Annotated in this window: 56 protein-coding genes (2 of these 56 running past the window's edge); 17 read left to right on the top strand and 39 right to left on the bottom strand. The window is 65.9% G+C overall.

Translation table 11 applies throughout. From position 1 onward, the window contains the following. The 11 genes from pyk to CH296_RS21160 form a co-directional block, all read right to left on the bottom strand. Positions 1-1,166, bottom strand: the 5' portion of a protein-coding gene (pyk, locus tag CH296_RS21210; protein WP_082073683.1) for a pyruvate kinase. Its footprint begins 253 nt before the window's first position; only the first 1,166 of its 1,419 coding nucleotides appear in the window; it begins with the start codon at positions 1,164-1,166; the stop codon falls past the left edge of the window. 122 nt (positions 1,167-1,288) lie between these two features. Further along, positions 1,289-2,794: a glutamate synthase subunit beta gene (locus CH296_RS21205; RefSeq protein ID WP_094685694.1), complete on the bottom strand. Its 1,506-nt coding sequence runs from the start codon at positions 2,792-2,794 to the stop codon at positions 1,289-1,291. After that, positions 2,787-7,370, bottom strand: a complete 4,584-nt coding sequence (gene gltB / locus CH296_RS21200; protein ID WP_094685724.1) for a glutamate synthase large subunit — start codon at positions 7,368-7,370, stop codon at positions 2,787-2,789. Before gltB ends, CH296_RS21205 begins: the two co-directional genes overlap by 8 nt. A gap of 267 nt (positions 7,371-7,637) precedes the next feature. Next, positions 7,638-8,273 carry an NINE protein gene (locus CH296_RS29900; protein WP_052683711.1) on the bottom strand — a complete coding sequence of 212 codons (636 nt, stop codon included), beginning with the start codon at positions 8,271-8,273 and terminating at the stop codon, positions 7,638-7,640. A gap of 40 nt (positions 8,274-8,313) precedes the next feature. Further along, positions 8,314-9,210 (bottom strand): TM2 domain-containing protein, encoded by an 897-nt coding sequence (locus CH296_RS21190; RefSeq protein WP_094629254.1) that lies wholly within the window; start codon positions 9,208-9,210, stop codon positions 8,314-8,316. Beyond that, on the bottom strand, positions 9,203-10,225 hold the full coding sequence (gene lgt, locus CH296_RS21185) for a prolipoprotein diacylglyceryl transferase (protein WP_094685693.1): 1,023 nt from the start codon (positions 10,223-10,225) through the stop codon (positions 9,203-9,205). Before lgt ends, CH296_RS21190 begins: the two co-directional genes overlap by 8 nt. Then, complete coding sequence (gene trpA, locus CH296_RS21180; RefSeq protein ID WP_032394328.1) at positions 10,222-11,025, bottom strand: tryptophan synthase subunit alpha; 804 nt, start codon at positions 11,023-11,025, stop codon at positions 10,222-10,224. The genes lgt and trpA overlap by 4 nt, the downstream gene beginning before the upstream one ends. Beyond that, positions 11,022-12,293 (bottom strand): tryptophan synthase subunit beta, encoded by a 1,272-nt coding sequence (gene trpB, locus CH296_RS21175; RefSeq protein ID WP_045199662.1) that lies wholly within the window; start codon positions 12,291-12,293, stop codon positions 11,022-11,024. The genes trpA and trpB overlap by 4 nt, the downstream gene beginning before the upstream one ends. 134 nt (positions 12,294-12,427) lie before the next feature. Further along, a complete protein-coding gene (gene trpC / locus CH296_RS21170; RefSeq protein WP_032394329.1) occupies positions 12,428-13,237 on the bottom strand; it encodes an indole-3-glycerol phosphate synthase TrpC in 810 nt (269 codons plus the stop codon). 79 nt (positions 13,238-13,316) lie between these two features. After that, positions 13,317-13,982 carry a TIGR02234 family membrane protein gene (locus CH296_RS21165; RefSeq protein ID WP_094629252.1) on the bottom strand — a complete coding sequence of 222 codons (666 nt, stop codon included), beginning with the start codon at positions 13,980-13,982 and terminating at the stop codon, positions 13,317-13,319. Further along, the gene (locus CH296_RS21160) at positions 13,979-15,547 is read right to left on the bottom strand and encodes an anthranilate synthase component I (RefSeq protein WP_045194974.1); all 1,569 of its coding nucleotides are present in this window, start codon (positions 15,545-15,547) and stop codon (positions 13,979-13,981) included. Before CH296_RS21160 ends, CH296_RS21165 begins: the two co-directional genes overlap by 4 nt. A gap of 56 nt (positions 15,548-15,603) precedes the next feature. Between CH296_RS21160 and CH296_RS21155 the strand changes: the two genes are divergently transcribed. After that, positions 15,604-16,065 carry a peroxiredoxin gene (locus CH296_RS21155; RefSeq protein WP_094629251.1) on the top strand — a complete coding sequence of 154 codons (462 nt, stop codon included), beginning with the start codon at positions 15,604-15,606 and terminating at the stop codon, positions 16,063-16,065. A 183-nt stretch (positions 16,066-16,248) separates the two neighbouring features. Continuing rightward, positions 16,249-16,755 carry a MarR family winged helix-turn-helix transcriptional regulator gene (locus CH296_RS21150; RefSeq protein WP_094685692.1) on the top strand — a complete coding sequence of 169 codons (507 nt, stop codon included), beginning with the start codon at positions 16,249-16,251 and terminating at the stop codon, positions 16,753-16,755. On the opposite strand, the gene hisI is transcribed toward CH296_RS21150, so the two are convergent. From hisI to CH296_RS21090, 12 genes are all read right to left on the bottom strand, one after another. After that, positions 16,746-17,099 (bottom strand): phosphoribosyl-AMP cyclohydrolase, encoded by a 354-nt coding sequence (gene hisI / locus CH296_RS21145; RefSeq protein ID WP_032394334.1) that lies wholly within the window; start codon positions 17,097-17,099, stop codon positions 16,746-16,748. The genes CH296_RS21150 and hisI overlap by 10 nt on opposite strands. A 15-nt stretch (positions 17,100-17,114) precedes the next feature. Beyond that, positions 17,115-17,888, bottom strand: a complete 774-nt coding sequence (gene hisF, locus CH296_RS21140) for an imidazole glycerol phosphate synthase subunit HisF (RefSeq protein ID WP_032394335.1) — start codon at positions 17,886-17,888, stop codon at positions 17,115-17,117. Next, complete coding sequence (locus tag CH296_RS21135) at positions 17,885-18,715, bottom strand: inositol monophosphatase family protein (RefSeq protein WP_032394336.1); 831 nt, start codon at positions 18,713-18,715, stop codon at positions 17,885-17,887. Before CH296_RS21135 ends, hisF begins: the two co-directional genes overlap by 4 nt. Positions 18,716-18,722: 7 nt before the next feature. Beyond that, positions 18,723-19,457: a bifunctional 1-(5-phosphoribosyl)-5-((5-phosphoribosylamino)methylideneamino)imidazole-4-carboxamide isomerase/phosphoribosylanthranilate isomerase PriA gene (gene priA, locus CH296_RS21130; RefSeq protein WP_032394337.1), complete on the bottom strand. Its 735-nt coding sequence runs from the start codon at positions 19,455-19,457 to the stop codon at positions 18,723-18,725. Positions 19,458-19,513: 56 nt separating this feature from the next. Next, positions 19,514-19,720 (bottom strand): hypothetical protein, encoded by a 207-nt coding sequence (locus CH296_RS21125; protein ID WP_032394338.1) that lies wholly within the window; start codon positions 19,718-19,720, stop codon positions 19,514-19,516. Further along, on the bottom strand, positions 19,717-20,346 hold the full coding sequence (hisH, locus tag CH296_RS21120) for an imidazole glycerol phosphate synthase subunit HisH (RefSeq protein ID WP_094612626.1): 630 nt from the start codon (positions 20,344-20,346) through the stop codon (positions 19,717-19,719). The genes CH296_RS21125 and hisH overlap by 4 nt, the downstream gene beginning before the upstream one ends. Beyond that, on the bottom strand, positions 20,343-21,461 hold the full coding sequence (locus CH296_RS21115) for an MFS transporter (protein ID WP_094685723.1): 1,119 nt from the start codon (positions 21,459-21,461) through the stop codon (positions 20,343-20,345). Before CH296_RS21115 ends, hisH begins: the two co-directional genes overlap by 4 nt. A gap of 61 nt (positions 21,462-21,522) precedes the next feature. After that, positions 21,523-22,146, bottom strand: coding sequence for an imidazoleglycerol-phosphate dehydratase HisB (gene hisB / locus CH296_RS21110; protein WP_032394340.1), 624 nt, complete (start codon positions 22,144-22,146; stop codon positions 21,523-21,525). Further along, a complete protein-coding gene (locus CH296_RS21105; protein WP_094685691.1) occupies positions 22,143-23,273 on the bottom strand; it encodes a histidinol-phosphate transaminase in 1,131 nt (376 codons plus the stop codon). The genes hisB and CH296_RS21105 overlap by 4 nt, the downstream gene beginning before the upstream one ends. Further along, a complete protein-coding gene (gene hisD, locus CH296_RS21100; RefSeq protein ID WP_094685690.1) occupies positions 23,270-24,622 on the bottom strand; it encodes a histidinol dehydrogenase in 1,353 nt (450 codons plus the stop codon). Before hisD ends, CH296_RS21105 begins: the two co-directional genes overlap by 4 nt. Positions 24,623-24,711: 89 nt before the next feature. Then, positions 24,712-25,230 carry a DinB family protein gene (locus CH296_RS21095; protein WP_094685689.1) on the bottom strand — a complete coding sequence of 173 codons (519 nt, stop codon included), beginning with the start codon at positions 25,228-25,230 and terminating at the stop codon, positions 24,712-24,714. Between the two features lie 21 nt (positions 25,231-25,251). Further along, on the bottom strand, positions 25,252-25,719 hold the full coding sequence (locus CH296_RS21090) for an SRPBCC family protein (RefSeq protein WP_032394344.1): 468 nt from the start codon (positions 25,717-25,719) through the stop codon (positions 25,252-25,254). Between the two features lie 81 nt (positions 25,720-25,800). Here CH296_RS21090 and rhtB point away from each other — a divergent pair, with 81 nt between their 5' ends. From rhtB to CH296_RS21080, 3 genes are read left to right on the top strand one after another with little or no spacing between them, the layout of a single operon-like run. Beyond that, a complete protein-coding gene (gene rhtB / locus CH296_RS21085) occupies positions 25,801-26,427 on the top strand; it encodes a homoserine/homoserine lactone efflux protein (RefSeq protein WP_032394345.1) in 627 nt (208 codons plus the stop codon). An 11-nt stretch (positions 26,428-26,438) separates the two neighbouring features. After that, complete coding sequence (locus CH296_RS29050; protein ID WP_155290785.1) at positions 26,439-26,585, top strand: hypothetical protein; 147 nt, start codon at positions 26,439-26,441, stop codon at positions 26,583-26,585. Continuing rightward, positions 26,582-26,965 (top strand): YchJ family protein, encoded by a 384-nt coding sequence (locus tag CH296_RS21080; RefSeq protein ID WP_094629243.1) that lies wholly within the window; start codon positions 26,582-26,584, stop codon positions 26,963-26,965. The genes CH296_RS29050 and CH296_RS21080 overlap by 4 nt, the downstream gene beginning before the upstream one ends. Here the strand turns inward: CH296_RS21080 and CH296_RS21075 are convergent. Beyond that, entirely contained in the window at positions 26,962-27,378 is a 417-nt protein-coding gene (locus CH296_RS21075) for a DUF5997 family protein (RefSeq protein WP_032394347.1), read from the bottom strand. The genes CH296_RS21080 and CH296_RS21075 overlap by 4 nt on opposite strands. A 78-nt stretch (positions 27,379-27,456) precedes the next feature. Here CH296_RS21075 and CH296_RS21070 point away from each other — a divergent pair, with 78 nt between their 5' ends. Together CH296_RS21070 and CH296_RS21065 are read left to right on the top strand one after the other, a co-directional pair. Continuing rightward, on the top strand, positions 27,457-28,440 hold the full coding sequence (locus tag CH296_RS21070; protein WP_094647751.1) for a LysR family transcriptional regulator: 984 nt from the start codon (positions 27,457-27,459) through the stop codon (positions 28,438-28,440). A gap of 79 nt (positions 28,441-28,519) precedes the next feature. Further along, entirely contained in the window at positions 28,520-30,430 is a 1,911-nt protein-coding gene (locus CH296_RS21065; protein ID WP_094685688.1) for an HNH endonuclease signature motif containing protein, read from the top strand. Positions 30,431-30,479: 49 nt separating this feature from the next. On the opposite strand, the gene CH296_RS21060 is transcribed toward CH296_RS21065, so the two are convergent. From CH296_RS21060 to nadA, 5 genes are all read right to left on the bottom strand, one after another. After that, the gene (locus tag CH296_RS21060; RefSeq protein ID WP_094685687.1) at positions 30,480-30,662 is read right to left on the bottom strand and encodes a hypothetical protein; all 183 of its coding nucleotides are present in this window, start codon (positions 30,660-30,662) and stop codon (positions 30,480-30,482) included. A gap of 65 nt (positions 30,663-30,727) precedes the next feature. Further along, a complete protein-coding gene (locus CH296_RS21055; RefSeq protein WP_094685686.1) occupies positions 30,728-31,102 on the bottom strand; it encodes an RNA-binding S4 domain-containing protein in 375 nt (124 codons plus the stop codon). A gap of 33 nt (positions 31,103-31,135) precedes the next feature. Next, positions 31,136-32,011, bottom strand: coding sequence for a carboxylating nicotinate-nucleotide diphosphorylase (gene nadC / locus CH296_RS21050; protein ID WP_094685685.1), 876 nt, complete (start codon positions 32,009-32,011; stop codon positions 31,136-31,138). 1 nt (position 32,012) lies between these two features. Beyond that, positions 32,013-33,581, bottom strand: a complete 1,569-nt coding sequence (locus tag CH296_RS21045) for an L-aspartate oxidase (RefSeq protein WP_094685684.1) — start codon at positions 33,579-33,581, stop codon at positions 32,013-32,015. Next, the gene (gene nadA, locus CH296_RS21040) at positions 33,578-34,636 is read right to left on the bottom strand and encodes a quinolinate synthase NadA (protein WP_045194953.1); all 1,059 of its coding nucleotides are present in this window, start codon (positions 34,634-34,636) and stop codon (positions 33,578-33,580) included. Before nadA ends, CH296_RS21045 begins: the two co-directional genes overlap by 4 nt. A 79-nt stretch (positions 34,637-34,715) precedes the next feature. On the opposite strand from nadA, the gene CH296_RS21035 reads away from it, so the two are divergent. After that, positions 34,716-35,414 (top strand): NUDIX domain-containing protein, encoded by a 699-nt coding sequence (locus tag CH296_RS21035; RefSeq protein WP_032394685.1) that lies wholly within the window; start codon positions 34,716-34,718, stop codon positions 35,412-35,414. A 10-nt stretch (positions 35,415-35,424) separates the two neighbouring features. Here the strand turns inward: CH296_RS21035 and CH296_RS21030 are convergent, their stop codons facing one another. The 3 genes from CH296_RS21030 to bioB are packed head-to-tail and all read right to left on the bottom strand — an operon-like array spanning position 35,425 to position 37,261. Beyond that, complete coding sequence (locus CH296_RS21030; protein WP_094685722.1) at positions 35,425-36,015, bottom strand: DUF2567 domain-containing protein; 591 nt, start codon at positions 36,013-36,015, stop codon at positions 35,425-35,427. Between the two features lie 6 nt (positions 36,016-36,021). Beyond that, a complete protein-coding gene (locus CH296_RS21025; RefSeq protein ID WP_094685683.1) occupies positions 36,022-36,246 on the bottom strand; it encodes a hypothetical protein in 225 nt (74 codons plus the stop codon). A 22-nt stretch (positions 36,247-36,268) separates the two neighbouring features. Continuing rightward, on the bottom strand, positions 36,269-37,261 hold the full coding sequence (gene bioB / locus CH296_RS21020) for a biotin synthase BioB (protein WP_045194949.1): 993 nt from the start codon (positions 37,259-37,261) through the stop codon (positions 36,269-36,271). 125 nt (positions 37,262-37,386) lie between these two features. On the opposite strand from bioB, the gene CH296_RS21015 reads away from it, so the two are divergent. Beyond that, entirely contained in the window at positions 37,387-37,974 is a 588-nt protein-coding gene (locus tag CH296_RS21015) for a TetR/AcrR family transcriptional regulator C-terminal domain-containing protein (protein ID WP_032394355.1), read from the top strand. 4 nt (positions 37,975-37,978) lie between these two features. Here the strand turns inward: CH296_RS21015 and CH296_RS21010 are convergent, their stop codons facing one another. From CH296_RS21010 to CH296_RS21000, 3 genes are all read right to left on the bottom strand, one after another. Beyond that, entirely contained in the window at positions 37,979-38,386 is a 408-nt protein-coding gene (locus tag CH296_RS21010; RefSeq protein WP_052049321.1) for an META domain-containing protein, read from the bottom strand. Continuing rightward, the gene (gene secA2, locus CH296_RS21005) at positions 38,379-40,682 is read right to left on the bottom strand and encodes an accessory Sec system translocase SecA2 (RefSeq protein ID WP_094685682.1); all 2,304 of its coding nucleotides are present in this window, start codon (positions 40,680-40,682) and stop codon (positions 38,379-38,381) included. Before secA2 ends, CH296_RS21010 begins: the two co-directional genes overlap by 8 nt. Before the next feature lie 67 nt (positions 40,683-40,749). Next, positions 40,750-41,139, bottom strand: a complete 390-nt coding sequence (locus tag CH296_RS21000) for a hypothetical protein (protein WP_032394357.1) — start codon at positions 41,137-41,139, stop codon at positions 40,750-40,752. 62 nt (positions 41,140-41,201) lie between these two features. Between CH296_RS21000 and CH296_RS20995 the strand changes: the two genes are divergently transcribed. After that, positions 41,202-41,582, top strand: a complete 381-nt coding sequence (locus tag CH296_RS20995; RefSeq protein WP_235387093.1) for a YafY family protein — start codon at positions 41,202-41,204, stop codon at positions 41,580-41,582. 157 nt (positions 41,583-41,739) lie between these two features. Here CH296_RS20995 and CH296_RS20990 read toward each other — a convergent pair whose 3' ends face one another. Then, the gene (locus CH296_RS20990; protein ID WP_082073681.1) at positions 41,740-42,516 is read right to left on the bottom strand and encodes an NAD-dependent deacylase; all 777 of its coding nucleotides are present in this window, start codon (positions 42,514-42,516) and stop codon (positions 41,740-41,742) included. Positions 42,517-42,563: 47 nt separating this feature from the next. On the opposite strand from CH296_RS20990, the gene CH296_RS20985 reads away from it, so the two are divergent. Then, positions 42,564-43,160, top strand: a complete 597-nt coding sequence (locus tag CH296_RS20985) for a CHAP domain-containing protein (protein WP_094685681.1) — start codon at positions 42,564-42,566, stop codon at positions 43,158-43,160. A gap of 9 nt (positions 43,161-43,169) precedes the next feature. On the opposite strand, the gene CH296_RS20980 is transcribed toward CH296_RS20985, so the two are convergent. Beyond that, positions 43,170-44,033: a sensor domain-containing diguanylate cyclase gene (locus tag CH296_RS20980; protein WP_094685680.1), complete on the bottom strand. Its 864-nt coding sequence runs from the start codon at positions 44,031-44,033 to the stop codon at positions 43,170-43,172. A 147-nt stretch (positions 44,034-44,180) separates the two neighbouring features. Between CH296_RS20980 and CH296_RS20975 the strand changes: the two genes are divergently transcribed. Then, positions 44,181-44,978, top strand: a complete 798-nt coding sequence (locus tag CH296_RS20975) for a MerR family transcriptional regulator (RefSeq protein ID WP_094685679.1) — start codon at positions 44,181-44,183, stop codon at positions 44,976-44,978. Positions 44,979-45,507: 529 nt separating this feature from the next. Here CH296_RS20975 and CH296_RS20970 read toward each other — a convergent pair. Next, positions 45,508-46,722, bottom strand: coding sequence for an MFS transporter (locus CH296_RS20970; protein WP_094685678.1), 1,215 nt, complete (start codon positions 46,720-46,722; stop codon positions 45,508-45,510). A gap of 308 nt (positions 46,723-47,030) precedes the next feature. Here CH296_RS20970 and CH296_RS20965 point away from each other — a divergent pair, with 308 nt between their 5' ends. The 4 genes from CH296_RS20965 to treZ are packed head-to-tail and all read left to right on the top strand — an operon-like array spanning position 47,031 to position 55,656. Then, positions 47,031-49,166 carry an acyltransferase family protein gene (locus tag CH296_RS20965; RefSeq protein WP_094685677.1) on the top strand — a complete coding sequence of 712 codons (2,136 nt, stop codon included), beginning with the start codon at positions 47,031-47,033 and terminating at the stop codon, positions 49,164-49,166. A 56-nt stretch (positions 49,167-49,222) separates the two neighbouring features. Then, positions 49,223-51,520: a glycogen debranching protein GlgX gene (gene glgX, locus CH296_RS20960; RefSeq protein WP_094685676.1), complete on the top strand. Its 2,298-nt coding sequence runs from the start codon at positions 49,223-49,225 to the stop codon at positions 51,518-51,520. Positions 51,521-51,523: 3 nt separating this feature from the next. Continuing rightward, on the top strand, positions 51,524-53,899 hold the full coding sequence (treY, locus tag CH296_RS20955) for a malto-oligosyltrehalose synthase (RefSeq protein WP_094685675.1): 2,376 nt from the start codon (positions 51,524-51,526) through the stop codon (positions 53,897-53,899). Continuing rightward, entirely contained in the window at positions 53,896-55,656 is a 1,761-nt protein-coding gene (treZ, locus tag CH296_RS20950) for a malto-oligosyltrehalose trehalohydrolase (RefSeq protein WP_256980526.1), read from the top strand. Before treY ends, treZ begins: the two co-directional genes overlap by 4 nt. Here the strand turns inward: treZ and CH296_RS20945 are convergent. After that, positions 55,629-57,176 (bottom strand): MFS transporter, encoded by a 1,548-nt coding sequence (locus CH296_RS20945; protein ID WP_094631693.1) that lies wholly within the window; start codon positions 57,174-57,176, stop codon positions 55,629-55,631. The genes treZ and CH296_RS20945 overlap by 28 nt on opposite strands. Positions 57,177-57,308: 132 nt before the next feature. Between CH296_RS20945 and CH296_RS20940 the strand changes: the two genes are divergently transcribed. Next, on the top strand, positions 57,309-57,671 hold the 5' portion of the coding sequence (locus CH296_RS20940) for a TetR/AcrR family transcriptional regulator (RefSeq protein ID WP_094685720.1). It continues 162 nt past the right edge of the window; 363 of the gene's 525 nt are visible here — the first part of the coding sequence; the start codon lies at positions 57,309-57,311; its stop codon lies off the right edge, out of view.

Genomic DNA, 57,671 nt, shown 5'->3' with positions numbered 1-57,671 from the left:
TTGGTGTGCAGGCGAGCCAACCGTCGAACGGTGTCACCCGACTGGGTGAACGCTACGAGCGCCTTCGCGTCGAGCCGCTCGCCGATGTCGCGAGCAGCGTAGGAGATGACGCCACGCTTGGTGCGCGGCACGTGAGTCAGCGGAGGAACGCTGTCGCCCTCGGTCTCGACGGTCTCGACGATGCGCGCCATCGTCCGCACGGTTTCCATCACGTATTTGCCCACCGAGGTCTCGCCGGACAGCATGACCGCGTCGGTCCCGTCGAGCACTGCGTTGGCGACGTCTGACGCCTCGGCGCGCGTCGGCCGGGAGTTCTCGATCATCGATTCGAGCATCTGGGTCGCAACGATGACGGGCTTGGCGTTGGCGCGGGCGATCTGGATGGCGCGCTTCTGCACCAGCGGCACCTGCTCGAGGGGCAGCTCGACGCCGAGGTCACCGCGGGCGACCATGATCGCGTCGAACGCGAGCACGATGGCTTCGAGGTTGTCGACGGCTTCGGGCTTCTCGAGCTTCGCGATGACCGGAACTCGGCGGCCGACGCGGTCCATCACAGCGTGCACGAGTTCGACGTCGGCGGGAGAACGCACGAACGACAGGGCGATGAAATCGACACCGAGGGCGAGGGCGAACTCGAGGTCGGCGATGTCCTTCTCGCTCATGGCGGGAACGGACACATCCATGCCGGGCAGGGACACGCCCTTGTTGTTGCTGACCGGTCCACCTTCGGTGACGCGGCACAACACGTCGTTGCCTTCGACACCGGTGACCACGAGGCCGACCTTGCCGTCGTCGACGAGCAGGCGGTCGCCTTCTTTGGCGTCCTGGGCCAGCTCCTTGTAGGTGGTCGACACCCGGTCGTGAGTGCCCTCGCACTCCTCGACGGTGATGCGAATCAGCTCGCCGGCCGCCCAGGTGGTCGAGCCCTCGGCGAAACGGCCGAGACGAATCTTCGGTCCCTGCAGGTCGGCCAGAATGCCCACGGCTTTGCCGGTGGCGTCCGATGCTGCTCGAACCCTCTCGTAGTTGGCCTGATGATCGGGGTGATCACCATGGCTGAAGTTCAGTCGCGCGACATCCATTCCACTCTCGACGAGTTCGCGGATGCGCTCTGTGGTTGCGGTTGCGGGTCCAAGGGTGCAGACAATCTTCGTACGTCGGCTCACGAAGGCGAGCCTAGCCGCTGGACGCCGCGTTCTCTATCGCAGACGAGTCCACTCGAATACTACCGATCGGTAGCCGCGCTACCTTGCTGCTGAGACGGTCTGTACCGGTTCAGAGACGGGCGTCACACGACGGCGAGAGGCAGTGCAGTCGGGTGTACCGGGGACGGCAATTCCGAGTGTCCGGTGAGGAAGGCGTCGACTGCGTGAGCCGCCGAACGACCCTCCGCGATCGCCCACACGACCAACGACGCACCACGGTGCGCATCGCCACACACGAACACCCCGGGTGCGGTGGTCTGCCAATCCGGACCACACGAGAGCGCACCGCGCTTGGTCAGCGTCAGGCCGTACTCGTCGAGCAACGGACCATGCTCCACACCCTCGAAACCGATGGCGAACAACGCCAGATCGCACGGCAGTTCGACTTCCTCACCGATGGGCGTGACGATGCGACGACCGTCCGCGTCGCGCTGCACCTCCACCTCGGCGAGCACCATCGCGCGAACGTGCCCGCGCTCGTCACCGAGGAATCGCTGGACCGCGACCTGATGACGGACGACCCCACCCTCGGCGTGTGCGGGTGAGGTCCGCAGTACCAGCGGCCACGACGGCCAGGGCGAGAGGCTGTCGTCGCGGGCCCCGGGCAGAGCGGGGTTGTAGTCGAGCTGCGTCACCGACGCAGCACCCTGTCGGTGGGCCGTTCCCAGGCAGTCGGCTCCGGTATCACCACCGCCGATGATGACCACATGCTTGTCCGCAGCGGAGATGGAGGTGGGACCGTCGCCCTCGCACTCCTTGTTCGACGGCACCAGATGCTCCATGGCCAAGTGGATGCCGTCGAGTTCCCGACCGATGACCTCGGCATTGTCACGGGCCCGCAGAGCTCCGACCGCGAGAACGACCGCGTCGAAGGATTCGCGTAGTTGCTCGACGGTGAAGTCGATGCCGACCTCGCATTCGGTGACGAAATGCGTTCCCTCGGCCCGCATCTGCATGAGGCGCTGATCGAGAACAGACTTCTCGAGCTTGAACTCGGGGATGCCGTAGCGGAGCAGTCCGCCGAGACGATCGTCGCGCTCGTAGACGGTGACGTCGTGTCCGGCGCGGGTGAGCTGTTGCGCCGCAGCCAATCCCGCGGGACCCGATCCGACGACGGCGACTCGCTTGCCGGTGGTGATCGTCGGCGGCTGCGGAACGACGCTGCCTTCCTCCCACGCCAGATCCGCAATGGTCTGCTCGACCCGCTTGATCGTCACGCTTCCGCCGGTGGCCGCCTCGGAGATCGACAGCACACACGCCGATTCACACGGGGCCGGGCACACCCGCCCGGTGAACTCCGGAAAATTGTTGGTCGCATGCAGTCGGTCACTGGCCGCGTCCCAGCGGCCACGGCGCACCAGGTCGTTCCACTCGGGAATCAGATTTCCCAGCGGGCAACCCGCAGTTCCCGAGTGGCAGAACGGGATACCGCAGTCCATGCAGCGACGCGCCTGATCGGAGACCTCGGCGGCACGCTCGCTCGTCGGCTGGTGCGAGTACACCTCGTTCCAGTCCTTGACGCGCTCGCCGATCGGACGCTTGGCGGCCTCACGCTTGACGACTTTCAGAAATCCCTGTGGATCAGCCACGTGCAGCCTCCATGATCGCAGCATCGACGTCGCGCCCTTCGGCGCGCGCCATTCTTGTCGCTTCCAGCACTCGCTGGTAGTCGACGGGCATGACTTTGGTGAACAGCGCAGACCGGCGGGGCCAGTCGGCCAGCAACGAGGTCGCGACGGTGGAACCGGTCCAGCGCCGATGATTCTCGACGGTCTGGCGTAGCCACACCAGATCGTCCGGGTCGGGTGCCTGCAATTCGACCATCGCCGGGTTCACGTCCGCGGGATCGAGACCGAGGACGAACGCGATGCCACCGGACATACCCGCAGCCAGATTGCGACCGGTCGGCCCGAGAACCACGACACGACCGCCGGTCATGTACTCGAACGCGTGGTCGCCCACGCCCTCGTTCACCGCGATCGCTCCCGAGTTGCGCACCGCGAACCGCTCCCCTGCTTTACCACGCAGATACACCTCGCCCGAGGTGGCACCGTAGAGAATCGTGTTTCCTGCGATCACGTTGTCCTCTGCGACGAACGGCGCATCCTCGGCCGGTCGCACGACTATTCGGCCGCCCGACAATCCCTTGCCGACATAGTCGTTCGCGTCACCGACCAGGTCGATGGTGATGCCCGGCGGCAGGAAGGCCCCGAGAGACTGACCGGCCGATCCGGTGAAAGCGATGCGAATGGTGTCGTCCGGCAACCCGACCGCGCCGTAGCGACGGGTGACCTCGGATCCCAGAAGCGTTCCCACCGTGCGATTGACGTTGCGTACCGGCAACTCCAACGTGACCGGGTGGGCGTCCTCCAGCGCTCCCTCGGCCAACTGGATCAGAGTCCGATCCAGCGCGAGATCGAGACCGTGGTCCTGCGCGCGAAGGCGTCGACGCTGCGTCATCGGGGCTCCGTGGCGGTCGACGGGCATCGCGAAGATCGGCGCGAGATCGAGTCCTTTGCTCTTCCAGTGCGCCACTCCGGCTGCCGTCTCGAGCACATCGGCGCGACCGACGGCCTCGTCGATACTCCGGAAACCGAGCTGCGCGAGGTACTTTCGCACGTCCTCGGCGATGAACTTGAAGAAGTCCTCGAGGAACTCGGGCTTTCCGGTGAACCGCTTGCGTAGCTCCGGGTTCTGCGTAGCGACACCGACCGGGCAGGTGTCGAGGTGGCACACGCGCATCATGATGCACCCCGCCACGATCAGCGGGGCCGTCGAGAACCCGAACTCCTCCGCGCCGAGCAGTGCCGCGACGATGACGTCGCGCCCGGTGCGCATACCGCCGTCGCACTGCACGGTGATGCGATCACGCAGGCCGTTGAGCACCAGCGTCTGCTGGGCGTCGGCGAGCCCGATCTCCCACGGAGCGCCTGCATGCTTGAGCGAGGTCAACGGCGCAGCTCCGGTTCCGCCGTCGTATCCGGAGATGAGGACGACATCGGCGTGCGCCTTGCTCACGCCCGTCGCCACCGTGCCGACGCCGACGGAACTGACGAGCTTGACGTGTACGCGCGCCTTCTCGTTGGCGTTCTTGAGATCGTGGATCAGCTGCGCGAGATCCTCGATCGAGTAGATGTCGTGATGCGGGGGCGGCGAGATGAGGCCGACGCCCGGCGTCGAATGTCGGGTCTTGGCCACCCACGGATACACCTTGTACCCGGGCAGCTGACCGCCCTCACCCGGCTTGGCACCCTGAGCCATCTTGATCTGAATGTCCGTGGCATTGACCAGGTAGTCGCTGGTGACACCGAACCGACCACTGGCGACCTGCTTGACGGCACTGCGTCGCGTCGGGTCGTAGAGCCGGTCGACGTCCTCGCCGCCCTCCCCCGAATTGGACCGTCCGCCGAGATTGTTCATCGCCACGGCCATCGTCTCGTGCGCCTCGGCGGAGATGGATCCGTAGCTCATGGCCCCGGTGTTGAACCGCGTGACGATCGACTCGACCGATTCCACCTCGTCGAGCGGAACCGGCGGCCTGACGCCGTCCTTGAACTCGAACAGACCGCGCAGTGCGCCGCCTTCGCGTGCGAGCCGGTCCACCTCGTCGGTGTACTTCTGGAACACGTCGTATCGGCCGGTACGCGTTGCGTGCTGCAGCAGGAACACCGTCTCGGGGGTGAAGAGGTGCAGCTCGCCTTCGCGGCGGAACTGGTATTCGCCGCCGATCTCCAACCGACGATGGACGCGGTCGGTCGGATTCTCGGGGTACGCCCGACGATGGCGCAGCTTGACCTCCTCGGCGAGCACGTCGAGACCGACGCCGCCGAGCTTGCTGACCGTGCCCTTGAAGTACTCGCGCACCACCTCGCGATCGAGACCGACGGCCTCGAAAACCTGTGCGCCGGTGTAGGACCCGACGGTCGAGATGCCCATCTTCGACATCACCTTGAGCACGCCCTTGCCGAGCCCGTACAGATAGTTCCGTACCGCGATCGTCGGTTCGACTCCGGTCAGCTCGCCCTCGCCGACCAGATCCTCGATCGACTCCATCGCCAGATACGGGTTGACCGCTGCGGCACCGAAGCCGATGAGCAGCGCGAGGTGGTGCACCTCGCGTGCGTCGCCGGACTCGACCACGAGCGCGACCTTGGTGCGCTCCTTGGTGCGCACCAGGTGATGATGCACCGCGGACGTCGCGAGCAGCGACGGAATCGGCGCACGCGTGTGGTCGGAGTCGCGGTCCGAGATGATCAGCGTGGTGTACCCCGCAGCGATCGCCTCCGACGCCCGGGCACGCAACTCCTCGATGGCCTCGGCGAGACCCTCGCCGCCGCGCTCGACCTCGTACAGCCCACGCAACACCGTGGCCGACAGTCCCGGATGATCACCGTCGTCGTTGATGTGAATGATCTTGTTGAGCTCGTCGTTGTCGAGCACCGGCCACGGCAACACGATCTGCCTGCACGACGCCGCCGTGGGCTCGAGCAGGTTCTGCTCCGGACCCATCACCCGCGCGAGCGAGGTCACGATCTCCTCGCGGATCGAATCCAGCGGCGGGTTGGTGACCTGGGCGAACAGTTCGATGAAGTAGTCGTAGAGCTGACGCGACCGCTGCGACATCACTGCGGCCGGGGTGTCGGTACCCATCGAACCGAGCGGCTCGCCCCCGGACGCGGCCATCGGCGTCAGCACCACGCGTAGATCCTCCTCGGTGTAGCCGAAGGCGACCTGCCTGCGCACCACCGAGTCGTGGTTGTACTGGATGTGAGCACGCTCGGGCAGGCTCTTGATCTCGAGCAGACCCGCATGCAGCCACTCCTGGTACGGATGTTCGGTTGCCAGTTGGAGTTTGATCTCCTCGTCCGGCACCAGACGTCCGGCGACGGTGTCGATCAGGAACATCTTTCCGGGCTCGAGGCGACCCTTGGCGACGACCTCGGATTGCGGCACGTCGAGCACGCCTGCCTCGCTGGCGAGGATGACTCGGCCGTCCGCCGTCTGCCACCAGCGGCCGGGGCGAAGACCGTTGCGGTCCAGCACGGCTCCGACGTAGCTGCCGTCGGTGAACGTCACGCAGGCCGGACCGTCCCAGGCCTCCATCATCGACGAGTGGAACTGGTAGAACGCTCGCACCCGCGGATCCATCGTGCGGTGGTTCTCCCACGGCTCGGGCACCATCATCATCACCACGTGCGGCACGCTGCGGCCGCCGAGGTGCAGTAGTTCGAGCACCTCGTCCAGGGACACCGAGTCCGAGGCGTCGGGGTTGCAGATCGGGAACAGACGCTCGAGGTCCCCGGGGATCAGGTCACTCGACAGCAGCGCTTCGCGAGCCCGCATCCGGTTTCGGTTGCCCTTGACGGTGTTGATCTCGCCGTTGTGCGCAACGTAACGATGCGGGTGTGCCAGCGGCCACGACGGGAACGTATTGGTCGAGAAGCGACTGTGCACGATGGCAATGGCGCTCGTGCACAAAGGATTACGAAGTTCCGGAAAGTAGAGCGGCAGCTGCATCGTGGTGAGCATGCCCTTGTAGACGATGGTGCGCGAGGACAGCGACGGAAAGAACAGCCCCGAGCCTTCGGCCTCGATCTCGGGGGTGACCCGCTCGGAACGCTTGCGGAGCCCGTAGACGAGACGGTCGAGAGCGAGACCGGCCGGACGCGTGCCGTCGACCTCGGGGGTGGTGACGAAGAGGTAGCTCATGTACGGCATGCAGCCGAGGGCGGTGAGGCCGACGTCTGCTCGATCGGGATCGACCTCGACCGGAACCCAGCCCAGGATGTCCAGACCTTCTTCGGCCGCAACGGATTCGACGCGCTCGACGGCCATCGCTCGCTCACGGATGCCCTGCGGCAGAAAACACACTCCGGCCGCGAACGTGTTGTCGCCGTCGGCACCGGCCGCGGGCAGATCGAACGGCGCAAGGGAGGCGAGGAGTTCGACCGGCAGCTGAATCAGAATTCCCGCGCCGTCACCACTGTTGGGCTCGGCACCGGCAGCTCCGCGATGTTCCAGATTCTCCAGTGCCAGAACCCCGTCGGCGACGATCGCGTGGGAGCGGCGACCGGCGATGTCGGCGATCATCGCCACGCCACAGGAATCCTTCTCCGCGCTCGGGTCGTACAGACCTTGCTCCGCAGGCATCCGAGAAAACAGCACCACGATCACCTCCACGTAGGCCGGTGGGGTGCGTGAAGGGCGGTGCAGTGTGTTCGACGCTGCACCGGAAGTCTCGGCAACCCCGCCGGCTGGTCGGCTCGAGTCGACCGGAACGGTCGGAAGAGCCGAATTGAACTGCCTGTCGGGAACTCACCGGGACAGCTCTGGCCCGCGAAAGAAACCGGGATCTCTCCCGGATGGCGAAATCGTAGCAGCTGTCATTCGCATCGATGCAATCGCGAATGCCGGCTGCGACGAATGTGATGGTCAGTCGCGCAACGGCCGACCGTGCTGATCACGGACGCTGCCGGTAAGCATCATGATGCCGTCGATCAACGGCCAGATTCCGCCGATACCGCAGGTGAGCCACGTGACGGCGATCTGCGCAACCGCCATGCCCGGCTGGTTGAGATAGAAGCGCCCGGCTCCGAACGCGCCCAACAGAATGCCGAGCAGACCGGCCGTCAGCTTCTGCTTGTCGGAGAACGGCTCACCGGTGACCGGGTGCCGACCGTACGGAGCCATCGGGTCCATGTATCCGGGCCCGCCTGCGTACTGGGGACCACCGTATTGGGGAGCGCCGTATTGGGGACCACCGTATTGGGGAGCGCCGTACTGCCCGCCCTCATACGGCGGGGGCGGCGGCGCACCGTACTGACCGGAACCATCCGATGGTGGTGGGTAACCGGCACCGGGGGGAGGTCCGAACTGCCCCCGATCGTCGGCATCGGGAGTGCCGTGGCTCGGAGCGCTGTAGTTCGGAGCGCTGTAGTTCGGGTCGGGAGCCCCGTATACGGGACCCGAACCTGCGGGAGAGCCCTTCTCGAACGAGATGGTCGGCTCCGACGGAGTGGATCCGTCGCCTGGGGATCCGTCCGATGACGATGTACCCGATTCACTCACGTCGAACTCCCTTACTCCCGATGCACTACCAGCAAGGGCATCAGTCTCTCAGTTTTCGCCCCTGAGCATCGGTCACATTGCCCACCAGTATCAGGACGCCGTCGACCACGTGCCATACGAAGAGCCCCAGAAGCAGAATCACTCCGAGGCCGAACACCGCCGTGAGGAGAAATCCGAAGAAGAACAAGAGCAACTGCGCGACGCCGATCCCGATACTTCCGATGTAGAAGCGGCCGACTCCCAACCAACCGAGAAACAGCTGCAGCAATCCGCCGACGATCTTCGACTTGTCCGACAGCGGCACGCCGGTCACCGGATCGCGCCCGTACGGTGCATCTGGGCCGACGCCGAATGCGGATCCACCCGGATAGCCGACGGGTACGCCGTATCCCTGCTGGCCGTATCCCTGCTGTTGGTAACCCTGCTGCCCGTAATTCGGCTGTTGATAGCCCTGCTGCGGGTAACCCTGCTGCCCGTAGTTCGGCTGCGGATAGCCCTGCTGCGGGTAACCCTGCTGCCCGTAATTCGGTTGCGGATAGCCCTGATGGCCGTGATTCTGCTGCTGGTAGCCCTGCTGACCGTAACTCTGCTGCTGGCCGTACCCCTGCTGCGGGTAGCCGGGGGGTGCCGGAAATCCACCGAGCGGGTTGTCGGTACTGCCGTCCGGGCTCGGTGCCGGGTAGCTCGGCGTGCTGGACCAACCGGGGCCGTTTCCGATACCCGAGTACGTGTCCCACCCCGGGCCCGTGGGACCGGTCGGACCGTGCGAGGGCGCGGACTCCGACGTTCCCGGTGCCTCCGAGAGCGACGCTTCGGCGGTGGCGTCGTAATCGAAAGGCGTACCGAACGACGCGGTCGGATTCGACCCGTTGTCGCTCGAATCGGCGGTGGAATCCGGTTCGGGGTCGGGCTGAGGGGTCTTGTCGAAATCAACCACGCGTACTGCCTTCTTCCTCGGCTTTCTTGTCGGACGCCGGACCGGGCTGCGCGTCGACGGTGCTTGCGTCCGTGGTGCTGTCGATCGGTGCCGAACGCGAACCTTCTGCATCCGATGCGGTGTCCTCGGAAGAGGTCTCGCGATCCACGTCGTCGTTCGATTTCAGCGTCGCCGGATCTTCACGGCCCTTGGTGGCGATCACGAAGTACGCGAGCGCCAGAACGAAGATGATGGCGGAGGTGAAGGTGTTGATGCGTATACCGGCGATCGTCGTGGCGAAATCGTCGCGCATGAGTTCCACCCAGAACCGTCCGGCGCAGTATCCGGCCACGTACAGCGCGAACAGTCGACCGTGGCCGATCGTGTACTTGCGGTCGACGAGAACCAGAAGCACCACGACCGCGACGCTCCACAACAGCTCGTACAGGAACGTCGGGTGCACCACTTTTTCCACGAATCCGGTCGAGATCCCGTTGAGTGGATCGAGCCGCCCGTCGGAGTCGACCCGTTCGTAGATCTCCAGGCCCCACGGCTGGGTGGTGGCGCGTCCGTACAGTTCCTGATTGAAGTAGTTGCCGATGCGGCCGATCGCCTGGGCCAGCAGAATCGGAGGACCGACTGCGTCACCGAACGACGGCAGCGGAATCCCGCGTCGACGGCACGCGATCCAGGCACCGACGCCGCCCAGGAACACCGCTCCCCAGATTCCCAGCCCGCCGTTCCAGACGTACAACGCTTCGACCGGGTTTCCGCCGGGACCGAAATACGTCTTCCAGTCGGTTGCCACGTGGTACAGACGCCCGCCCAGCAGGCCGAACGGGACGGCCCAGACCGCGACGTCGAGGACTGTTCCCTTGGTTCCACCTCGGGCCACCCAGCGGCGATCACCCCACACGACGGCAACGACGATGCCGATGATGATGAACAGGGCGTAGGCCCGAAGAGCCAGCGGTCCGACGTGCCACACCCCCTGCGGCGGACTGGGAATGTAGGCCAGGATCGCGGTCGAAGTCACGACGCTACGTTAGCCGAACGGACACCCTCGGCGAGTTCCGTCGTCAGGTCGCGCACGGCGTCGAGTCCCTTGTCGACGGCACTGACCAATGCCGAACCGACGATCACGGCGTCGGCGTAGCGGGCGATCTCGGCGGCCTGGGCACCCGAGCGCACTCCCAGACCCACGCCGATGGGAATGTCGGAGTGTTGACGGATGCGTGCCGAGAGTGCGGGGGCCATCGAGGACACCGCGTCGCGGGCACCGGTGACGCCCATCGTCGAGGCCGCGTACACGAAGCCGCTACTGGCTTCGACGGTGCTGACCAGCCGCTCCTCGGTGGACGACGGGGCGACGAGGAAGATTCGGTCGAGTTCGTACCGGTTCGAGACCTCGATCCATTCCTGAGCCTCGTCGGGAATGAGATCCGGTGTGATGATCCCGAGCCCACCCGCACTCGCGAGGTCGCGCGCGAAGTTTTCGATGCCGTACTTGAGGACCAGGTTCCAGTAGGTCATGACCACCGCTCGGCCGCCCGCTGCAGCGACCTGCTCGGTGACGGCGAAGACGTCCTTGACTCGGGCCCCGGCTCGCAGCGCGACATCGGCCGCGGCCTGGATCGTGGGGCCGTCCATCACCGGATCGGAGTACGGGATGCCCACCTCGACGATGTCGCATCCGGCGTCGACCATCGTCTTGAACACCTCGACCGATCGCGGCACCGTCGGAAATCCTGCCGGGAGGTATCCGACGAGTGCTGCGCGCCCTTCGGCACGGCACTGCGCGAAGGTTCCCGAGAGGCGGGAGTCGTTGTTGCTCATGGCTTGATACCTGCTTCGTCGTCCACGTTCGCTTCGCCGTCTCCGTCGATCAGCCCGAACCATTCGGCTGCGGTGTCGACGTCCTTGTCGCCGCGGCCGGAGAGGTTGACCAGGATGATCGCGTCCTTGCCCAACTCCTTGCCGAGGGTGAGCGCGCCTGCGATGGCGTGCGAGGACTCGATGGCCGGGATGATGCCTTCGGTGCGGCACAGCAGCTTGAAGGCGTTCATGGCTTCGGTATCGGTGATGCCGCGGTACTCGGCCCGACCGATGTCGTGCAGGTACGAGTGCTCGGGACCGACGCCCGGGTAGTCCAATCCCGCTGAGATGGAATGAGATTCGACGGTCTGACCGTCCTCGTCCTGCAGCAGGTAGGAGTACGCACCGTGCAATGCTCCCGGAGTTCCACCACTGATCGTCGCAGCGTGGCGGCCGGTCTCGACACCGTCACCCGCCGCCTCGAAACCGATCAGCCGAACATCGGCGTCGTCGATGAAGGCGTGGAAGATGCCGATTGCGTTGGAGCCACCGCCGACGCAGGCGGCGATGGCGTCGGGCAGCCGACCCGTGGACGCGAGCACCTGCTGCCGCGCTTCGAGGCCGATGATGCGCTGGAAATCGCGCACCATGACCGGGAAGGGGTGTGGCCCGGCGACGGTGCCGAAGCAGTAGTACGTGTTGTCCGCGTTCGTGACCCAGTCGCGCAGCGCCTCGTTGATAGCGTCCTTGAGGGTGCGCGATCCGGACTTCACGGCCACGACACTGGATCCGAGCAGACGCATCCGGGCGACGTTGAGGGCCTGCCGTTCGGTGTCGACCTCGCCCATGTACACGACACACTCGAGCCCGAGGAGCGCGCACGCCGTGGCGGTGGCCACTCCGTGCTGGCCCGCGCCGGTCTCGGCGATGATCCGTGTCTTGCCCATACGCTTGGCCAGGAGCACCTGTCCGAGCACGTTGTTGATCTTGTGAGAACCGGTGTGGTTGAGGTCTTCTCGCTTGAGGAGAATCCGAGCGCCGCCTGCGTGCTCGGACAACCGCGTCGCCTCGAAGACCGGCGAGGGGCGACCGGTGTAATCGCGCTGCAGTCGGTCGAGTTCACCGAGGAACTCGTTGTCGCTGCGCACCTTCTCGTACTCGGCGGTGACTTCCTCGATCACGCCCATCAGTGCCTCGGGCACGAATCTGCCGCCGTAGACACCGAAATGGCCGCCCACATCGGGCTCGTGCGCGCTGCGATCGGTGAGGCCGATGCTGCTCTGCGGCAGATCAGCGCCCTTGAAACGGACTGCCTGCGGGGCGTCCGTGATGGAAGAAGAATTGCTGGTGCTCACCGGTCCAGTGTGCCCCAACGGCGGACCGCCGCCGCGTTCGGGTCGGGTGCCGGGTCAGCGGTGCAGGGTCAGCGTGCGGGCTTGGGGCACGACGGATGCGTGCCCGCCGTCACCAGGTCCGAGACGGCCGTACGCGGATCTCCTGCGGTGACCAAGCCCTCGCCGACCAGTACCGCGTCGGCACCTGCACCGGCGTAGGCGAGCAGATCCGCCGTGCCACGCACTCCGGACTCCGCGATACGAATGACCTCGCTGGGCAACCCGGGAGCGATACGGCCGAAGCTGTCACGATCGATCTCGAGCGTCTTCAGATTGCGGGCATTGATGCCGATCACGCTGGCACCGGCCTCGAGGGCGCGGTCCGCCTCGGCCTCGGTGTGCACCTCGACCAGCGCCGTCATGCCCAGCGACTCGGTGCGGTCGAGCAAGGACGCCAACGCATCCTGCTCCAGCGCCGCGACGATCAGCAGGATGACGTCGGCACCGTGGGCCCGAGCCTCGTGGATCTGATAGGGGCCGACGATGAAGTCCTTGCGCAGCACGGGAATCGACACCGCGGCACGCACGGCATCGAGGTCTGCCAGAGACCCGTGGAAGCGACGTTCCTCGGTGAGAACACTGATGATGCGCGCGCCGCCCTGCTCGTACGCGCGGGCCAGAACGGCCGGATCACCGATGTCGGCCAACGCCCCCTTGGACGGGCTCGCTCGTTTCACCTCGGCGATGACGCCGATGCCGTCCTCACGGAGGGCAGCTGCCGCGTCGAGGGGGGCCGGTGCTGCCTTCGCTGCTGCTTTCACGGCGGCGAAATCGACCACCGATTCACGCGCGGCCACGTCGGCTCGCACACCGTCGAGAATCGAGTCGAGAACAGTCATGGTGCCCCCAGTCCTTTCTGAGCGTCGACGTCCGATGTGAGGAATCTCATCGGGGTCGGATCTAGCGTAGAGGGCCGATTCAATCCGACGAACGCCGGGTACCGGACTCGTCGGTAGGGTCTTCGCCGGCGTCGAGCGCGTCCCACATCATGCGTTCGGTGAGGTCCTCGCCCTCGTCCTGCACACCGGCACCGGAGGCACTGCTGCGCGCACGACGAGCAACCTCGTCACGACGCACCGCCGGGGCGTCGTACTTGGACGAGAGTACCTGCGTGGCAAACGTTTTCCGAATCGACACCACAGCCGCAGCGAAGGCGCAGAGTGCACCGACGAGGGTGACGATCGCGGGCAGAACCGACACGTCCGTCATCGACACCTGGGCGCGGGCCGGAAGCTCAGCCAGCGCCGCGGACTCCGAATCGGACGCCCCGGCAGTGAGCAATCGAACTGCCGGAATCGCGGCCGCCACGGCCACCACGGCGATCAGCAGGGCCAGCACCCGCGAGGCCCACCCCCGCACGGCGAACGAGGCGGCGATCGCCGCCACCAACACCAGTGCCAGGGGGGTCGTGGCAGCGGCCCAGGTGCTGCCGAGCAGGTCGTCGGTTCGGCTCTCCCCCAGCCCGTCGAACGACGTCACCCGAACCCACGTCATCCTCGACGCGCCCCACAGGCACACGGCAGCAACGACCAGAAGGGCGACGGGCAGAGCGGCCGACCCGCGGCGATTGGATCGCTCGGTCATCGGCCGCCGACCTCACGGAGCGACTCCGCAGCGGCGACGGCTCCCAGCACCGCCATCGCCTTGTTCCGCGCCTCGTCGTCCTCGTACTCCGCAACCGAGTCGGCCACGACGCCTGCCCCGGCCTGAACGTAGGCGGTGCCGTCCTTGATCAGTGCGGTGCGAATCGAGATCGCCGTGTCGGCGTCTCCCGCGAAATCGAGGTAGCCGACGATGCCGCCGTAGATGCCGCGTCGGGTCGGCTCCAGTTCGTCGATCAGTTCCATCGCGCGCACCTTCGGTGCCCCGGACAGGGTGCCTGCCGGGAAGCAGGCCTTGACCGCGTCGAGGGCACGCTTGCCCTCGGCCAACCGTCCGGTGACCGTCGACACCAGGTGCATGACGTGGCTGTATCGCTCGATGTGGCGGTAATCGCTCACTCGCACGGTGCCGGGAGCGCAGACTCGCCCGAGATCGTTGCGGCCCAGATCGACGAGCATCAGGTGCTCGGCGTTCTCCTTCTCGTCGGCCAGCAGATCCTTCTCGAGCAGCACATCCTCCTCCTCGGAGGTGCCTCGCCACCGCGTGCCCGCGATCGGATGCGTGGTGGCGAGACCGTCGACCACCGTCACCAATGCCTCGGGGCTCGATCCGACGATGGAGAAGGCCGTCTCATCGTTCTCCCCCGGTACGTGCATCAGGTACATGTACGGGCTCGGATTCGAGGCCCGCAGCATCCGGTAGACGTCCAGCGGTGACGCATCGGTGTCCATCTCGAAACGTTGGGAGAGAACCACCTGGAACGCCTCACCTGCTTCGATCTCCTCCACCAGGCGAGCGACGTCGGCACCGAAGCCCTCGGACGTGCGCTGCCTCCGGAACTGCGGCTTCGGCCTGGACACGGTGGAGACGGTGGAGGCGGCGGGCTTCGACAGGTCTGCGCACATGCGATCCAATCTGCGCACCGCGTCGTCGTACGCCTCGTCCACATGCTCGTCGGTGCCGTTCCAGTTGACCGCGTTCGCGATCAAGGTGATCGCGCCCTCGTGATGGTCGACGGCCGCGAGATCGGTCGCGAGCAGCATGACCAACTCCGGAACACCGAGATCGTCCTGCGCATGCTCGGGCAGCTTCTCGATGCGCCGCACCGAGTCGTATCCGAGGTAACCGACCATGCCGCCGGTCAACGGAGGCAGACCTGGCAGCCGCTCCGAGTGCAACAGCTCCAGAGTCCGCGCCAGCACTTCGAGAGGATCGCCGCCGCTCGGCACCCCTGCAGGAACGTTGCCGCGCCATGCGGCCTCACCGTCGATGACGGTGAGCGACGCCGGAGAGCCTGCACCGATGAACGACCACCTGGACCACGAACTGCCGTTCTGTGCGGACTCGAGCAGGAAGGTTCCGGGTCGGTCGGCACCGAGCTTGCGGTACGCCGACAGCGGGGTCTCGGAGTCGGCGAGCACTTTTCGCGTCACCGGCACCACGCGGTGCTCGGCGGCGAGATGCCGGAACACCTCACGCGAGGTCGTCGAGTCCGAGTTCTCGGTGTCGGGAGTGGGGCTGGGGTCGGTGGTCGTCTCGCCGTGCATGCCACCATCCTCCCAGGTTCGGCACGAGCGTCGGCGCTCGCGGTAACCTGCCGAGCATGAAACCAGGCGAGCTCGTTCCCGATTTTTCCCTGCCGGACCAGACCGGAGAGACCCGAACGCTGACCGAATTGCTGGCGGACGGTCCGGTGGTGCTGTTCTTCTACCCCGCTGCCTTCACCCCCGGCTGCACCGCCGAGGCGTGCCATTTCCGGGACCTGGCGTCCGAGTTCGCCGAGGTCGGTGCCACCCGGGTCGGCATCAGCGCCGATGCGGTCGCGAAGCAGGCAGAGTTCGCCGCCGCCAAGTCCTTCGACTACCCGCTGCTGTCCGACGAGGACGGCACCGTCGCCACCGCGTTCGGCGTCAAGCGTGGTCTGCTGGCCAAGCTCTCCCCGGTCAAGCGTGCGACGTTCGTCATCGGCACCGACAGGAAGGTCCTCGAGACCTTCTCGAGCGAGGTCCGGTTCGAGGCCCACGCAGACAAGGCTCTCGACTACCTGCGGGCACATCGCACCTAGAGCACTGTCCGACGCGATGCCTCGGGTGGGGGAACCTCGAGGCATCATGTGCAGACCACAACTATCTGGGCAGGAGTGGAGCCTGCAGGAACGACCCACGGATAGGAATGGAGCCTGCAGGAACGACCGAGACAGATCATCGGAGCCTGCAGCAACGACCGAGAGATCGAGAGGTTCCCTGGGATGGACACGTCGGCGACACCGCAACACACGGTGGATCCCCGTTGGCTCACCGAGAGTCAACAGGAGGCCTGGCGGTCGCTCGTCGCCCTGGTCACTCGACTTCCAGCAGCGTTGGATGCTCAGCTGCAGCGCGATTCGCAGCTGACCCACTTCGACTACTTCGTCCTCGCGACGGTCAGCGAGAATCCGCAGCGACGGATCCAGCTCCGCGACCTCGCCGAGTACGCGAACGCGTCGCTCTCGCGCCTCTCGCACGTGGTGACCAAGCTCGAGAAGGCCGGTTGGGTGCGGCGCGAGTCGATCCCGGGTAGCCGCGGGTCCTATGCGGTGCTGACCGACGCAGGCATGGCGAAGGTCGTGGAATCGGCACCGGGGCACGTCGGCACGGTGCAGTCACTGGTGTTCGAGGGGCTCTCGGACGCGGAGGTCGAGCAGCTCGCGACCCTGAGCTCGACTCTGCTGACGCAGTTGGACAAGGGAATCGCGGCCGGAACCGGTCAAGCCTGAGGGTCTGGGCCCAACAGGACGTCGGCATCGAAGCAGGTGTGCGTGCCGGTGTGGCACGCGGCGCCGACCTGGTCGACGACCAGAAGCACGGTGTCACCGTCGCAGTCGAGTCGGACCTCGTGCACGTACTGCGTGTGACCCGACGTCTCACCCTTGACCCAGTACTGCTGCCTGGACCTGGAATAGTAAGTGCCCTTGCGGGTTTCGAGGGTTCGTGCCAGCGCCTCGTCGTCCATCCAGGCCACCATGAGTACCTGACCGGTCGACCGTTCCTGCACGACGGCGCTGAACAGTCCGGCCTCGTTGCGCTTGAGCCGCGCGGACAGACTCGGGTCGAGTGTCATCGGAAATCCTCTTCGCTATCGGACGACGATGCGTTCGGCACGCATCGCATCCTTGACCTGGCCGATGGTGAGATCACCGAAATGGAACACGCTCGCGGCGAGAACCGCGTCCGCGCCGGCGTGCACTGCCGGCGAAAAGTGTTCCACGGCGCCTGCTCCGCCACTGGCGATCACCGGCACGTGCACCGCGCTCCGGACGGCGGCGATCATCGGCAGATCGAATCCGGCTTTGGTTCCGTCGGCGTCCATCGAATTGAGCAGGATCTCACCGACGCCCAATTCCGCTCCCCGTACTGCCCATTCGACGGCATCGATGCCGGTGCCGCGTTTGCCGCCGTGGGTGGTGACCTCCCAGCCCGACGGGGTGTCCTGCTGACCGTCGGGAACGGTTCGTGCATCGACCGAGAGCACGATGCACTGCGAACCGAATCGTTCGCTCAGTTCACGCAGCAGTTCCGGTCGCGCGATCGCTGCGGTGTTGACACTGACCTTGTCCGCCCCGGCTCGCAGCAGTCGATCCACGTCGGCGACGGTGCGCACTCCCCCGCCGACGGTGAGCGGGATGAACACCTGTTCGGCGGTGCGGCTCACGACGTCGAGCATCGTGCCTCGGTCCGACGTCGACGCGGTGACGTCGAGGAAGGTCAGCTCGTCGGCCCCCTGCGCGTCGTAGGCGGCCGCGAGCTCGACGGGATCGCCTGCGTCGCGGAGGTTCTCGAAGTTCACTCCCTTGACGACGCGTCCGGCGTCGACGTCGAGGCACGGGATCACTCTGACCGCGACGCTCATCGCACCGGTCCTTCCAGGTAGTCGACTGGATCACCGAGTTCGGTGATCACCTTCAGCAATTCTTCGTGCACTCCCGGTCCGGCTGCGAGCACCGACGCCGAGTCGACCGTCCAGGGTTCGCCCGCGAGGTCGGTGACGATTCCGCCTGCCGCGCGTACCAGCAGTGCGCCGGCTGCGTTGTCCCAGGCCCGGTGCCCGAAGACCACCGCGCCGCCGAGAACTCCGCTGGCGGTGTAGGCGAGATCGACTCCGGTGGCACCGTGCATCCGCAGTCGCGAGGAATGCATCGACAGCTCTTCGAGGATGCGGAATCGGAACCGACCCGGCAGCGAACCGCGGCTGGCCACATTGAACGCACCGAACCCGATCATGGACTCGCGCAATGCTTTCGGCTGCAGCGCCGGAAGTGCGGCACCGTTGAGCAACAGGGGGCCGCCTGCCACAGCGGCGAAACGCTGGTCCACCAACGGCAGCCACGTGAGCCCGAGGATCGGCTCGCCATCGTCGAGCAACGCCAACAACGTTCCGGCCGACGGCAATCCCGACGAATAGTTGAAGGTGCCGTCGATCGGGTCCAGCACCCAGACGAGTCCCGAGTTCAGATCCGGTCCCCCGAACTCCTCACCGTGAACAGCGATTCCGGTGGCTTCGTGCAATTCCGCACCGAGCCGCCGCTCGAGCTCCAGATCCACTGCGGTGGCGAAGTCGTCGGGGCCCTTCTGCACTGCACTCGGTGCGCCGACGCCGGCGACGAACCGATCGTGGATGCCGTCGAGCAGACCTCCGGCGATCTCGAGCAGACGAGTCGGTTCCTCGGGAAGGGTCATTCCTGCGTTACCGAGACACCGCAGCGAGAGCGTCCGGAAGCGTGAAACGTCCGGCGTACAGAGCCTTTCCGACGATGGAACCTTCGACACCGCGGTCGACCAGTCCGGCGATCGCTTCCAGGTCGGCAATCGTGGACACGCCGCCCGATGCGATGACCGGCTTGTCGGTCTTGGCGCACACGTCGGCGAGCAGTTCGAGGTTGGGCCCGGTCAACGTGCCGTCCTTGGTCACGTCGGTGACGACGTAGCGCGAGCACCCGTCGCGCTCGAGCCGCTCCAGAACCTCCCACAGATCGCCGCCGTCGCTCACCCAGCCGCGGCCGCGCAACCGCGGTGCGCCGTCGACGATCAGCACGTCCAGACCGACGGCGACGCGATCACCGAACTCGCCGATCGCGCGGGAGCACCACTGCGGATCCTCGAGCGCTGCGGTGCCGAGATTGACTCGCGCACAACCGGTCGCCAGCGCCGCGCGCAGCGACTCGTCGTCCCGAATTCCGCCGGACAGCTCCACCTGGACGTCGAGCTCGCCGACGACCGATGCCAGCAGCTCGCGGTTGGATCCGCGTCCGAACGCAGCGTCGAGATCCACCAGATGGACCCACTCGGCACCGTCGTTCTGCCACGCGAGGGCCGCGTCACGGGGCGACCCGTACTTCGTTTCGCTTCCGGCTTCTCCTTGAACGAGACGGACAGCTTCGCCGCCTGCGACATCGACAGCAGGCAATAAGACCAGGCTCACGTGCGGTTATGCTACGGGCCGAGCGTCCGTGAACTCAAAACGGGTCGCCTGTGGTCCTACCGGAGTTCCTTGCGCGTCATGCGCGTGGACACCACACCCATCGCCGCGATCGCGCCGACCACACCGGCCAATGCGATGACCAAGCCCACGCCGGCACTCGGCTGCAGCACAGCGATCAGTGCCGTCGCGATGGCCAGCACGGCCACAGCCGCACCGAGTGCGCGAACCGCCAAGCGACCCAGTGAGAACTCGCGGTCGCTCACACCGATCGGACCCAGTTCTCGAGCAGCGCGGCCCCGGCGTCGCCGGACTTCTCCGGGTGGAACTGGGTGGCCGAGAGAGCGCCGTTCTCGACCGCGGCGAGGAACCGGCCGCCGTGATCGGCCCAGGTGAGCAACGGGGCGGCGATGGTGTCGCTGGGTTCGAGCTCCCACTGTTGCGCGGCGTAGGAGTGCACGAAGTAGAACCGAGTCTCGGGATCGATGCCGTCGAACAGCACGCTCTTCTCCGGTGCCTCGACGGTGTTCCATCCCATGTGGGGCAGCACCTCGGCCTGCAAGCGCTCGACCGTTCCCGGCCACTCCCCGCACCCGTCGGCCTCGACCCCGAACTCGACCCCGCGGTCGAAGAGGATCTGCATTCCGACACAGATGCCGAGGACGGGGCGTCCGCCCGCCAGGCGTCGCCCGATGATGCGCTCGCCTTTCACCGCCAGCAGCCCTTCCATGCAGGCGGCGAATGCGCCGACACCGGGAACGACCAGCGCTTCTGCATTCAGTGCCTCGTCGAAGTCCGAGGTCACGGTCACATCGGCACCGACTCGGGCGAGAGCCCGCTTCGCCGAGTGCAGATTGCCCGAGCCGTAATCGAGCAACACCACAGAAGTCATGCGGGAAGTCTATCGGGGCGTGGTCTCGCGACGAGCGCCACCGCCGCGACTGCGACCACCGCCGTTGCTGCTGCGGTGAATCCCGCGGTGTAACCCACACTCGTCGCCAGGACACCGAGGGCGAGTGCGCCCGCCCCGGTACCCGCGTCGAAACTGATGTTCCAGACGGCGCTCGCGCTGCTGTATCGGGCCGGACCGGCTGCGTCGAACGCCATCACGAGACTGTCGTTCTGGCACGCGCCGTACCCGATTCCGAACAGGACGGCTGCGACGAAGAACAGCGCAGCGGGCATGCCGCCGAGCGCGGCGATCGCGAACAGAGCGATACCGATTGCCGCCGACACCAACGCCGGAAACACCGAGCGTCCTATTCCGATGCGGTCGGCCACCGACCCCGCGGCGTAACGCCCGACGAGCATCGAGGCACTGACGACGGCCAGTGCTAGTCCGATCATGGCGGCTCGGTTCGATTCGGCGATCGGCAACAGACTGGTGATTCCCCCGTAGGCCGCGGACACCGAGGCCACCACGAGACAGGGCACCAGGAATTGGCGCTTGTCGAGGCGAACTCGCTCGATTCTGGGCGGCTGCGGGGCGGGTCGGGTGGGCGGCAGGAGCGCGACGCCGATCAGGCCTGCGGCGGGCACGAGAGCACCGAGTACGAACACGGCCGTCGGACTCGCCGCGAAAATCACCAGACCCAGTGGCAGCGTGACCATCTGAGCCAGAGCGACGGCGATCCCCTGCGCACCCGTGGCCCGGCCGAGCAGCGCTGTCGGGGCGAGCTCGGCGACGATGGCCGCGCCGGCAACCGTCAACATTCCGAAACCGGTGCCCCGCAGCGCGGACACCGCCAGCGCCGGTACGGCATCGACGGAGACGATGAACAGCAGGGCGGGCAACCCGAGTAGCAGACACCCGGCGGCCAGAACCGCGCGGTGGCCGACTCGCATCAACATGCTCGGCACGAACAGCTGAGTGATCACCGTCGTGGCCATGAAGATCGCGGTGCTGGCCGCTGCCACCGCGTCCGATGATCCGGACTGGGACACCGCGAGGGGAACCACCGGGAGCAGTAATCCCCAGCCGCCGAACGATGCCGCGCCCATCGCCATCGCGGCCGGAAGACCACGGACGGAGCTCAGGCCGTTCAACGCACGAGCGCCGATCGACCGGTCACAGACTTCCCTTGGTGGACAGCACACCGGTCACGCGAGGGTCGTACTCGGTGGCCTGGCGCAATGCCCGAGCCACGGCCTTGAACTCGGCCTCGGTGATGTGGTGCTGATCGCGGCCGTAGATCACCCGGACGTGCAGTGCGATCCGAGCGTTCGAGGCCAGCGTCTCGAACACGTGCTTGTTGATCACGGTGGAGTACGGAACACCGGGGTAGCCGCCGATCACCGAGTGCACCATGTAGTCGGGCTCACCGGTGTGTACGCAGTACGGACGACCGGACACATCGACAGCCGCGTGCACGAGCGTTTCGTCCATCGGAATGAACGAGTCGCCGAACCGAGTGATGCCCGCCTTGTCGCCGAGGGCCTGGCCGAGAGCTTGCCCGAGCACGATCGCGGTGTCCTCGACGGTGTGGTGCGCCTCGATCTCGATGTCGCCCTTCGCGCGCACCGTCAGGTCGAAACGAGCATGGGTGCCGAGCGCGGTGAGCATGTGGTCGTAGAACGGAACGCCGGTGGAGATGTCGACGATGCCGGTCCCGTCGAGGTTCAGCTCGACCGAGATGTCGGATTCCTTGGTGGTGCGCTCGATCTTGGCGATGCGGGGAGCGGGTGTTGTCACTTCGGTGCCTCTGCTGTTTCGGTCGATGCGAGTGCTGCGCTGACGGTGAGGAATCGGTCGTTCTCGTGCGCCAGTCCGATGGTGACGCGAAGATACCCGGGAATTCCGACGTCCCGGATGAGCACGCCGTCGTCCAGGTACCGCTGCCAGGTCGCGGCCGCATCGGAGAACCGGCCGAAGAGCAGGAAGTTGGCGTCGGACGGCACCACGTCGTACCCCTGGTGGCCGAGAGCCGCTGCCACACGATCTCGTTCGGCGGAGAGTTCGGCCACGCTCCCGAGAGTGTCCGAGGCGTGCCGTAGCGCCGCCCGCGCAGCTGCCTGCGTGACGACCGAGAGGTGATAGGGCAAGCGCACCAACAGCATTGCGTCGACGACGGCCGGGGCAGCCACCAGATATCCCAGCCGACCGCCGGCGAACGCGAACGCCTTGCTCATGGTTCGGCTGACCACGATCTTGCCGGGGTAGCTCTCGATCAACCCGATCGCGCTGGGCGCAGAGGAGAATTCCGCATAGGCCTCGTCGACCACCACGATTCCCGGTGCGGCGTCGAGGATTCGGCGCAGATCCGCCTCGTCGATGCTGTGGCCCGTCGGATTGTTGGGGCTGGTGACGAACACGACGTCGGGCTTTCGTTCTTCGATCGCCTGCACTGCGTAGTCGACATCGAGAGAGAAATCTGCCCGACGCTTCGCCGGAATCCATTCGGTCTGGGTCCCGGAGGAGATGATCGGGTGCATCGAGTAGGACGGCACGAAGCCGAGCGCGGTGCGATCCGGTCCCCCGAAGGCCTGCAGCAACTGCTGCAGAATTTCGTTGGAGCCGTTGGCCGCCCACACGTTGGCGGTGTCGACAGCGAAGCCGGTCTGCTCGGTGAGGTAGCGAGCGAGGTCGGCCCGCAACTCCTCCGCATCGCGATCCGGATAGCGGTGCAGCTGACCGGCGGCGAGCCGAACGGAGTCCGCCACATCGTCGATCAACGCTTGCGTCGGCGGGTGCGGATTTTCGTTGGTGTTCAACTGAACCGGCACGGTGAGCTGCGGCGCACCGTACGGCGTTTTGCCGATCAGTGCCTCACGCAGCGGGAGGTCGTCCAGCGAGACCGCTTGTCCCAGGGCATCGGTCATGATGGATCACCGGTACGCAGCCCTTCGAACCGCAGCCGCACCGCTTCTCCGTGAGCCGGGAGATCCTCCGCGTTGGCCAGCGCAATGACATGCGCCGCAACGTCTTTCAGCGCGGCTTCGCTGTAGTCCACCACATGGATGCCGCGCAGGAACGTCTGCACACTCAGGCCGGACGAGTGGCGTGCGCATCCCGCCGTCGGAAGTACGTGGTTGGAGCCGGCGCAGTAGTCACCGAGGCTCACCGGCGACCACGCTCCGACGAACACGGCACCGGCGCTGCGCACCCGGGATGCGACGTCGGACGCGTCCTTCGTCTGAATCTCGAGGTGCTCGGCGGCGTAGGCGTTGACCACGGCCAATCCCTGAGTGACGTCGTCGACCAGCACGATGCCGGACTGACTGCCGTTCAGCGCAGTGGCCACCCGCTCGGCATGCCGCGTCGATGCCATCTGTGCGTTGACGGCCTGGTCCACGGCATCGGCCAGTTCGATACTGTCGGTGACCAACACACTGGCCGCCATGACGTCGTGTTCGGCCTGGCTGATGAGGTCCGCCGCCACGTGAATCGGGTCCGCGGTGGCGTCGGCGAGAATCGCGATCTCGGTCGGTCCTGCCTCGGAGTCGATTCCAATGAGCGAGCGACACAGCCGCTTGGCCGCCGTGACGTAGATGTTGCCCGGACCGGTGATCAGATCGACCGGTGCCAACTCGCCGCCGTCGGTGTCGACGCCTCCGTAGGTGAGCAGCGCGACACCCTGGCCACCGCCGACCGCCCAGACCTCGTCGACGCCGAGCAGCTGCGCCGCAGCCAAGATCGTCGGGTGCGGCAGTCCGCCGAAGTTCTTCTGCGGCGGCGACGCCACCACCAGAGATCCGACGCCGGCGATCTGCGCGGGCACCACGTTCATCACGACCGACGACGGGTACACAGCGTTGCCGCCGGGCACGTACAGGCCGACGCGATCGACGGGGATCCAGCGTTCGGTCACGGTGCCGCCGGGTACCACCTGGGTGGTGTGGTCGGTTCTGCGCTGATCCGAGTGCACCAGGCGGGTCCGTTCGATGGCGACCTCGAGGGCCGCGCGAACATCGGAGTCGAGCTCTGCGAGGGCCTTGACCAGTTCTTCCTGCGGGACGCGAACGCGATCCGGCCGGACGCCGTCGAACTTCTCACTGAACTCGAGCGCAGCCTCGGTGCCGCGTTCTCGGACGGCGTCGACGACAGGGCGAACCTGATGCAGCACCGAATCGACATCCACTCCGCCTCGGGGAAGTGCGCCGCGTAGTTCGGCGGTGGATGGAGTTCGTCCGCGTAGATCGACGCGGGCGAGCTCGATGCGGGCAGGCATAGTGGGCCCCTTCGTGAAGTCGGTTCGGTGCCGGGGTTCGGTCGAAACAGTGTGGTTCGAACACCCAGGATAGTTCCACCGAATTCGGCTCAGCCCCGCACGTCCCACAGATGATGGATGGGGTCGTGAGTGTAGTAGGCGGCCAGTGACTCGACCGAGAAGTTCGATCCATCACTTCGTCGACCGGTCCGCTGCCGGTTCTCCGGCGGAACGGCAGCGAAATCGTCCGCGAGGGCGCGCGCAGCGTCACCGAGTTCGGATGCCACCTTCGCTGGGTCCTGGGCGTTGTAGTTCTCGGCCAGCGCCGTGGCGTCCTGATCCCAGTTGGCGAACTCGGGATCGTCTTCGGCCAACACCAACGCCAGCCGGGTGCGGAAGATGCGGTGCGCGTCACGTACGTGCGCGGCGTACTCGAGCGCGGACCACGTCGAGTCGTCGGGGCGCAGTGCTGCGTCGTTGCGCTGCAGCACCGCCTCCCAACGCTCGACGTCGGCGCGGATGAGGTCCGGGATGTCGTCGTACACGACGGCGCTCGAGTCGAACCCGCAGTCCGGGCACGCTCGCTCGAGTACCCAGGTCCAGTTCTTGGTATCGGGATCGATCGGCATGCCGGTCAGAATAGATTCGGGTCAGGCGTAGCGAGCAGCGAGGTTGTGCAGCGTGCTCGTGATGCCCTGCGCGTTCTTCTGCGGCATCTTGAACAGCTCGAGCATTTTCGGGACCTTGGCGGTGCCGTACTTGAAGCTCTCGGTGACCGTGGTCAGGCCCGGCTGCTTCTCCTCGAACTCCCAGCGCCAGCTGTGCCCCATCGGATGCTGCCACTCGACGACCTTGTGCCGATCGGCGTCGACGAACTCGGTGACGGTGCTGGTGATCTTGTAGGGCACGCCGTACTGCTTCATGCCGACGGAGAATTTCGCACCGGTGCTGAGTCGATCGGGACCGCGCACGGTGTCCTTGACGGTGCCGGATCCGTCGAGCTCGCCGTGCCGCTTCGGATCGGCCACCATGTCGAACAGTTCGGACGCCGGTGCCCGCACCTCGGTCTGACGGGTGACGTGCTGCGGGCCTGTGTCGATGGTTCTGATGTCTGCCATGTCCGCGGTCTACCCCACAGCGCCCGGTTCGACACACCTACCGGGCCGAATCGGAGTTGACGGCCGTAGTTCAATGAACCCATGTCCTGGTCAGTGTGGCTCGCCTTTCTCGGCGCGAGCATCGTCATCAGTCTCTCCCCCGGCGCCGGTGCCATCGCGTCGATGTCCACCGGGCTCCGCTACGGCCTGCGCCGCGGATACTGGAACATCTTCGGGCTGCAGATCGGTCTGCTGATTCAGATCGGCGTCGTCGCCGTCGGACTGGGAGCCGTTCTGGCGAGCTCGACGCTGGCCTTCTCCGTCATCAAATGGTTCGGCGTCGCATACCTGGTCTACCTCGGAGTTCGACAGTGGCGGGCAGCCCCGACCGAGGTCGCCGACGCCCCGGCAGTAGCCGACCGTGGCACGACGATGCTCGCCCGAGGCTTCCTCGTCAACGCCAGCAACCCGAAAGCCGTCGTCTTCATGGTCGCGGTGCTCCCCCAGTTCCTCGATCCGACACGGCCTCTCGTCGTCCAGTACCTGCTGATCGCCGCCACGATGGTCGCGGTCGACATGCTCGTGATGACGGGGTACACCTCGCTGGCGTCGCGGGTGTTGCGCTTGATGAAATCCCAGCGTCAACAGAAGACGATGAATCGCACGTTCGCCGGGCTGTTCTTTGCCGCCGCAACGTTTCTGGCGACCGTCCGGCGGGTGACTCCGTGAGGAAATATCGCGTGATCATGAAGAATGCCCTCGGCGGCGATCCGATTCCACTGGGACTGTTCGACACGCTTCTGGAGGCCAACACCTGGATTCAGGACGTCGGCAAACGGGACGAGCACGAACTGGGCACCTATTCCGTCGAAGTTGTCGACGAGTGAGCGGGCGGTGTCCGTGTTCGAGTGGTGACACGTTCGATGCCTGTTGCGAGCCGTATCTGCGCGGGGAGGCGAGCGCGCCGACGGCGGAGAAGCTGATGCGATCGCGATTCACCGCGTTCGCCGTCGGCGATGTGGCCTATCTCCGCGCGTCGTGGCATCCCGACACCGCACCGGCCGAGCTGGAATTGGACCCCGACCAGCGGTGGTATCGACTCGACATTCTCGCAACCGACGCCGGTGGCATGTTCGACGACGCGGGAACGGTCGAGTTCCGAGCTCGGTACAAGCATCCCGACGGGGCGGGCTCGATGAGTGAGGTCAGCCGCTTCGCCCGCATCGACGGCCGGTGGCGCTACCTCGACGGGATCGTCTCGCGTTAGAGGTTGCGCAGCTTGGTCGGTCGGTTGCCCGAGGTGCGACGCGCTTCCTGCTTTTCCTTGATGCGTTCGGCATCCTTGCGCACCTGAATCTGGGTGCGACGCTCGCGAACGAGCCACTGGGGCGGGCTGGCGACGAGTTCGTCGATTGCCTCGGTGGTCAGCGCTTCGGTGACACCGCCGCGGGCCAGCCCCGCGATGGACACGCCGAGCTTCTTGGCGATGACGTCGCGGGGGAAGGGTCCGTTGGTCTGCAGGTCGGTCAACCACTGCGGCGGATCGCTGCGCAGTGCGTCCAGGTCGGACCGGCTGATCATCGAGTTCTGGAATTCTTCGGGTGCTGCGGGAAGGTAGATGCCGAGCTTGTTCGCCGCGGTCAATGGCTTCATGGTCTGCTGTTTGTTCTCCGGGCTCACCGGACCAGCTTATCCGGCCGCCGGCGCTCTCGACGCCACCGTCCCTCACTGCCCTCCTCGTCCCATAGGCTCGACATCGTGAACATCGATGTGCAGACACTGCGCTGGTACGCGGCGGTGGCGCAGCAACTGCATTTCGCGCGCGCTGCTCGGTCGCTCGGAATTTCGCGGATCCGCTTGAGCAAGACGATCGTGGAACTCGAGGAACAGCTCGGCGTCGACCTGTTCGTGCCCGGGGCATCCCCCACCGAGCTCACCGCGGAAGGCCGCGATCTGCTCGAGCGAGCCCTGGTGGAGATCGCCGAGGACGATCGGCTCTCGGAACTCGCGCAGGTCGCTGCGGCAGAGCCGACGACCTTCACCATCGGATACGCCGAAGGCGTGACGCTGACGAAGTGGACACGCATCTGGGCGGATCGGTTCCCCGACGTCACGCTGTCCGTGGTGGCGACGACGCCGCAGACACAGGTGTCGGCCCTGCGCGACGGAACGGTCGATGTGAGCTTCGTTCGTCCGCCGATCGATCGCGATGGGCTCAACGCGATCGGTCTGTACCAGGAAGTGCAGGTGGTGGTGGTCCCGAAAGACCACGCGGTCGCCGCATTCGATTCGGTCACCGCGACCGATCTCGCCGACGAGCATCTGCTCGCCGAACCAGCGACCGTGCCCGAATGGGCAGCGGTGGCAACCGAACTCGTGTCCGGGAGTCGACCGGAACTGCCGCCGATGAATTCCGTTGCCGAGACGTTCGAGTACGTGGCCGCCGGGCTCGGGGTGGCGATCGTGCCGCACTCGGTCGCCCGATTCAACGCCCGCAAGGACCTCGTCTACCGCCCCGTGACCGATGTCGAGCAGTCACAGATTGCACTGGCCTGGGTCGCCGAACGCGAGGACGACCGCATCGAGGAATTCATCGGTATCGTCCGCGGCCGCTCGACCCGCAGTTCACGCGGACCGTCGGACGAGGCACCGGTCAAGAAGAAGAAAGCGCAACCCTCCAAACCCGCTCGCCCCGTTGCCAAGACGAAGACGAACGCCCGACGCAGCGGGAAGCGTCGCTGACGTCTGCATCTCGCTCCGCCCCGAATCCATGAGAACGTGTGTTCGAAAGTGTGTCGGTGGGTCGCGATAGATTCTGTGCATGCTTTCGGGGGACGGCGGATCAGGGGTGGACGGCATCGAGACGGTGCCGCCCGCCCCCGAGGTGTCCGATCCCGAACTGTCGGCGCTGGTCGACCGGATCGAGTCCGCGATCGCGGAATTAGCGGAACAGTCGTCGGTGTCGTGGACGAACGCGGACCGGCGCGCAGTGGTTCAGCGGATGGAAACAGCGACCAGGTCGCTGACCGCGTATTCGTACACCTGGCTCAACGAACTGATCTCTCAGCACGGCCTCGATGTGTATCCGGGATCGGTGCCGTCGTCGGTGGCGTGGATGCTGCGGATCACCCCACGAGCAGCAGGAGCACGGGTCCGTCTGGCTGCGGAGTTGGGTGACCGCACCGCCTTCTCCGGTGAAGTCCTGCCGCCGTTGCTGCCGCACACCGCGGAAGCGTTGCGGGCGGGGTTACTCGATGCCAAGCATGTGCAGATGATCCGCGAGTTCTTCCGCCATCTGCCCCGGGATGTCGATCCGCAGACGCGCGAGCTCGCCGACGAGCAATTGGCGGGCTACGCCTCGACCAGGCGACCCGACGATTTCGCACCGTTGGTGGCGCACCTGGATTCGATCCTCAATCCCGACGGCGACCACGACGAGGACGAGGACGAGGACGGGAAGCCACCGAGACCACCGAAACGCAGGGATGCGTTCTTCTACCTCGGCGAGCAAGGTGCCGACGGAATGTCGGAAGGAAAATTCTGCGTCGACCCCGAGCTACGGGCCTACCTCGAAGCCTTGTTCTCCAAAGCCGCGAAACCCGGAGTGAACAACCCCGCAGACCCCACATCGATCATCCACGACGAGACCGGCGGCAAGGACAGCACGAGCCCTGCCGCTGCGAGCGACGGTGCGCGTCCCGATCCTGCAGCAGCCGAACCGGATTCGCCCACACCGAGTGGCGTCTGCGATACCGACACCCCACCGCCACCGCTACCGGAGCCGGACGACCGTTCGACGAGCGATCAGGGACTATGGAGCGATGCGGGACTGTGGAACGACGGTTCATTCGACAGCGACGATCCCTGCGACGGTGACGGCCGGTGCGGTGACGGCCTCGACTGTGGTTGCGGCACAAGGCCCGACGGCACCATCGAACCAGAGGACACTGCTGAGCCCGGCGACACAACCGACCCGGACGACGCAACCGATCCCGACGACGCCGTCGGATCCGACACCGACGACGCACCGGACACCGCAGCACGCGACGCTGCCGCCGCGCGGGATATCCGCACCCAACGCGAACGCCAACACGACGCCCTCAAACTCGCGCTCCGGCACACCCTGGCCTCCGGGACACTCGGCACCCACCGCGGCCTACCCGTCACCGCCATCGTCACCATGACCCTCAAAGACCTCGAAGCCGGCTGCGGCTACGCCATGACCGCCACCGGATCACGCGTGTCGATCCGCGACGCGATCCGCATGGCCTCGCACGCCCACCACTACCTGACCATCTTCGACGACCACGGCCGAGCCCTCTACCTCGGCCGCTCGAAACGCATCGCCTCCGCCGACCAACGCATCGTGCTCATCGCCCGAGACCGAGGCTGCAGCTTCCCCTCCTGCACCCGCCCCGCAACCTGGTGCCAAGCCCACCACCTCACCGACTGGAACACCGGCGGCTACACCGACATCGACTCCCTCACCTTCGGCTGCGACATGCACCACGCACTCGTCGGCACCGGACCCGGCACGTGGGCCACCACCAAAACCGGAGCCCGACATCGCTACCCGGGCCGCACCCTGTGGCACCCACCCACCGGAATGGACCCAAAACGCCGCGGGCTGGTCAACCACGCCCACCACCCAGAAGAAGTCCTCTACCCACCCGACCAGCACAACCACAACCACAACGACACCGGCGACGAAGAACCACGACAACCCGCCTGACGACCCATATCACCGTCAGGGCACAGCCCTGCCGTCGAACCGGCGCGAATCAGCGGGCCGGATGACGCTGTCGATGGCGAATCAGAACCGCGATTCCGAGCCCCACCAGTATCACCAGCAGTGGAGCTGCGATGGTGAGGGAAGCGTCGATGGCCAGAAACACAACGAGCAGCAGCGCTGCTGCCAGGAAATACACTGCTGCGAAACGTGGAGTCCACAGGACGGAGTCCATGCCCACCTCCTTGCGCGTACGAACTACGTGTCGTTACCGAAGGTAACTGAAAGGAGCCGGGCGAACTAGAGGCCAAGGCCCCGCAGTCGGTCGATTTCACGACGGTCGCGCTTGGTGGGCCTGCCCGCCCCGCGATCACGCCTCGGTACCGAGGCCAGAACTTCTTTCGGTGGCGGCGGCGGACTGCGATCGATCAAGCACTCGGGAACGACCGCTGCGCCTACTCGTTTGGTGATGGCCCGCAACACGACGACGATCTTCTCGACTCCGTCGGCCCGCAGTCTGATCTCGTCGTCCGGGCCGATGCGATGCCCGGGTTTGGCGGGAGTTCCGTTGACGCGGACGTGCCCGCCGCGGCAGGCAGCAGCCGCGGCAGACCGCGTCTTGAACAACCGAACCGCCCAGATCCAACTGTCGAGGCGGACGCTCTGAACTTCCATCTTCGAAAGAATCCCTCACATTGCGTGGCTCGACTACATGTCCAGGCCGAGGTCGAGCACAGTAACCGAGTGTGTCAGACCGCCAACCGCAAGGAAGTCGACCCCCGTACGCGCGTAGTCCCGTGCCACGTCGACAGTCAGGCCACCTGAGGATTCCAGCTTCGTCTGCGGTGCGAACGTGTCTCGGCGCTGCACCGCCATCTGTGTCTGCCAGAGCGGAAAGTTGTCCAGCAGAACCAGTTCGACGTTCTCCGCCAGTACCTGGTCGAGTTGCTCCAGGCTGTCTACCTCGACCTCGCATGCGATGTCGGGAGCCGCGGCCCGCACTGCGTTCAACGCAGCGACGACCGAACCGGCTGCCGCCACGTGATTGTCCTTGATGAGCGCGGCATCTCCCAGACCCATCCGGTGGTTGACGCCCCCGCCGGCGCGAACGGCGTACTTCTGCAGTGAACGCAGTCCCGGCAACGTCTTTCGGCTGTCCCGGATCTTGCATTCGGTGTCGGCGACCTCGGCGACCCAGCCGGCCGTCGCAGTGGCGATTCCCGAAAGATGACAGACGATGTTGAGCATCGTGCGTTCGGCAGTGAGCAGACCTCGAGTCGGGGCTTCGACCGTCAGAACGGCCTGTCCCGGTTCGACCTCGGATCCGTCCTCGATGCGATGCACGACGGAGTATCCGCCGCTTCCGATCACCTCGTCGAGAACCAGGAGGCCGACATCGATTCCGGCCACCGTGCCTAATTGGCGCGAGACCACCGACGCGGTGGCGACGGCGTTCTCGGGAACCGTTGCCAGCGTGGTGATGTCGGGTCCGTACCGCAGGTCCTCGTCGAGGGCGGTCCTGATCAGTGCGAGAACCTCGTCTCGGTCGACGCCCGGGTTCACCTCGTTCGGGGAATCGGTCATGTCAATGTGCTCCCGTCATCACATCGTCGTTCACTATCGTCAACCGTCCATCGAGATCTCGTTCGACGAACAGACTGCGGCGCTGCGCCGGATCGGTCTCCGGCGCATCGCGTCGGGTATGACACCCTCTGCTCTCGCGCCGCTCGGACGCGGTCAGCACGATCACCTCCGCCGCAGCGGTCAACGCTGCGTCCTCGACCGCCCGCGCATCCACGGGCGGTTCCGATACCACGCCGTGCTCCAGAACACGTTGCGCTGCAGCAAGACCCGTTGCATCCCGTACGACGCCGACCTCGGCGGTCATGGTGCGCTGCAGCACCGCGCGGTCGATACGGCGGTAGGTGGGCAGTGCGATATCCGAGATGCTGCCGGTGCGGCCGACCCGTTCGGCAGCCACATAGGCCGCACGCTCACCGACGACGAGACCCTCGAGCAGACTGTTCGACGCCAACCTGTTGGCACCGTGCAAGCCGGTGCGCGCCACTTCGCCCGCGGCCAGCAAGCCGGGAACCGAGGTACGTCCGGCCGTATCCGTCGCCACGCCCCCGCACGAATAGTGCGCTGCCGGTGCCACCGGAATCAGGTCCGTCGCCGGATCGAAGCCGGCCTCCAGGCACGAGGCGGTCACGGTCGGGAACCGTTCGTGGACGCGTTCGACCGTGCGGGCGTCCAGCAGTACGTGGTCGTCACCGCTGTCGTGCAGCAATTCGGCGATGGCGCGGGACACCACGTCGCGTGGCGCGAGGTCACCGAGCGGGTGCACCTCCGCCATGAACGCACGACCGGTGACGTCGACCAAGCGGGCTCCCTCTCCTCGCACTGCCTCGCTGATCAACGGGCGGCGGCCCGTCGACCCGGCGGCGAACAGAACCGTCGGATGGAACTGCACGAACTCCAGATCCGCGATCCGCGCACCGGCGTCGAGTGCGAGTGCAATGCCGTCGGCCGTCGCGCCGGGCGGGTTGGTGCTGCACGAGAAGAGCTGCCCCAGTCCGCCGGTGGCGAGCAGCACCGTCGGGCAATGAACGACGCCGACGCCGCGAGGCCCACGCACGAGAAGACCGACAACCTCTCCGTCGGTGGTCAGCACCCGCAGCGCGGTCGTGTCGAACTGCACCGTGGGCACCGACGCGTCCAGCGTGCGCTGCACCTCAGCCCCGGTCGCATCTCCCCCGGCGTGAACGATGCGACGAACGCTGTGGCCACCCTCGCGGGTCCGTGCCACCTCGCCGTCAGCCGCCAGGTCGAACTGCGCGCCCGCAGCCTCGAGCGAGGTGATCGCCGCACGTCCGCCGGACACGATGGAGCGCACCGCGTCCTCGTCGCACAAACCGGCACCGGCAACACAGGTGTCGGCCACATGCGATTCGATCGAGTCCTCGAGCTCGGGACCGACGACCGCAATTCCACCCTGGGCGTACTGCGTTGCGGTGTCGGTGGACTGCCCCTTGCTGACGGTCACCACCCGCAGGCCGCGGGCCGTCGCGGTGCGCGCCGCGGTGAGTCCGGCAATTCCACCGCCGACGACGAGCAGATCGGCCGCGGTTTCCCACGCGACCGATGGATTCACTCGCCGCCGCCCGGGGTGCCGATCTCGATCATCCGCTGCACCGACTTGCTCGCGATGTGCGCGGTCTCGAGGTCGACGTGCACCTCGTCGCGTCCTTCGACCAGGCAGCGCAGCAGAGCCGCAGGGGTGATCATCTTCATGTAGCCGCACGATGCGCGGTCGTTCACAGCGAGGAAGTCGACCTCGGGTGCAGCCATCCGCAACTGATGCAACATGCCGATCTCGGTGGCGACGAGAACCTGCTTGGACGCCGTGGTGCGCGCAGCGTCGAGCATGCCGCCGGTGGAGAGAATCTTCACCTTGTCCGCCGGTACGAATCCCTCGCCTGCGAGATACAGAGCCGAAGTGGCGCAGCCGCATTCGGGGTGGACGTACAGTTCTGCGTCCGGGTGGGTGCGAGACTTCTCGGCCAACTCGTCGCCGTTGATACCGGCGTGCACGTGGCATTCTCCGGCCCAGATGTGCAGGTTCTCGCGTCCGGTGACGCGCTTGACGTGCGCGCCGAGGAACTGATCGGGCAGGAACAGGATGTCGCGGCCCGGATCGATCGACTCGACCACCTCGACGGCGTTCGACGAGGTGCAGCAGATGTCGGTCAGCGCTTTGATCTCGGCGGTGGTGTTGACGTACGAGACGACGACGGCCTCCGGGAAATCCGCCTTCCATTCGCGGAGTTGGTCTGCGGTGATGGAATCCGCGAGGGAGCAACCGGCGCGCTGGTCGGGGATGAGGACCGTCTTCTGGGGGCTCAGGATCTTCGCGGTCTCGGCCATGAAGTGGACGCCGCAGAACACGATCGTGTCCTCGGACACCTCGGCGGCGATGCGCGAGAGTGCGAGCGAGTCACCGACATGATCGGCGACATCCTGGATCGCAGGCAGTTGGTAGTTGTGTGCGAGCAGCGTCGCACCACGCAGATCGGCGAGCCGTCGGACCTCGGCGGCCCATTCCGGCGTCGCCTCGACTCCCCCGTAGCCACCGGCTCCGTCGACGATGTCGCGAACTCCGGCGAATGCCGAGTCCAGGGTGTTCACCCGGGTAGCGCTGCTGGTCATGACGGTTCTCCTTCACCGATCATCCGGTCGTCGGTGACCGAATTTCCTCCGAGGGAGTTTTCGACCTATGATCGAAAACATGATTCATCGTAGCACCGTCCACGAAGTCCTCATTGCGGTGTTCCAAGTTCGAACCTTTTCCGACCCCGATGCCCCGGAATTGGCGGTACTGCTGTGGCAGCGCGCGCTCGATCCCGAGGCCGGGACCTGGTCGCTGCCCGGAGGCACCCTGCGCGACGACGAGAACCTCGCCACCTCCGCTCGGCGTCAGCTCGCGGAAAAGGTCGACGTGCGCTCGGTGGCACACCTCGAGCAACTGTCCGTCTTCAGCGAACCCGAACGTGTGCCGGGAGATCGGCGGATCGCGTCGACCTTCCTGGGCCTGGTGCCGATCTCGGCCGAGCCGACACTCCCCTCCGACACGGCATGGCACCCGGTTTCCGCACTGCCCCACATGTCGTTCGATCACGGAACCGTCGTCGCGCACGCGAGACATCGACTGGTCGCGAAACTCTCGTACACCAACATCGGATTCGCACTCGCGCCGGTCGATTTCGCGATCTCCTCGCTGCGCGAGATCTACGGTGCCGCACTCGGATATCAGGTCGACGCCACCAATCTGCAGCGCGTACTGAGCAGGCGTGGTGTCATCGAACCCACCGGACGACGCGCGCCGTCGGGCAAGGCAGGTGGACGACCGCCTGCACTGTTCCGCTTTGCCGACAACAGCATTCGAGTCACCGACGAGTTCGCCGCATTGCGCCCACCGCAGACGTGAACCGCTGCGGTCAGTCGACCCGATTCGAGTCGAACGACGGCGGCGGCGGGGAGAACTCGACATCGAGGTCGTCCGGTTCGGGTTCGGTGTAGTGCAGATTGTCGTTGGGATTCATCGCCGCCAGCAGCAGGATCACCAGCGATGCCATCAGCGCCTGAACGATCAGCACCAGCGGAGTGTCGACGCTCGGCGCAACAGTGACGATCGACCCGACTGCAGGGTCGGCGGCCTTCGGAAACCGAAGAGCAGCAATCCCGTTGCCCACCAGGAGAGCAGCGACCGAACCTGCGAGAGCGCCGACGAAGATCGCACCGAACAGCCGCGGACCTCGCTCCGACTTCCACAGCCACCACCCGATCGGGATGACGAGACCCAGGGCCAAGGACACGAAGGAGAAGAGCGCGAGGCCGTCGAAGCGGTGCAGACTCTCACCGGTCAGTGCGGCCCCACGGTCCTGCGCCACCACGAGCAGCTGCTGCGCCGGTGCCAGAAATCCCCACAACATCCCGCCCAGAGCCGACACTGCCACCGAGACTCCGACAACCACCGACAGCACACGAACGGTACTGGTCCGCGGTGGGACTTCGAGAACGTCCGACATGACCACCTAGCGCCTACCCGTCGCGGCCGAGTCGACGAGACCGTGACGCGAGCACAGCGATGTCCACCCGTCGGGGACGATCTGGACCACCATGCGGCGTCCGCATTCTGCGCAGAACCGCGGCGGCTCCAGCCCGAGCCGGACGGCGACCGACATCGAATCCGCGCCCATCTCGGCTCGGGATTCGACAGGCCGGCCGGTGTACGGGTCGTAGTGGGTCTCGCTCGTCATTCGACCCACCCTAATACGCCCATCAGATAGTCGAGTTGAGCGCTTTGATCGGCATCTGCAGCTCGCCGAGAAGGTCGAGGTCCTGCTCTGCCGGACGACCGAGCGTCGTCAGGTAGTTGCCGACGATGACCGCATTGATGCCGCCGAGAATTCCCTGCTTCGCACCCAGATCACCGAGAGTGATCTCGCGGCCGCCGGCGAACCTGAGAATCGTGCGCGGCAGGGCGAGACGAAACGCAGCGACAGCGCGCAGAGCATCCGATGCCGGCAGCACGTCGAGGTCTCCGAACGGGGTTCCCGGCCGGGGGTTGAGGAAGTTCAAGGGCACCTCGTCGGGTTCGAGTGCGGTGAGATCGGCTGCGAACTCGGCCCGCTGCCCGAGCGTCTCCCCCATGCCGAGAATTCCGCCGCAACACACCTCCATGCCTGCCTCGCGCACCATCTTCAGGGTGTTCCACCGCTCCTCCCAGGTATGGGTGGTCACCACGTTCGGAAAGTACGAACGAGAGGTCTCGAGATTGTGGTTGTAGCGATGCACACCCATTGCCGCGAGCCGATCGACCTGATCCTGATCGAGCATGCCCAACGAGCAGGCGATATCGATCTCGACCTCGTTCCGAATGGCCTCGATACCCGCGGCGACCTGCGCGAGCAACCGATCGTCCGGTCCGCGCACCGCGGCGACGATGCAGAATTCCGTCGCTCCGGTCTTCGCGGTCTGCTTCGCAGCTTCCACCAGCGAGGGGATATCGAGCCACGCAGCTCGGACCGGGGAGGCGAAAAGCCCGGACTGCGAACAGAAGTGACAGTCCTCGGGGCACCCGCCGGTCTTGAGGCTGACGATTCCTTCCACCTCGACCTCGGGCCCGCACCACTTCATCCGCACCTCGTGGGCCAACAGCATCGTCTCCTCGAGACGGTCGTCACCGAGCTCGAGAACCTCGAGAACCTGAGATCGATCGAGCGCGATGCCGTCGCCGAGCACCTGTGTACGCGCCGTGCGCAAAATGTCCATTCCGGGTCCCCTCGTCGTCGAACGGCATCGAAATTGAACACCGTTCAAGTTGAACGGCGTTCACGTTAGGCACCGCGCTCGGCTACTGTCAAAGCGACGCGGCGTCGAACGACAGGGGGAAGTACGTGCAACTGAACAGGCAGGACGTCCTGGACGGCGCGATCGCCATTCTCGACGAGTACGGCCTGGCAGACCTGACGATGCGCCGTCTGGCGACGTCACTGCACGTCCAGCCGGGCGCGCTGTACTGGCACTTCCCCAACAAACAGACGCTGCTCGGTGCCATCGCCGACCACATACTCTCGGGTGCCGATGCACCGTCCACCGAGGATTCGTGGGACGCACAGATCGCTCAGATCGCGCACCGACTGCGCGACGCGCTTCTCTCCCGACGCGACGGTGCCGAATTGGTGGCCGCGACCTACGCGTCGAGGCTGACCACCAACCACATTCGCGAACGCATTGCCGCCGTGTGCATTCGAGCAGGACTGCCGCGACGCGACGCGGAACTCACCGCCGACACATTGCTGTACTACATCCTCGGTCAGACCGTGGACGAGCAAGCGCGGCTTCAGATGGATTCCGCCGGAGCCCTCACGCCCGACGCGTCGCCGCTTTTCGAGAGTCCAGATCCGACGAGCAGATTCGATTTCGGACTGAAACTCTTTCTCGACGGGGTACGCCACACCGCGGTGAACCGCATCCGCCGCTGATCGATCAGAATTCGGCGAAGACGATCCGCTCGTTCCCGTTGTCCAGGGTCATGGTTCCGCCGTCCCGCGACCACCGTGGCGAGGAGGTCAGGAACGCCGACAGCCACCGGTCCTGCTCCATGATCGCCTCCGGGCAGGCCACGCGCGTCGACCCGAGAGAGTCGATGGTGATTCTGCCCTGCGAGGTGTCCACGGTGCCGAACAACCTGTTGCACCCCGCCTCGGCCGAGATCCGGTCGTCGACGAATTCGAGCCTGACCGTCGTTCCGGCGACCGGCGTGTAGGAGTCGGGTGCATCGACCGACGAGTACGTCTTGCCCGCCGGGAATTCGCCGTACGAGTCGGCACACCCAGAAGCCACCACGCTCGCGCCGAACGCGAGAGCGAGCAACGCGCGCCGCGCGTCAGCCACCGAAAATCGGCCCCAGACCGGCCGCACCGGCATTTCCGCGGGACGCGAACGGGTTGTCGTGCACCATGTACGTCCAGGTCGACGTCGGTCGACGCAAGCCGGCTTCGTCCAGATCGATTCCCTCCGAGGTGATCTCGGCCGACTCGAACGTCGCGTGCGAGAGATCCATCGCCTTGGAGGACACCGTCTTGAACGCCTCGACAGCGATCCGGTGATACTCGTCCAGCGGGTTCTCCCGCCCCAGTGCGCGCAGGTGGATGCTCTCCCGTACGTCGGCGAGGTGCGCGAGGTAGTCCGACCACGACCGATCGAGGTGGTACAGGACGATCTGGCGGGCGACCTCGATCAGAGTCTCCTCGGACACGGTCTCGCGCAACTCCTTCGAGCGCGCCGGTGCGTGCTGCTCGAGCAGCGTCAGTGCCTCGTCGGAGTCGAGCAACGTGGCCCGGCGGCGATCGAGGATCTCACGGTGCTGAGCCGTCAGCTGGTTGTAACGCCACGTGCGCGAATGTATTTCGAGCATCTGGCCCTCGGCGATGCGTTGCGCATGATCGACACGGTCGGCCGCAGCAGCCGAGGTGAAGAGGCCGCTCTCGTCGATGCCTTTCGGGGCATCCTTGTCGCCGATGTTATTCTTGACGACGTCGTCCTCCCAACTGCCGAAGAACAGCGACCGGCCGGGGTCTCCCTGCCTACCTGCACGTCCTCGGAGCTGATTGTCGAGTCGCTCGGTGGTGTGGCGACCGGTGCCGAGAACGAACAGTCCGCCGAGCTCGGCAATCCGTTCGCGGTCGGTGCCGTCGGGACCACCGAGCTTGATGTCGGTTCCACGTCCGGCGATCTGCGTCGAGACCGTCACCGCGCCGTGTACGCCCGCCGCAGCGATGACCGCCGCCTCCTCGGCGTCGTTCTTGGCATTGAGCACCACCACCTCCACGCCCGACCCGGTGAGCGTCGAGGCCAGCGCCTCGGACTCTGCGACGTCGTGGGTGCCGATGAGGATCGGCTGACCGGTCTCGTGGATCTGCTTCACCTGCAGCGCAATTGCAGCGTTCTTGTGCTCGATCGTGTCGTATACGCGGTCGTCTTCGTCGACGCGAACCGTGGGAACGTTGGGCTCGATGATCGAGACTCCGAGGCCGTAGAACGTGCGAAGCTGCTCCCCCGCCGCCATGGCGGTACCGGTCATACCGCACACCGTCGCGTATCGATTGATCAACGCCTGCACGGTGATGGTATCGAGAATTTCACCGGTCTCGGTGGGAGCGAGCCCCTCCTTGATCTCGACCGCAGCCTGCAATCCGTCCGGCCATCGCTGCAGTTCGGCCACCCGGCCACGCGAGGCGTTGATCAACTGCACCCGTCCGTCACGGACGATGTAGTCGACGTCGCGCTGGACCAGCACCTGGGCGTGCAGTGCCACGTTGACCGCCACCAATGTCGTCCCGACATGATGTTCGGAGTACAGGTCGATACCGCCCAGCTCCTTCTCCATCCGCAGTGCGCCCTCGTCGGTGAGGAACACGTTGCGTCCTTCGGCATCGGTGTCGAAATGAACTCCCTTGTCCAGCAATCGGACTGCATCCATGACCGTCGAGGTCGAGACGTCGCCGGAGACCGAACCGGCCAACACCAGCGGAACGAGCGCCTCGTCGACCAGTACGGAATCGGCCTCGTCGATCAGGGCGACGTCCGGCACGGGTGCCACCAGATCGTTTCGGTCGTTCACCAGATGATCACGCAGAACGTCGAACCCGATCTCGTTGACCGAGGCATAGGTGATGTCGCAGGCATAGGCGGCGCGCCGCTCGGATGCGGTCGACGACTCGCCGATGGAACCGACGGTGATACCGAGGGACTCGAACAGTGGCTGCATCCATTGCGCATCACGTTGCGCGAGAAAGTCGTTGACCGAGATGACGTGCACCGAACGCCCGGACAGCACGTATCCGACGGCAGCGATGGCACCGGCCAACGTCTTGCCCTCGCCGGTTGCCATCTCCACCACGTCACCGGCGAGCAATCGCACGGCACCGTGCAACTGAACGTCGAAGGGCCGGAGCTTCAGGGCACGCTCGCTCGCCTCGCGCGTCAACGCCAGGTACCGAGGGACATCGAGACGGTCGGCATTGACGACCCGCAGCGCGGTCGCCTCGGTCGCCAACTCGCTCGCGCTCAGGGCAGCAGCCCATTCCGCATGCTCCTGAGCCCGGTCGACGCGTCGACGCGAGGTGCTCTGCGCCTTCTGCGCCGAGCGGCCGAGTACGCGCCAGAATCGGTCGGAGCCCAAAGCCATCTGTTATCCCTACCTGAGAAAGAAGAACCGTTCCCACCCACAGTACCGAGTGCGGCTCCGCCCAGCTCTAGGCATCGAGCGGGGTCGTCACCGCAATCCGACGCGTGCCGTCGTCCAGCGTCACCACCTGATAGGCGTTGCGCTCGGTTCCCACCGGCGAACCGTCGGAGTCGAGGTTCTCCAGCAGAAGGTGCCCAACCCAGATACCCGGCACCTGCGCCTCGGTGACGATGTCGCGCGCCCGCACCCCCTGTATTCCGCGCGACCGATAGTAGGTCTGCCCCTGCCGAAAGAACTCTCGGGTCTGCTGCGGCTCGGCGATCGCCGCACAACCCCGCGCCGTGACGGCCAGAGCCGGATAGTTGTAGATATTCGCCAGACCGTCGAGATCGCCCGAGGTCAAGTACCCCGTGTAGCGGGCGAAGAAGCTGTCGATCGATTCGGTGTCAGGTGTCATATCGACAACGGTAGGACCCAATCCCGTCAGGGCGGTGTCGGGAATCGGGAAGAATTCGGACGGTGCCGAAGGACAACGCGCCCCGATCGCTCGACAGCGCACTCACCTTGCGCCGCGTCGCGCGTCAGCAGCGGATCGTGGAATGGCTGGGGTCGGCGGCTGCGCCGTTGACCTCACCCGAACTCGCGCAACGGCTCGGGGTTTCCGTGCGCACCGTCGAACGCGACCTTGCCCGGTTGCGTGAGTCCGGGGTTCCCATCGATGCGGTACCGGGTGTGCACGGCGGATCTCGACTGGCAAGCGTCGCCGCGCCCCGGCCGGTGCGGTTGACCGCCCCCGAGATAGCAGCACTCATCGCCAGCCTCGCCGCCCTGGGACCCAGCGAAACCGACAGTGCAGCATCGGCAATGAGCGCTCTGGTCGAGGCATTGACCACCGACTGACCCGGGGTTGCCGTAGTCGTCGAGCTGCAATCGTTGGATGTTGCAATCGGCAGTTGTGGCGATTTCCGACGATCGAGACGGCCCGACACAGGCGATTCGCTGCGCAGTTCGGTGAGCTGTCACTGTTCCTGGCTCTTGGAGGCGCGAGGCCCCCGTTTCACAACTGCTCGACCAACGCAGGCAGCCCCGTCGCAGCCGTGGTGCGCCACCGGTGATCGGCCATGTCCGAGACCTCGGTCTCGACCGGGTTGATCTCCACCACCGTCGCTCCGGCGCTGCGGGCGATCGCAGGCAGCCCGGCGAACGGGTACACAACTCCGGACGTGCCGACCACGAGAACCAGGTCGGCATGTCGGACGGCCTCCTCGGCCGCCTCCCATGCGGCCTCGGGAAGCGATTCGCCGAACCACACCGCACCCGGCCTGATCAGCCCACCGCACAGCGGGCACTCCGGCGGCGGAACCCGCTGGTCCGCCTCGGCAGGTGCGTCCGCGGCATCGTCGAACTGCGCCCGCGTTCCACAATCGCTGCAGTACGGCTCGAACAGTGACCCGTGCACGTGCGAGAGAACCGTGGCCCCCGCCCTCTCGTGCAGGTCGTCGACATTCTGAGTGGCGATGTCGACGTGCGCCCGCTGCTGCCATTGCGCGAGTGCCACGTGTCCGGCGTTGGGCTCGGAGCGTCGGACCAATTCGGCCCGCCACCGATACCAGCCCCACACCAGATCACTGTCGGCCGACCACCCCTCGGGGCTGGCGAGGTCCTTGGGATCGAAGTCCTTCCACAACCCGCTCTGGGCGTCCCGAAATGTTGCGATCCCCGATTCGGCCGACATGCCTGCACCGGTGAGCACGGTGATCCGCGATGCGCCTCTCGCGGCGTCCACGACGGGCTCAGGAACGGAAACGGGCGACGAATTCTCGGAAGTGGTCACACAGTCATTGTGCCGAGCGGTGTGCCACCTCGCGCTACCGTGGTCGCATGAGCATCGACGCCACCGCGCGGACCCGACGACGGTGGCCGCTGTGGGTGGCAGCCTGCACGGCTGTCGTCGTGGTCGCGGTGGTCGGTGTTCTGTGGCTGGCACCGAGCCGGTACCTCCCATGGGACACCGAAGCATTCCCTGAGGTGAATGCCGGCGAGTTGACCACCGATCAGGCCCGGGTGGTCGAACTCCTGCGCACCGAGCACGAGCTGCAGCGGCCGGGAACGTTCTACGCCGAAGGCATCGACGAAGCGTGGTGCGCCGATTTCGTCAGTTGGATCATGAAGGAGGCGGGACTGCCGCTGTCGAATCCTCATTCGGGTTCGTGGCGCATACCCGGCGTCTACACCCTGCAGGAGTTTTACCAGGAGCAGGGCCGATTCGAGGCCGTGGGCGACTACACGCCATCGGTGGGCGATGTGGTGCTCTACGACAACGCCAGCTGGGCCGGCCAGCACACCAACGTGATCGTTGCGGTCGGGGGCGGCGAGGCCATCACCGTCGGAGGCAACGAAGCCGGCAAGATCAGGGTGCACACACTGAACTACGCATCCGATTCCGGGGTCGTCGGATTCGGCCGGCTGCAGAGCTGACGGTCGTCATCAGGGCGCTTCGTACGCCTCGCCGTACGAGCGTGCACCACCGTCTCGTTTGGCCCGATAGAGCAGCATGTCCGCGCGGTCGAAACAGTCGTCGACGGACTCCCCCGCGCGCAGGGTCGTGTAACCGGCCGAGAAGGTCTGTCCGTCGGGCACGACCGCCGACAGCTCGGCCAGCACGGCCGACATGGTCGTCGAATCCACCCCGGGCATCGCGAGTGCGAACTCCTCGCCGCCCCACCTGGCGATGGAGACCCGGCCACCGAGAAGGTCCTGCGCAGCAGCGGAGAACCGAACCAAAAACCGATCCCCGCGTCCGTGCCCGTACCTGTCGTTGTACGACTTGAACCGATCGAAGTCGATCATCGCCAGAGCCAATGCGAGGTCGGCACCACGGGGTGTCGTCAACTGATGCAACCGATCTCGCCATCCACGTCGGTTGAGCAAGCCGGTGAGGGCATCGGTCTGCGCGGCTTGACGGAGGTCGTCCTCGACGCGCCGCCGGTCGGTGGTGTCGTGTACGACTGCCATCGTCCACCGAATGCCCCCGGGGCCGGGAACCTCACTGGCCGAGATCCACCCCCACCGGACCGTGCCGTCGGCATGCAGGTAGCGCTTCTCGACATGAACCGATTCCCCGCGCGCCTTGGCGTCGTCCATGATCTGTTCCATCGCGGCGTGCTGAGCCAGATCGTCGGGATGGGTGAACTCACGCGAGGACCGGCCGGACAACAGATGGCGCGGACAACCGACGATGGCCGCATACGCCTCGTTCGCGAGAACCAACAATCCGTTCTCGTCGGCCAGGGCCAATCCGACTGTGCTGGCCTCGAACATCTCCCGATACCAACGATCGGTGTCGACCATCTTCAGCCGGGTCTCTTCCTCGAACTGTGCGAGCCACGTCGAATCGCACGGACCACCGAGACTACTCGGTGCGCCGTACCGGACTGCTCACGAGCAGGGCGCGGCCGATCTTGACCTTGACGTAGCGTCACGGTTCACACTGAACACATGAGAATCGGATCCCTGGCCGAGGCCGCCGGAACGACACCTCGAACCGTGCGTCACTATCACCGTCTCGGCCTGCTCGGTGAGCCGCGCCGACTGTCCAACGGGTACCGCGAGTACACGATCGACGACGTGGTTCGACTGATGAGAATTCGCTGGCTCGCCGATGCCGGAATGCCCCTCGGTGCGATCGCAGCCGCCCTCGACCGGTCCGCTACGGACGAGAGCGATGTGGTCGCCGATCTGCGCGCTCTGCTCGCGGCTATCGAAACGGAACAAAAAGCTTTGGCGCACAGGCACGCTCGTTTGTCGGCCCTGCTCGACGACGCCGTCGAGCAGCGTCCACTGACGGCCCTGCCGCGCGATGCGGCCGACACACTGGCCGCGTTGATCGATACTGCCGCCGAGACCGACCGAGACGCGTTGCTCCGCGAGCGTGACCTACTCGAGGTGATGGCGATCTCGGGCACCGTCCCCACGTCGTTCTTCGAGACGATGACCGCGACGCTCGACGATCCCGGAACCCGTCTGAAGTACCTGGCACTCCTGCGCAGATTCAGCGCGCTCGAAGGCCGAGGCGTCGACGATTCCGCAGGTGACATCGATTCTCTCGCAGCAGAATTGGCGTCGGTGCTCGATATCCACGCTCTCGTCTCGACGGAGCCCGACGTCCCTGCCCACGAGAGCGGCCCGCTGAGCATCGACGACATCGTGCCCGATCCCGCTCAGCGCGCAGTGATCATCGAGGCCATCGCGCGTCTGGAGACCGGCGAACCCATCCGCCCCGGTGGTGCTCGATGACGGTCCACACTCCCGTCCAGGTCGGCCGATGGCACGCATTGCTGCTGTGGGCGCGGGGACGGCATGCCCCGGTCGACTCGGACTCCGCAACGTTCACGGCAGTGCGTGGAACCCTTGCCATGCCTGCGATGTTCGGCATCGTCACCGTCATCGAGATGGTCGTTCTGCATCTGCTGATTCCGGTGCTGTGGATCAGTGCAGTGGTTGCCGCCCTGTCGGCGGCGTCACTGCTGGTACTCACCTCGTCGGTCGCACTGGCCCGCGTCCATCCTCATGTTCTCTCGCCGACGACACTCACTCTGCGATCCTCCGGGAAGGTCGTCGCGACGGTGAACCGAGCGACCATCGTCTCCGCCCGTGTCCACCGCCGTTACGGAGTCGTGTCGCCGGCTCTCGACGGCGGCCGACTAGTACTACCGAATCAGGACGGAACCACCGTCGACATCGACCTGTCCTGTGCCACAACAGTTATAGTGCCCGCACCTCTGAAGCGATGGAGGGTCGACGGTACTGCCGACTCCTTCGGCCTTCAGGTGGACGATCCCGCAGCACTGGTCGCAGCGCTCGGTCGGCTCGCTCCCGCGACCGGATCCGCGTCGGCGCGTCGGAGCAGACCGGTCGCGAACAACAGAACCGTCAAGGCCAGCGCGGTGATGACGGAACCGGCCCAGATCGGCGAGGTGTAACCGAGACCGGCCGAGATCGTCACACCGCCGATCCACGCGCCCAACGCGTTTCCGAGATTGAATGCGGCGATGTTCGCGCCGGATGCCATCGTCGGAGCGTCGGATGCGAACGACATCACCCGCATCTGCAGTCCAGGGACCGTCGCGAAACCGAACGCACCCATGAGCACGAGAGATGCGATCGTCGCCGAGCGACTCTCCGCGGTGAGCGCGAAGAAGACGAGTACGACGGTCAGCGCACCGAGCAGAATCGTCAGCGTGCCGGTGAGGTTGCGGTCTGCCGCCTTGCCGCCGAGATAGTTGCCGACGAACAACCCGCCGCCGAACAGCACGAGGAGCCACGGCACCGAACTCGACGCGAAGCCACTGACGTCGGTGAGCGTGAACGCGATGTATGTGAACGCACCGAACATGCCGCCGTACCCGAGCACCGTGACCACAATGGACAGCCATACCTGCACCGACCGGAACGCGCGCAACTCGCGACGCAGATTGCTCACCTCGTCGCTCCCGGTGTCGCGAGGAACGAGGGTGGCGATGCCGATCAACGCGACGATGCCGATCACCGTGATCGCCCAGAACGTCGAGCGCCAACCGTGGTTCTGACCCAGGAACGTCCCGAACGGAACTCCGAGGACGTTGGCGGCGGTGAGGCCGGCGAACATCATGGCGATGGCTCCGGCCTTCTTCGCCGGCTCGACCAGGCTCGCCGCGACGACGGCACCGATGCCGAAGAACGCTCCGTGACACAGCGCTGCGACGACGCGGCCGAACAGCATCATCTCGTAGCTGCTCGACAGTGCGGAGACGAGATTGCCGACGATGAACAGGCACATCAGTGCGAGCAGGACGTTCTTGCGAGGAAACCGTGTCACGGCGGCGGTGACGATCAGGGCCCCGACGACGACGGAGAGCGCGTAGCCGGTGATGAGCCAGCCGGCGGTGGCCTCGGTGACCGCGAAATCGGCCGCGACTTCGGGCAGTAGGCCCATGATGACGAATTCGGTCAGACCGATTCCGAATCCCCCGATGGCGAGGGCGAGCAAGCCGAGTGGCATGTCTGAACTCCTGAATGTCTGAACTCCTGAATGGAAGATGCGTACGCATTTATCGAGCTATCGCGTTTAGTTGCACGCGCTCGATAAATGCTTGCATACGCCTCATGCATGCGCAAGCCGGTCATGTGTGGCTGGACCGAAACCGTCCGCGAACTGGGACTATTGCCGCAAGGCAGACTCCGAGGGGTACTTCACCTCACGTACACGTATTGTTCCCCCTGAATCCCGATTTCACCGGAGTCGGGTACCAACCGTCCGCGACCCCCGACCGAGTGGTCGATACACAGCCGGGAAGTCACTTCTCCTCCATGCACGTACCCCAGAGCAGCGCCGATACCTCGGCCGCAGTTGCCGTTCCGGCTCAGGGGGACGCAGCTCCGGCGTCGAGCGAACCGCGTCGGCCACCACAGCGACACGACCTCAACGGCCTGCGCGGTGTCGCCATCGCCCTCGTCGTCGTCTTCCACATCTGGATGGGTCGAGTGTCGGGCGGCGTCGATGTCTTCCTCACCCTGTCCGGCTTCTTCTTCACCGCATCTCTGCTGAGATCGGCCGAGTCCGGGGCAAGCCTGAACCCGATCACTCGCATCTCGCGGGTACTGCGCAGGCTCGGCCCGCCGTTGCTGATCACCTTGTTCGCGGTAGCCGTCGCATCGGTGTTCCTGCTGCCGCGGACCCGCTGGGCCGACCTGGGCGATCAACTGGTGGCCGGTGTCTTCTACTTCGTGAACTGGCAACTGGCGACGACGGCGAACGACTACCTTGCGGCCGACCCCTCGGTGAGTCCCGTTCAGCACCTGTGGTCGGTGGCCGTGCAGTTCCAGTTCTACCTACTGGCCATTGCCGTCGTGTTCGGTCTGGCATGGGTCCGACGCATCGCGCGACCCGAGGGCCCACGGAGTCTTCGACCTGTGACATTCGCGGTGATTTTCGCCGTGATCGCGGTGGTGTCTTTCGTGTACGCAGCGGACGGTGTTCGACGCCACCAGGCGTGGAACTACTACGACACCGGGGCGCGGCTGTGGGAGATCATGCTCGGGGCGGCAGTCGCAGCCGTGTTCGCCGCACGCAGCGGCAAACCGGCGGCCGGGCCGTCGGCCCGCGACACCCGAACGTGGTCGACCGCACGCGGGGCCCTTGCCGTTGTCGGCATCGGTGTCATCGTCGCGTGCGGCTTTCTCGTCGACGGTGTTGCTGCTTTTCCGGGGCCTCTGGCCCTGATCCCGGTGCTGGCCACCATCGCGCTGATCGTCGCCGATTCCGAGACGGCCGTCGCGGCCACGCTCTCCAACCGCTTCTTCGCCTGGCTCGGATCCATCGCGTTTCCGCTCTACTTGTGGCACTGGCCGCTGCTGATCTTCTACCTCTCGGCCACCGATCGGTCCCACGTCGACATGCTCGGCGGCCTCGGCATCGTCGCTGCCTCGGTGGCACTCGCATTCCTCACCGTTCGGCTGGTCGAGCGGCCCACGCAGTCGACCACGTTCACCCCGGCACGCATCGCGGTGACCGCGTGTGCGGTGGTGGCCGCGATCGCGGTCACCGCGAGTTCGATCGGGTGGAACGCCTACATCAACCGATCGATCGACGCCGTGCAAGCCAACGGATCCATCGACGAGCTGACCCACCCGGGCGCGCTCGAGTTGACCGACGGGATTCGTGCGGACCCCGCCGACGTGATCCCGCCCCTGTATTCGGCCCCGGAGGACCTGCCGGCCACCACCATCGAGGGCTGCATCGCGGATTTCGAGACCCGGGAAGCGATCTCGTGCTCCTACGGCGACGTCGACGCGACCCGAACCATCGTGCTGGCGGGCAGCTCGCATGCCGAACACTGGGTCACGGCCCTCGACGCCCTGGGACGTGAACACGGCTTCGCGGTGGTCACTTTCCTCAAGATGGGATGCCCGCTGAGCGTGAACACGATGCCGATGCTCGGCCCGAACGAGTACCCGGATTGCCTGGACTGGACTCGGACCGTGCTCTCCGACATCGCCGACATGCAGCCGGACTACGTGTTCACCACCGCCACCCGGCCTCGAGAGGACGCCCCCGGCGACTTCACTCCCCCCTGGTACGCCTCGGTGTGGCAGCAACTGACCGCGGACGGCGTCGGGATTCTCGGTATCCGAGACACCCCGTGGCTCGCCTACCGGGCCCTCGACTGCCTCGCCGACGGCGGCACGGCCGTCTCGTGCGGTATTCCGAGGGACGACGCGTTGGACCCCGTCAATCCGGCCCTGGCCTCGTCGTTTCAGCTGGGCGGATTCTCTGCGCTCGACCTGTCCGATGCCGTGTGCGACGACTTCGTGTGCCGCGCCGAGCAGGGAAACGTTCTGATCTACCGTGACGAACACCATCTCACCGCGACCTACGTGCGAACCCTCACCACCGAGCTGGGCCGACAGATCGGATCGGCCACCGGGTGGTGGGCCGGACCGTGAGCGGGGCGGCTCGCGCTCGGTAAGCCCGGGCCCACCCGCCACAGTAGGGTTGATCCATGCTGCACGAAGCCTCCGACGACACGCCTGCCATCGCAGTATGGCCGGGATCCGCTTATCCACTGGGCGCAACCTACGACGGAGCAGGAACCAACTTCGCCTTGTTTTCCGAGGTCGCGGAGGCGGTGGATCTGTGCCTGATCGCCGAGGACGGCACCGAGACCCGTATCCGTTTCGAGGAGTCCGACGGCTACGTCTGGCACGCGTACCTGCCCACGGTGGTACCGGGTCAGCGCTACGGCTATCGCGTTCACGGCCCGTGGGATCCGGCCGCCGGGCATCGCTGTGATCCGAGCAAACTGCTCGTGGATCCGTACGGCAAGGCGTTCGAGGGAACGTTCGACGGTGACCGATCGCTGTTCTCGTACAACATGGACGCCCCGGCTCCCGAGCCCGAGCCCGAGTCCGAGGTACGAATCGTCGAGGAAGCCGCGGATTCGCTCGACGCCGAGGTCCCGTTCGAGGACGCCGCCGATCTCGCCGATCCCGACGACGAGATCATCGAGGAAGCCCCCGTCGCGCACGACGAAGTGCCGAACAACGACTTCCCCCAGCATGATTCGCTCGGACACACGATGACCACCGTCGTGATCAACCCCTTCTTCGACTGGCAGGCCGATCGCGCTCCCAAACGCCCGTATCACGAGACGGTGATCTACGAGGCCCACGTCAAGGGCATGACGATCAACCATCCCGACATCCCCGAAGCCGAGCGCGGCACCTACGCGGGCCTGGCGCACCCGGTGATCATCGACCACCTCAACCACCTCGGTGTCACGGCCATCGAGCTGATGCCGGTGCACCAGTTCATGCAGGATCAGGTTCTGCTGGACAAGGGATTGCGAAACTACTGGGGCTACAACACATTCGGTTTCCTCGCCCCGCACGCGGAGTACTCCTCACTGCAGTCCCCCGGTGCCGCGGTCACCGAGTTCAAGGCCATGGTCCGTTCGTTCCACGCCGCCGGCATCGAGGTGATCCTCGACGTGGTCTACAACCACACCGCCGAGGGCAATCACATGGGCCCGACCATCAGCTTCCGCGGCATCGACAACGCCGCGTACTACCGGCTCGTCGACGGCGACCTCGAGCATTACATGGACTACACCGGTACCGGCAACAGCCTCAACGCGCGACACCCGCACACGCTGCAGCTCATCATGGACTCGCTGCGCTACTGGGTCACCGAGATGCACGTGGACGGATTCCGATTCGACCTCGCGTCGACCCTGGCGCGCGAACTGCACGACGTCGATCGCCTGAGCGCGTTCTTCGATCTGGTGCAACAGGATCCGGTCGTCAGCCAGGTGAAGCTGATCGCCGAGCCCTGGGACGTGGGCGAGGGCGGCTACCAGGTCGGCAACTTCCCCGGCCTGTGGACGGAGTGGAACGGCAAATACCGCGACACCGTGCGCGACTACTGGCGGGGCGAGCCGGCCACACTGGGTGAGTTCGCATCGAGACTGACCGGATCCTCGGATCTGTACGAGGCCACCGGCCGTCGCCCCGGTGCCAGCATCAACTTCGTCATCGCGCACGACGGGTTCACGCTCAACGATCTGGTGTCGTACAACGACAAGCACAACGACGCCAACGGCGAGGACAACAACGACGGCGAGAGTCACAACCGCTCGTGGAACTGCGGCGTGGAGGGCCCGACGGACGATCCGGAGATCCTGGACCTGCGTGCCCGCCAGATCCGCAACATCATGGCGACGTTGCTACTGAGCCAGGGCACGCCGATGATCGCGCACGGCGACGAGATGGCGCGCACCCAGCAGGGCAACAACAACGTCTACTGCCAGGACTCCGAACTGGCCTGGATGGACTGGTCGTTGGCCGAGAAGAACGCCGAACTGATCGAGTTCACCCGCAACGCCATCGCGCTGCGCGCCGAGCATCCGGTGTTCCGACGCCGACGGTTCTTCGAGGGCCGCCCCATTCGAACCGGCGAGCAGGCTCGAGACATCGCCTGGCTCACCCCCGCGGGCGAGGAGATGACCCCGGAGGACTGGGACAGCGGATTCGGCAAGTCGCTCACGGTGTTCCTCAACGGCGAGGGAATCCCGGAGCCGAACCAACGCGGTGAGCGCGTGGTGGACGACTCGTTCCTGTTGTGCTTCAACGCACATCACGAGACCATCGAGTTCGTGACCCCCGACGGAAACTACGCCAAGGAGTGGACGGTGGCGCTGAACACCGCGTCGCGAACCGGGACAAGTGAGAAATCGATCGAAGCGGGTACACCGGTGGAAGTCACCGCTCGTTCCTTGCTCGTTCTACGAAAGACTGCCTGACACATGCCGCTGCCCACCAGTACATACCGGTTACAACTGCGGGGCGATGCCTTCACCCTTGCCGACGCCTCGGACGTGGTCGATTACCTGCACGACCTCGGGGTCACCCACCTCTACCTCTCGCCGATCCTGACGGCGACGGACGGGTCGACACACGGTTACGACGTCACCGACACCTCGACGGTCTCGGCCGCACTGGGAGGCCGAGAAGCATTGACGCAGTTGCATTCTCGTGCCGCCGAAGTGGGCATGGGGATCATCGTCGACATCGTGCCCAACCACGTAGGAGTGGAGGACCCGCGGCAGAACGCATGGTGGTGGGACGTACTTCGTCGCGGTCGCGACTCCGAGTACGCGACGTACTTCGACATCGACTTCGGAGCCGACAACGGCGTCGACGGCAAGATCGCCATCCCCGTTCTCGGGAGCGCGAGCGACGTCGGCGAGTTGACCGTCGACCGCTCCGAGGACCGGCCTCTGCTCGCGTTCTACGAGCACCGCTTCCCCATCGCCGACGGCACCGACAGCGGCGATGCGCAGGCCGTACACGACCGCCAGTCGTACCGACTGGTGAGCTGGTCCGACGGGCTGATCGGATACCGACGTTTCTTCTCGGTGAACGGTCTGGCGGGAATCCGGCAGGAAGACCTCGACGTCTTCACCGACTCCCATCGACAGGTGGCAAGTTGGATCGAGGACGGTCTGATCGACGGACTTCGCGTCGACCATCCCGACGGCCTGGCCGACCCCGCCGGCTACCTCACCGAGCTCCGCGGACTTCTCGGCCCCGACCGGTGGTTGGTCATCGAGAAGATCCTGGCCGACGGCGAACCGTTGGACGAATCGCTCCCCGTCGACGGGACGACCGGATACGACGCCTTGTCCGCGGTCGGCGGAGTGTTCGTCGACCCCGAGGGCGTGCATGCACTCACCGCGTTGTCCCAGGTGCGTTCGGGCATCGCCTACGACAGCGAGACGCTGCACGAGACCGAACTGGACCTCAAGACCGGGGTCGCCCGCGGCGATCTGTCCCCGGAGGTGCGACGCCTCGCGCGGGCCGTCGTGCGCGAATCCGGCACCACCGTCGATCTCGAGTCCGTCATCGACGCGATCGTCGCCGTCGTCGCGGCCGTCCCCGTCTACCGGACCGACTACGCGCCGCTCGCTCGCGTGCTGCCCGGCGTGATCGCGGAGATCGGCGAGGAGCAGCCCGAATTGGCAACCGGCCTCGGCGCGTTGACGACGGCTCTGATCAGCGGTGCCGAATCGCCGGTGCGCTTCGATCAGGTGTGCGGTGCCGTCACGGCCAAGGGTGTCGAGGACTGCCTGTTCTATCGTGCGAACCGGCTCATCTCGTTGCAGGAGGTCGGCGGTGATCCCAGCCGATTCGGTTGCAGCACCGAGTTCTTCCATCTCACCAATGCGGACCGCGCGAAGCGTTGGCCGGCGGCGATGACCACGCTGTCGACCCACGACACCAAGCGCGGCGAGGACGTGCGGGCACGCATCGGCGTGCTGTCGCAGACTCCCGAACTGTGGGCCCGCTGTATCACCGACTGGGAAGAACTGACCCCGAGTCCCGATGGCACCACCGGAATGTTCTTGTGGCAGAACCTGTTCGGAGTCTGGCCGACCGACGGGGTGGTCACGTCCTCGTTGCGTAAACGCGTCCACGCCTATGCGGAGAAGGCGATCCGCGAGGCCGCCCTTCGCACGACGTGGACCGACCCGGACGAGGAGTTCGAGTCCGCAGTACACAGCTGGCTCGACGCGATCTTCGACGGTGCCGTCGCGCGCTCGATGTCGATGCTCGTCGAGAAGCTCGCTCCGCACGGCCATTCCGACGCACTGGGTCAGAAACTGCTCAACCTGGCCGGGCCAGGCATCCCCGATGTGTACCAGGGCACCGAGTTGTGGGAGGACTCGCTCGTCGACCCCGACAACCGAAGGCCCGTCGACTACTCGGTGCGTCGATCGATGCTCGCCGCGTCGAACACCGCTGCGCTCTCGATCGACACGGGTGCGGCCAAGCTCGCCGTCGTTCGCGCCGCACTGCACGTGCGACGCGAGCGGCCGAAGAGTTTCGTCGGCGGGACCTACACGCCCATCGTCGCGGACGGATCCGCAGCCGAGCACCTCGTCGGGTTCTCGCGTGGACCGGTTCCCGGAAACGCCGACGTGATCGCACTCGCCACGAGATTCTCGCTCGGCCTGTCCGAGCAGGGTTGGGGTGAGACATCCGTCGCCCTGCCCGACGGCCGTTGGCGCGACCGCATCACCGACGTCGAACACACCGGCACGGTGTCGGTGGCCGAGGTGTTCGCCTCACTCCCGGTCGCACTTCTGGTGCGCGACAACGAAGGAACGGTGGCACAGTGACGTCTTCCGCAGTGACATCACCGGCAACGACCCGTCGGTTCCAGGTCTGGGCACCGACCCCGGAGACGGTCCGCCTCCAGCTCGACGACACGGTGCATCCGATGCAGCGCTGCTCGAACGGATGGTGGCACGCCGATGTCGACGCCGCACCGAACTCTCGATACGGCTTCCTGCTCGACGACGCAGACAAGGCGCTGCCAGATCCGCGTTCGCCCCGGCAGCCCGACGGCGTACACGAGCTGTCGCAGGTCTTCGAAGTCGATCCGACGCTGTGGACCGACGCGGCCTGGACCGGACGGCAACTGCCCGGCTCGTCGATCTACGAGCTGCACATCGGCACGTTCACCGATGAGGGCACGTTCGACGCGGCCGTCGGCAAGCTCGATCATCTCGTCGATCTGGGCGTGACGTTCATCGAGATCATGCCGGTCAACGGGTTCAACGGCGTGCACAACTGGGGCTACGACGGCGTTCTCTGGTACACCGTGCACGAAGAGTACGGCGGCCCGGAAGGCTTGCAGCGCTTGGTCGATGCCTGCCATGGTCGCGGTATCGGTGTCGTTCTGGACGTGGTCTACAACCACCTCGGCCCGTCCGGAAACTACCTGGACCGCTTCGGCCCGTACATGACCGAGGGGGCCAACAGCTGGGGCCAGGCGATCAATTACGCCGAGGCCGATTCGGGCGAGGTGCGGCGCTATGCCCTCGACAACGCACTGCGTTGGTTCTCCGAGTTTCACATCGACGCACTGCGACTCGACGCGGTGCACGCGATCGTCGACCACACTGCGGTGCACCTGCTCGAGCAGCTGTCGATCGAAACCCGAAGTCTCTCGGCACATCTGGGTCGGCCACTGACCCTGATCGCCGAGAGCGACCTCAACGATCCGATGCTGATCACTGCTCGGTCGGGCGGCGGGTACGGACTCGACGCCCAGTGGGACGACGACATCCACCATGCCATCCACGCCGCGGTCTCCGGTGAGCGGCAGGGCTACTACGGCGATTTCGGTTCGCTGCAGGGGCTGGCGAACACGTTGCGGCAGGGGTTCTTCCACGCCGGAACGTACTCGAGTTTCCGTGGTCGCATCCACGGTCGACCACTGGACACCCGGCGCATCCCGGCCAGCTCGCTGGTGACCTACACGACCACACACGACCAGGTGGGCAACCGCGCGATCGGCGACCGTCCGGGCTTCTACCTCTCCCCCGGTCAGCTTGCGATCAAGGCCGCGCTCGTGCTGACCTCGCCCTACACCCCGATGCTGTTCATGGGCGAGGAATGGGGAGCGTCCACACCGTTCCAGTTCTTCACCTCGCACCCCGAGCCCGAGCTGGGCAAGGCCACGGCAGAGGGACGCAAGGCGGAGTTCGCCGAGCACGGGTGGGACAAGAGCGATATCCCGGATCCGCAGGATCCCGAGACGTTCACGCGGTCGAAGCTGAACTGGTCGGAGCTGGGCGACGGCGATCATGCGCGACTGTTGGCCGTCTATCGCGACTTGTTGCGGCTGCGCCGCGACCGGACCGAACTGACCGACCCGTGGCTCGACCACGTGAAGGTGGACTACGACGAGGACGCGCAGTGGATCGTCGTTCGTCGCGGCCGCATCAGCGTGGTGTGCAACCTGTCCGAATCCGCTGTGACGGTGCCGGTCGGCGGCTCCGCACTACTCGAGTGGGAGCCGACTACCTCGAACGAGACCGGCTCTGCCACCACGGTTCCCGGTCACTCCGTCGTCGTACTGGAGTCCTGACGCCTGCGTAGGTTGACCAGGACGAACACGGCGGTGACGGCGAGAACAACCGCGGTGGCGACGGCCGCGACATGCATGCCCGCTACGAAGGCAGCATGTGCGGAATCGAGCAGAACCGTCGCCACCGAGTCCGGCAATTCACGAGCCACGGCATCCGCGCCGCCGAGTGTTTCGCCTGCCTTGGCTCCGAGCTCGGGGGTCAGCTGGGTGACGTCGATTCCACGACGGAAGATGGCCATGACCACCGTGCCGAGTACGGCGACACCCAACGCGATGCCCAGCTCGTATGCGGTCTCCGACACTGCCGAGGCAGCTCCCGCTCGTTCGGGTTCGACGGAGCTGACGACCAACTCGGAGGTCAGTGTGAGCGCAACACCGACGCCTGCGCCCACGAGCACGAATCCGGCGATGAAGAGTGTCGGACCACTGTCCGTGGCCAAGCCGACCAGGATGCCTGCGCCCGCAGCCGCGACGAACATCGCGACACCGAGAACCGTTCCCGCGCTGAAGTACCGAACCAGGACCGCGACCAGCAACGACGTGACGATACTGGCGGCGGTGCCGGGCAGCAGCAACAGTCCCGCCTCGAGCGGACTGTTGCCGAGGACGAGCTGCAGGTACTGCGAACCGAAGAACAGCACCCCGGCGAGGGCGAAGACCGACAGGAAATTCGTGGCCACACCCGTCGAGAACGCTCGGTTGGCGAACAGCCGCAGGTCGATCATCGGGGCCGCGAGAGTTCGCTGCCGCCGCACGAACACGAACCCGGCGATGATGCCGATCACTGCGGAGAGCAGGTAGACCACGTCGAATCCGTGTGCCGCGGTCTCTTTCACCGCGAACACCACGGGCACGATGGCGAGCATCGACAGTGCCGAACTCGTCAGGTCGAAGCGCCCCGGGTTCGGATCCTTGGACTCGGGGATGACCAGCGGTCCGAGAGCGATCAGCACGATCATCACGGGGATGTTGATGAGGAACACCGATCCCCACCAGTAGTGTTCGAGCAGCCAGCCTCCGACGAGCGGTCCCGCGGCGGCACCGCCACCGGCCATCGCGCCCCACACTCCGATGGCGGCGACACGCTGACGCGGGTTCAGAAAGATGGTCCTGATCAAGCCGAGGGTCGCAGGCATCAGAGTTGCGCCGGAGATGCCCTGAAGCACCCGGGCCGCGATGAGCATCTCGGCGCTGGTCGACACGGCCGCTACGAGCGAGGCGATGCCGAAGCCCGCGGCACCGATCAGCAGCAATCGGCGACGGCCGATGCGATCGCCGAGCGTGCCCATGGTGATGAGCAGGCCGGCCAGGACGAACGAGTAGACGTCGATGATCCACAGCAGCTGGTTGCTGGTCGGTGCCAGGTCGGAGCTGATGAAGGGCAGGGCCAGATCGAGGACCGTGCCATCGACGGCGATGAGCAACACGGCGAATGCCAGCACCACCAGACCCAGCCAGTCCTTCGGGGTGGCTCGGTGCTCGGATGCTCCGGTCGCCTCGTGCACCGAACCGGTGCGCATGTCACTCACTGCTGCTCCTACGTTCTGCGCTCGGTGACCGGAACTGGTCCCGAAGCGACGACGAGTACCGACCGTCCAGCCGGTACAGTGATCGAGCGTACCTCCAACCGTCCAGCCGGTAAAGTGACATTCATGTCATCGGACACTCGCGACCGGATACTCGACGCACTCGAAGCGATGCTGATCGAACACGGCTTGACCAAAGTGACCCTCGACAGTGTCGCCGCCGCCGCAGGCGTCTCCAAGGGCGGGCTGCTCTATCACTTCAAGACCAAGGACGCGCTGATCGCCGCTATGGTGCGACGACTCGGTGCCCAGGCCGATCAGCAGCGCGCCGACGCCGCAGCAGGCGGCACCTCGGTGGCCGAGTGGTATCTGCAACCACCCGACTCCATCTCCGAGAAGGAGATCGCCCTGTATCGATCGACCCTGGCCGCGTTGCGCAGCGTCGACGGCAATTCCGGCGAGGTGCAAGATGCCGTCACCGAGATGATG

This window comes from Rhodococcus sp. 14-2496-1d, assembly GCF_002259365.1.
In the GTDB taxonomy this organism is placed as follows: domain Bacteria; phylum Actinomycetota; class Actinomycetes; order Mycobacteriales; family Mycobacteriaceae; genus Rhodococcoides.
The sequence above is the reverse complement of the archived record's forward strand: the minus strand, read 5'-3'. Positions and strand labels throughout refer to the sequence as shown.

Bases quoted from the DNA above. Each gene is read 5' to 3' on its own strand.
- secA2 (WP_094685682.1), bottom strand. From the start codon at position 40,682: ATGGCTTTGGGCTCCGACCGATTCTGGCGCGTACTCGGCCGCTCGGCG.
- hisD (WP_094685690.1), bottom strand. From the start codon at position 24,622: ATGCCTGCCCGCATCGAGCTCGCCCGCGTCGATCTACGCGGACGAACT.
- CH296_RS21035 (WP_032394685.1), top strand. From the start codon at position 34,716: ATGATTCATCGTAGCACCGTCCACGAAGTCCTCATTGCGGTGTTCCAA.
- hisI (WP_032394334.1), bottom strand. From the start codon at position 17,099: ATGACACTCGACCCGAGTCTGTCCGCGCGGCTCAAGCGCAACGAGGCC.
- glgX (WP_094685676.1), top strand. From the start codon at position 49,223: ATGCTGCACGAAGCCTCCGACGACACGCCTGCCATCGCAGTATGGCCG.
- CH296_RS20985 (WP_094685681.1), top strand. From the start codon at position 42,564: ATGAGCATCGACGCCACCGCGCGGACCCGACGACGGTGGCCGCTGTGG.
- CH296_RS21150 (WP_094685692.1), top strand. From the start codon at position 16,249: ATGGACACGTCGGCGACACCGCAACACACGGTGGATCCCCGTTGGCTC.
- CH296_RS21135 (WP_032394336.1), bottom strand. From the start codon at position 18,715: ATGACCCTTCCCGAGGAACCGACTCGTCTGCTCGAGATCGCCGGAGGT.
- CH296_RS21115 (WP_094685723.1), bottom strand. From the start codon at position 21,461: ATGGCGATGGGCGCGGCATCGTTCGGCGGCTGGGGATTACTGCTCCCG.
- trpC (WP_032394329.1), bottom strand. From the start codon at position 13,237: ATGACTGTTCTCGACTCGATTCTCGACGGTGTGCGAGCCGACGTGGCC.
- nadA (WP_045194953.1), bottom strand. From the start codon at position 34,636: ATGACCAGCAGCGCTACCCGGGTGAACACCCTGGACTCGGCATTCGCC.
- trpA (WP_032394328.1), bottom strand. From the start codon at position 11,025: ATGAGCAACAACGACTCCCGCCTCTCGGGAACCTTCGCGCAGTGCCGT.
- hisF (WP_032394335.1), bottom strand. From the start codon at position 17,888: ATGAGCGTCGCGGTCAGAGTGATCCCGTGCCTCGACGTCGACGCCGGA.
- treY (WP_094685675.1), top strand. From the start codon at position 51,524: ATGCCGCTGCCCACCAGTACATACCGGTTACAACTGCGGGGCGATGCC.
- CH296_RS20945 (WP_094631693.1), bottom strand. From the start codon at position 57,176: ATGCGCACCGGTTCGGTGCACGAGGCGACCGGAGCATCCGAGCACCGA.
- CH296_RS21055 (WP_094685686.1), bottom strand. From the start codon at position 31,102: ATGGAAGTTCAGAGCGTCCGCCTCGACAGTTGGATCTGGGCGGTTCGG.
- CH296_RS21165 (WP_094629252.1), bottom strand. From the start codon at position 13,982: ATGACCGAGCGATCCAATCGCCGCGGGTCGGCCGCTCTGCCCGTCGCC.
- hisH (WP_094612626.1), bottom strand. From the start codon at position 20,346: ATGACTTCTGTGGTGTTGCTCGATTACGGCTCGGGCAATCTGCACTCG.
- CH296_RS20970 (WP_094685678.1), bottom strand. From the start codon at position 46,722: ATGCCACTCGGCTTGCTCGCCCTCGCCATCGGGGGATTCGGAATCGGT.
- CH296_RS21160 (WP_045194974.1), bottom strand. From the start codon at position 15,547: ATGCACGGCGAGACGACCACCGACCCCAGCCCCACTCCCGACACCGAG.
- rhtB (WP_032394345.1), top strand. From the start codon at position 25,801: ATGTCCTGGTCAGTGTGGCTCGCCTTTCTCGGCGCGAGCATCGTCATC.
- CH296_RS21030 (WP_094685722.1), bottom strand. From the start codon at position 36,015: ATGTCGGACGTTCTCGAAGTCCCACCGCGGACCAGTACCGTTCGTGTG.
- CH296_RS21090 (WP_032394344.1), bottom strand. From the start codon at position 25,719: ATGGCAGACATCAGAACCATCGACACAGGCCCGCAGCACGTCACCCGT.
- CH296_RS21060 (WP_094685687.1), bottom strand. From the start codon at position 30,662: ATGGACTCCGTCCTGTGGACTCCACGTTTCGCAGCAGTGTATTTCCTG.
- CH296_RS20975 (WP_094685679.1), top strand. From the start codon at position 44,181: ATGAGAATCGGATCCCTGGCCGAGGCCGCCGGAACGACACCTCGAACC.
- CH296_RS20980 (WP_094685680.1), bottom strand. From the start codon at position 44,033: ATGGTCGACACCGATCGTTGGTATCGGGAGATGTTCGAGGCCAGCACA.
- CH296_RS21095 (WP_094685689.1), bottom strand. From the start codon at position 25,230: ATGCCGATCGATCCCGATACCAAGAACTGGACCTGGGTACTCGAGCGA.
- CH296_RS21105 (WP_094685691.1), bottom strand. From the start codon at position 23,273: ATGACCGATGCCCTGGGACAAGCGGTCTCGCTGGACGACCTCCCGCTG.
- CH296_RS21025 (WP_094685683.1), bottom strand. From the start codon at position 36,246: ATGACGAGCGAGACCCACTACGACCCGTACACCGGCCGGCCTGTCGAA.
- nadC (WP_094685685.1), bottom strand. From the start codon at position 32,011: ATGACCGATTCCCCGAACGAGGTGAACCCGGGCGTCGACCGAGACGAG.
- bioB (WP_045194949.1), bottom strand. From the start codon at position 37,261: ATGGACATTTTGCGCACGGCGCGTACACAGGTGCTCGGCGACGGCATC.
- CH296_RS21000 (WP_032394357.1), bottom strand. From the start codon at position 41,139: ATGACACCTGACACCGAATCGATCGACAGCTTCTTCGCCCGCTACACG.
- CH296_RS21065 (WP_094685688.1), top strand. From the start codon at position 28,520: ATGCTTTCGGGGGACGGCGGATCAGGGGTGGACGGCATCGAGACGGTG.
- CH296_RS20965 (WP_094685677.1), top strand. From the start codon at position 47,031: ATGCACGTACCCCAGAGCAGCGCCGATACCTCGGCCGCAGTTGCCGTT.
- CH296_RS21155 (WP_094629251.1), top strand. From the start codon at position 15,604: ATGAAACCAGGCGAGCTCGTTCCCGATTTTTCCCTGCCGGACCAGACC.